The organism is Brevundimonas sp. GW821-FHT02A10, from assembly GCF_059422025.1.
The window spans coordinates 341211-382552 of the sequence record NZ_JBWKWC010000004.1; the positions used below are offsets into that span (position 1 = coordinate 341211).

A 41342-nucleotide genomic window follows, 5' to 3' on the forward strand; every position below is an offset into this window, starting at 1 on the left:
GCCCAGCATGGCCATGCCGCCGCCCATGATCAGGGTGTCGACGCATTGCTTGAAGGCGATGGGCGAGCCGGACATTTCCAGCGCCACGTCGAAACCGACCTTCAGGCCCAGTTCCTTCATGACGTCGCGCAGGTCCTCGCGCGAGGTGTTCACGGTGCGCACGCCCGGGGCGACCTTGTTGCCGAGGTCGAGGCGATAGTCGTTGATGTCGGTCAGGACCACGGTGCGCGCGCCGGCATGGCGCGCGACGGCGGCGGCCATGATGCCGATAGGGCCCGCGCCGGTAACCAGCACGTCCTCGCCCAGCAGGTCGAACTGCTGCGCCGTGTGCACGGCGTTGCCGAACGGATCGAGCATCGAGGCGATCTCGTCGGACACGTCGTCGGGCAGCTCGATGACGTTGAAGGCCGGAGCCACGACGAACTCGGCGAAGGCGCCCTGACGGTTCACGCCGATGCCGCGCGTGTGCGGGTCGAGGTGGAAGTGACCCGCGCGGGCCGCCTCGGAGTTCAGGTCGATGACGTGGCCCTCGGCCGAGACGCGCTGGCCGATCTTCAGCGGCCGGTTCACGTCCTTGCCGATGGCGACGATCTCACCGGAGAACTCGTGGCCCGTGATCATCGGGGTCGGGACGTTCTTCTGGGACCACTCGTCCCAGTTCCAGATGTGGATGTCGGTGCCGCAGACGGCGGTGCGGTGCACCCGGATCAGCACGTCCTCGGGACCTGCGACCGGAACGGGGGCGTCGATCAGCTCAAGGCCGATCTCGGGCTTCATCTTGGCCAGCGCCTTCATGGTGTCAGTCATCAGATCACTCCCAACTCTTTACCGGCCTGTTTGAAGGCCTCGACCGTCCGGTCGATGTGTTCGAACGTATGCGCCGCCGACATCTGCGTCCGGATGCGCGCCGCGCCGCGCGGCACCACCGGGAACGAGAAGCCGATGACATAGACGCCCAGCTGCAGCATCCGCGCGGCGAGGGTCTGGGCCAGCTTGGCGTCGCCCAGCATCACCGGGATGATCGGGTGCTCGCCCGGCAGAAGGTCGAAGCCGGCGTCGGTCATGGCCATGCGGTAGCGGTGGGCGTTGGCGCTGAGGCGCGTGCGCAGGGCGTCGCCTTCAGACCCTTGCGCGATGCGGATCGCTTCCATCGAGGCGCCGCAGACGGCCGGGGCCAGGGCGTTGGAGAACAGATAGGGCCGGGCGCGCTGCTTGAGCAGCTGGACCACCGGCACGCTGGCGCAGATGAAGCCGCCCATGGCGCCGCCCAAGGCCTTGCCGAAGGTGCCGGACAGGAAGTCGATCTTCACCCCGTGGTGGGCGAAGGAGCCACGCCCCTGCGGACCGAGGAAGCCGGTGGCATGGCAGTCGTCGACCATGATCAGGGCGTCGTATTTGTCGGCCAGAACGCGGATCTCGTTCAGCCTGGCGATATAGCCGTCCATCGAGAAGGCGCCGTCGGTGGCGATGACGATGTTGCGGGCGCCGGCCTCGCGGGCCTCCTTCAGCCGGCTCTCCAGCTCGTCCATGTCGGAGTTGGCGAAGCGGTAGCGTTTGGCCTTGCACAGCCGCACGCCGTCGATGATCGAGGCGTGGTTCAGGCTGTCGGAGACGATAGCGTCCTCTTCCCCGAAGAGAGGTTCGAACAGGCCGCCGTTGGCGTCGAAGGCTGCGGCGAACAGGATGGCGTCCTCGAAGCCGAGGTAGCCGGCGATGGCGCTCTCGAGTTCCTTGTGGATGTCCTGGGTGCCGCAGATGAAGCGCACCGAGGCCGTACCCGCCCCGCGCCGGTCAGCCGCTTCCCTGGCCGCATCGACGATGCGCTGGTCGCCGGCCAGGCCGAGGTAGTTGTTGGCGCAGAAATTCAGCACCTGTCGCCCGCCGACCTCGATCACCGGCCCCTGTCGGGAGGCGATGACCCGCTCGGGCTTGGTCAGCCCCTGGGCGTCGATGTCAGCCAGTTCGGCGGCGATACGGGCGTGAAAGTCTGTCGGCATGGAGCCTCGGCAAGCGACTGCGAAGAGGCCCGCCGGTTACGCCGATTTCGCGGGGATGACCAGCCGCGCCCCTCAGACCGTCGGCGCCACGTCCTCAGTGGTCGGGCGGATCGGGCTGACGTCGATGCGGCCGCCGCAGGGGGTGAAGGCCTGGGCGAAGGTGATGAAGTTGCTGTCTCCGGGGGCCGTGAAGCGCACCGTCGCCGCGCTGGGGCAAACCCGCTCGCCCGCGCCTTCGTTCGGCACGACCGTCCAGGCGAGGTCGAAATAGCCCTTGGCCTGGGGCGGCAGATTGACCGGACGCGGGGCCATGCCGCCGCTCAGATAGCTGCCCGGATGCTGGTCGATCTTGATCGGGGTCAGGCTGCGGCCACGTCCGTCCAGCAGAGTCACGGTCGGATAGCCGGTCAGGCTGCAGGCCTGGGTCCCGATATTCTGGACGCCCAAGGTCGCAAGACGATGGCCCATACCCGCGTCGCCGCCATCGGCCGAGAGCTTCAGCTGGTTGGTCTTGCACGGCAGGGCGGCGGGCAGGACGCCGCCGGGGGCCGGCGTCGCCGGTTGCGTCGGGCCGACCGGGGTGTCAACGCCCGAGGCCGGACGGCTGCAACGCTCCAGAATGGCGACGCCCACGTCCTGATTGGGGCCGAGGCGGCTGAGGGTGGCAGTCTCCTGACCGTCACGCGTGGCGGTCCACCATTCGACGCCCGAACCGGCGTAGCGCGCGCCGCTGGCCGCCTGGACCGTGCGCAGGGTGTAGGTCTGGCCGTTGTAGCCGATCTGGGCCGTCGAAGTGTCGGGGTACTGGACCACCACCGTCTTGCCGCTCTCGCAGGCATACCCGATCGGCGGGGCGGGAGGCGTCTGGACCGGCGTCGGCGCCGGGGCCTGCGGCTGGGCCGGAGGCGCGGCGGCCTCGCGAGAGCAACCCGCCATCAGGGCGGCGACAGCGACGAGAGCAGTAGCGGTCTTGGCGGCGCGTTGGGTCATGACGGTCCTCGGTTCGGCGAGGTTAACGTCGTTCTGCCTCAAAGGCTCCGCTTGAGGTTCATGGCGGCGTCGGCGCCGATATGGGCCACGCCCTGGCTGGCGGCGATCTCCACCTGCCGGTGCCGTTCTGCATAGGCGCGGCGCTGTTCCTCGGTGCGGTCCTCGTGGCAAGCCTCGCAGGAGACGCCGTCGACATAGAGGGGTGACAGCCGCCCCTCCGGACTGACCGGCATCCGGCAGCCCCGGCAGAGGCTGTGGGTCCCCTGCTCCAGCCCGTGACCGACCGCGACCCGCTCGTCGAAGACGAAGCATTCGCCGCGCCACAGGCTCTCGGCCTCGGGAATGTCCTCCAGATAGCGCAGGATGCCGCCCTCCAGATGATGGACGTCCTCAATGCCCTCGGCCTTAAGGAAGGCCGTGGCCTTCTCGCAGCGGATGCCTCCGGTGCAATACATGGCGACCTTGGGCGGCGTCGGACCCTCGAACAGCCCCCTGCCCTCGCCCCGGACCCAGGCGGGAAAGTCGCGGAAGCTGCGGGTATTGGGCTGGATCGCGCCTTCGAAGGCCCCGACCGCGGCCTCATAGTCATTGCGGGTGTCGATTACGATGGTCGCCGGATCGGCGATCAGGGCGTTCCAGTCCTGTGCGGAGACATAGGTCCCGGCGTCGGTCAGAGGATCGATGTCCGGCTCGCCCATGGTCACGATCTCGGCCTTGATCCGCACCTTCAGCCGATGGAAGGGCGGCTCGGTCGCCGTCGAATACTTCAGCTCCAGCCGGTCGAAGCCCGGCAGGGCATGGATCGCGGCGATGACCCCGGCGACGCCCGCCTCGGTCCCCGCGATGGTCCCGTTCAGCCCCTCGTGCGCAACGAGCAAGGTGCCGCGCACGCCATTGGCCGCACAGACCGCCTCCAGCCGATCGCGCACGCCCTCGCGGTCCGCGATGCGGGCGAAGCGGTAGAGGGCGGCGACGGTATAGGGGGAGGTCTCGGAACGCATCGGCGGCTTATAGTCCGCACCCGCCGCCTGTGCCAAAACATCGCAGCGACTCTGTTCCCCCGTAGAGATTCCCGATGACCGTTCGTCCGATGCGCACCCTGCTCCCCCTGATGTCCGGCGCGCTCATCGCGACCCTGATGGCCACGGGAGCGGCGGCCCAGACACCCGCGACCGCATCGACCAACACCTACGACCCGCTGAAGACCTTCGCGCCGCTGTCCCTGCCCGATCCTGCCGGAACCCTCCGCACCGGCGCCGGCACGCCCGGTCCGGCCTGGTGGCAGAACCGCGTCGACTATTCGATCGAGGCCCGGCTTGACCCGACGGCGAAGACGCTCGGCGGTCAGGAAGTCGTGACCTACACGAACAACAGCCCCGACACGCTCGACATCCTCTGGTTCCAGATGGACCAGAACCTCTATCGCACCGACAGCCGCGCCGGCGCCTTCTCGGGCCGCAAGTCACGTGGATCGACCGACGGCTATGTCGTCGAGGCGGTCGAGGTGAAGTCGGGCCGCAACTGGGTCGCCGTCCCGCACCTGATCGACGACACCCGGATGCGGGTCACCTTGCCCGCACCGTTGGCGCCGTCTGGCGGCAAGGTCGAGGTGCGGGTGCGCTATCACTACACCGTCCCGTCCGACGATTTCGGCGGCCGCACCGGCTGGCTGACCACGCCGAACGGCGACATCTTCAGCATCGCCCAGTGGTATCCCCGGCTTCAGGTCTATGACGACCTGCGCGGCTGGGACACGCTGCCGTACCTGGCCAATGAGTTCTATCTGGAATACGGCGCCTTCGACTATGCGATCACTGTCCCGGACGACATGATCGTCGCCGGTTCGGGCGCCCTGACCAACCCCACCGAAGTCCTCAGCGCCGACCAACGCGCCCGTCTGGCCCAGGCGCAAGCCAGCGCCACGACCGTCGTCATCCGCACGCCGGAAGAGGTGGCCTCCGCCAAGGCCCCGACCGGTGAGAAGACGTGGCGCTTCCACATGGATCACACCCGCGACGTGGCGTTCAGCGCCTCGCGCGCCTTCGTGTGGGACGCGGCACGCATCGACTTGCCCGGCGGCAAGACGGCGCTGGCCCAGTCCGTCTATCCGGTTGAGAGCGTCGGTCAGGACAAATGGAGCCGCTCGACCGAATACCTCAAGCACGCGGTGGAGACCTTCTCCGGCTGGTATCCCTATCCTTGGCCCAATGCGATCAACGTCGCAGGTCCGGCCTCGGGCATGGAATATCCGGGCATCGTCTTCGATGGCATCGAGGACGCCGGAAAGACCCTGTTCTGGATCACGGCCCACGAGATCGGCCACAGCTGGTTCCCGATGATCGTCGGCTTCGACGAACGCCGCCATGCCTGGATGGACGAGGGCTTCAACACCTTCATCGACGTTTATGAATCCGACGCCTTCGAGAACGGCGTCTACGGGCCCAAGCGCGACGGCGAATATGCGCCGAAGGACGGGACGCCTGCCGACCAGATGGCGGTGATCATGGACGATCAGGCCGCGCCGGTGATCATGACCCGCGCCGACGCCATTCAGGAAAAGTACCGCCACCCGATCACCTATTTCAAATCGGCGTTCGGCCTGACCCTGTTGCGCGAGGACATCCTAGGCCCGGATCGCTTCGACCCGGCCTTCCGCAAATTCATCGCCGACTGGGCCTTCAAGCATCCGCAGCCCAGCGACTTCTTCCGCGCCATGGAGAGCGCGGGCGGCGACGATCTGTCGTGGTTCTGGAACGGCTGGTACTTGAACAACTGGCGCAACGATCTGGCGGTGACCTCGGTCGCCTATACCGGCGGAGATAACGCCAGGGGCGTCGACGTCACGCTCGAGAACCGAGATCAGCTGGTCCTGCCGGCGACCCTGCGGGTAGCGTACGCCGACGGGACCCATGCCGATCTGCGCGTCCCGGTCGAGACCTGGATGCAGCGCGGCTCACACGTCTTCCACTTCGACGGAACAGGCGACGTGGCCTCGGCGACGGTCGATCCCGACCACCGCCTGCCCGACCGCGACCGGTCGAATAACGAGGGCAAACCGGCGGCCTAACGGCCCGCGATCGGAAGCGTCACCTCGAAGGTCGCGCCGGTAGACGAGGGCGTCAGCCGGATCGAGGCCCGGTTGGCGGCCAGCAGGGAGACGGCGATGGACAGGCCCAACCCTGCCCCGCCCTCGCTGCGTTTCGAGGTGAAGAAGGGTTCGAACACCCGGTCGGCGTCGCCTGGCGGCACCCCCGGCCCGTCGTCGGCCACGGTCAGGATCAGACTGCGATCCTCGCTGCGGGCGGTGATGGCGACCCGCGTCGCCCCCGCCTGACGGCTGTTTTCCAGCAGGGTCGAGACCAGCATCTCCAGCGTCGCCGGCGGCACAGCGACCGGCGGCGGGTCATTGAGATCGACGGCGATCTCCAGATCCCCGGCCCGGGCGTCAACGGCCTTGGACACGGCGGGGAACACATCGACGGCCAGATTGGCGTCCGGCCGCGCCATATCGGCCCGCGCCAGGTCCAGCAGCCGTGTCACGAGCCCGGCCAGACGCCGCGCATCGGCGGCGATATTGTCGAGGAAGCGTCTGCGCTGCGCCGTCTCCATGGTCTCGCCGTGGTCCTGCAGCAGCTCGACCGCGCCCTGGATCCCGGCCAGCGGCGTCTTGAACTCATGGCTGACGGCGGCGGCGAAGTCCCTGAGATAGCGGGAACGCCGGTCCACCGCCTCGGCCATCAGGCTGAAGTCCTCATAGAGGGTGCGGATCTCGACCGCCGAGGTCGCGGGCGCCGGCGGCAGGGTTCCGCCCCCGGTCGTCACTTCTCGCGCCGCCTCGCTGAGCTTCTCGATCGGCCGGGCTATGCCGCGCGCGACCAGCACCGCCAGCACGGCGATGACGCTGAGGGTGCCGAGGATGCCGAGGGCGATCTTGATCCGGTCCTGATAGACGCCCTTGAACAGCGCCCGCGGCGACCGAGAAGTCAGGATCACCCCCCTCACCTGACCGTTCACGACGATGGGGCGGGCGTGATGGATTCTCAGACCCGAGGCCCGGCTCAGCCATTCCATCGAATAGCGCGGATGATAGTCGGCGTTGCGACGCAGCACCGTCCAGGGCCGCCCCGCCAGCGCCGACCGCACCTCCGGCAGATCGGCCCAACTGCCGCCCCTCGCATAGCCGTCGACGACCACGCCCTGCCGATCCAGCAGGATGATGGAGGCCAGGGTCGTGCGGGCGGTCTCGTCGGCGATCGGCTGCAGGCGCGCGTTCAGGGCGACGGCTTGCGGGTCGGGCGGCGGCGCCGACCGCGCCTCGGGCCGGGCGGGCAGGACGGGGGTCGACCCCAGATCGATGGTCGCCCCTTCGGGCTGGTACCAGCCGGGCTCAAGCCTCTGCTCCGGTGTCGCGGCGATCAGGACCGCGCCCGGCCACAGCGCCTCCGCCGTCGCCGACAGGGCCGCCGTCTGGGCGATCAGCTCCGACTCCGTCTGGCGCACCAGGGTGTTCTCATAGACGCGCAGGAAGACGCCCACGAGGCCCGGCAGGATGGCCGCGAACATCAGGACCGACAGCAGGATCGTCCGCAGCCTCAGCGCCGGCCAGTGCGCACGCAGCCAGTCCAGCGCGCGATGAATCACGCCGCCCCGCCCATGCACGGCCCGATCTGATAGCCGATGCCCGCCCGCGTCTCGATGACATCGCTACCGCCCACCGCCTCGAACTTGGCGCGCAGGTTGCGGACGTGGCTGTCGATGGTGCGATCGGTCATGGCGAAGCCCGGCCCGTGCACCCGGTCGATGATGGCGTCACGGCTGAACACCATGCGCGGCGCCTCGGCCAGCACCCTCAGGATGGCGAACTCGGTCACCGTCAGCGACACATCGGCGCCGTTCCAGCCTGCGCGCCAGCCCTCCCCGTCCAGCGTCAGCCGCCCGTGCGCCACCGCGTTGGTCGGCAAGGGCGGCGGCGTCCGCGAAACCCGGCGCAGGATGGCCGCGACCCGCGCCACCACCTCACGCGGGCTGAAGGGTTTGGTCACATAGTCGTCGGCGCCCAGCTCGATGCCCAGGATGCGGTCGATCTCCTCGTCCCGTGAGGACAGGAACAGCACCGGCAGATCGCCCTCGGCCCGGATGCGCCGGCAGGTCTCGATCCCGTCCATGCGCGGCATGTTGATGTCCAGGATGACCAGATCCGACCGGTGCGCCTGCAGATCGACCAGCGCGGCCTCCCCGTCGGCGGCCTGACGCGTGGCCAGACCCGCCTTCTGCAGGGCGAAGACCAGAAGGTCACGGATGTGGGGGTCGTCATCGACCACCAGGACGGTACGCTGCATGATCCCCATGTTCAGTGTCCTGCGTTCGAGGTCAACGGGGCGATGGTCGCAACCGTGGGAGGCGGCGCAGTGAGAACGACCGGGGGCGGCGTGAGGACGACCGGCGGGAGCGGCGGCGGGATGGGCTCCCCGTCGCAATCTCTCGGCAGCGGGCCGAGGTCCGGTTTCTCCCATCCAACCAGCGACTGGGCTTTCGCCAGCCGCCGCGCATCGCGCCAGGTCCAGCCCCGCCAGTGCGCCTGCCGGTCCATGACCGTCTGCTGCGCCTGCCAGCGCGCTGAGGCTATCCGCGCCTTGAACAGCGGCTCCTGCGTCGCCTGCTCCAGCTCGGCCAGGGACACCAAGCCCGCCGGCCCCAGCTTGCGCATGTAGCAGAGGTCGAGATAGGCCCCCTTGCCGTCCACCTCGGCCGCGTGCCGCACATTCCAGGCCGCCACCGCGGGTCCCAGATTCACCGTCCCGACGCCCGCCAGCACCGTCAGTGTCGTCAAGAGATTGGCGGTGATCAGCCAATGGCCGCTGAGGTTTCGCATCAGCCGCCAGCAGATCAGCAGCAGGCCGACGCCCACCAGCACCATCCAGATCATCGCCGCCAGCCGCAGCCGGGTCAGGGAGAAGACTTCCACATAGTCCACCGTGCGCAGCAGGCTGGAGGCCACCAGCAGCATGTTCTGCGCCACCCAGACCATGACCAGCGCCCGTACCACCGGCCGGTTCGCCGTCTCCGAGCCCGGCCTCAGGGTGATCAGGACGAAGGTCCCGGCCAGCAGGGCCGTGAGGATCAGCGACCAGGCGCCGCGATGGGCGTAGGAGGCCAAGGTCATCCCGCCTGGCAGCGGCGCCCCGCTCCACAGGAAGGCGATATCGAGCGCATTCTGAAGCGCGAACAACACGTTGAAGACGATCAGCGACAGGGTCACTGACGCCGTACTGACTCCCGGCAAGGCGCGCTCGCCCAGTGACGGCAAGGACAACAGTTTGCGCCGCCAGCGTGGCCGCAGCGCCGCCCATGCCGACACCGCCACCAGACTGCAGAAGATCGTCCGCACCACGGTCTCGACCGACAGAGCCGGCGGCCTCAACCGGGACAGGGCGTCGGAAATCAGCGGGTTGGCGGCCGCGAACAAGGCAAGAAAGACCAGACCGCCCCACAGCGGCACGGCGATGAGGGCGACTGCCTTCATGATCGAACCTGTCCGGGCCATGCCGCGCCGACGCCGGGCCAACAGCTTGCGGACCAAGTCGATCAGGGGCCCAACGGCGGCAACGGCGACATGGATCACCAGCCTCTGTCCCCAGCGCCAACCCGGCTCCCCCCGCGCGACTCGCGCCGACAACACCGCGACCGTGACGGCCAGGGCATAGAGCCCCCACACCAGCAGGCTGGGCCGATCGACCATCGCCAGCGCCAGCAGGGCCGCCAGCACCAGGGCGACGGCAGCCCTCGGATCCCGCAGCAGTCCCGGCCGCGCCAGCCAGACACCCGCGATCCCGATCAGGGCGAAAACCCCGACCGTCGCTCCGGGCCGATGGGCGAAGAACAGTTGGTCGGCCAGGACGACGAAGGCCGCGGCGACGGCCGCCTTCATCACCAGTGTGGCGCGGATGGATGTCATCGAGAGCTCTCCGTGTCAGGAGGCCCCAGACTGCGCTCGCCTCGTCAGCGGCGGTTGGCGTGGATCGGGAGATGTGAAGGATGAGCCGTGCAGAAGCTGTGCAGACTGCAACCGGTCATGGTCGGGCCCAGCGCAGCGATTGCGCCGAGGCCTCTGTGGGGTAATGTCCCCGCCTCAGGAAAAGGACTGTTTGCATATGCGTCTTCGCTCTGTCTCCCTCGCCGCCCTTCTTGCCGTGATCGCGCCCGCCGCGCCGGTGCTGGCCCAAACCTCGATCGCCCCCGCCGCCGCGGCCCTGGCCACGTCCGCCCAGGCCCCGGAGCTGCAGGCCGCGCCGGTCTCGGCCCTGGTGTCCGAGGTCAACATCCCGTGGAAGCGCTTCACCCTGGACAATGGCCTGACGGTCATCGTGCATGAGGATCACAAGGCCCCCGTCGTCGCCGTTTCCGTCTGGTACAATGTCGGCTCCAAGGACGAGCCCGCCGGTTCGACCGGCTTCGCTCACCTGTTCGAACACCTGATGTTCGGCGGCTCGGAAAATGCCCCGGGCAGCTATCTCGGCCGGATGCGCAACCTCGGCCCGTCGAACCTGAACGGCACGACCTGGTTCGACCGCACCAACTATTTCGAGACCGTCCCCACGCCGGCGCTGGAACAGGCCCTGTTCCTCGAGAGCGACCGCATGGGCTATCTGCTCGGCGCCCTGGGTCAGGACACCCTCGATCTGCAACGCGGCGTCGTCCAGAACGAGAAGCGTCAGGGCGACAACCAGCCCTACGGCCTGTTCGAATACGCCCAGCTGGAAGCCCTCTTCCCCGAAGGCCACCCCTACCGCCACTCGACCATTGGCTCGATGGCCGACCTCGACGCCGCCAGCCTCGAGACCGTGCGCAACTGGTTCCGCGACAACTACGGCCCGAACAACGCCATCGTCGTCCTGTCGGGCGACATCGACGAGACCAAGGCCCGCACCCTGACCCAGCGCTATTTCGGCGCCATCCCGCGCGGTCCGGTCAACACCCCGGCCGAGGCGCCGGTGCCGACCCTGGCCGCCCCGATCGTGGCCACCATGCATGACCGCGTCGCCAACACCCGCCTGACCCGCAGCTGGGCCGTGCCCGGTCTGACCAGCGATGACGCCGTGCCCCTGTCGGTCGCGGCCCAGGTCCTGGGCGGCCTCGCCTCATCGCGCCTCGACACCCAGCTGGTGCGCGGCGAACAGACGGCGGTCTCGGTCTCCTCGTCCCTGCAGGACTTCCACCGCATCGGCATCTTCGAGATCTCGGTCGATGTGAAGCCTGGTCAGGACGCCGCCGCCGTGGGCCGTCAGCTCGACGCCATCGTCGCCGACTACATTGCCAAGGGCCCGACCGACGAAGAAGTCGCTCGCGTCGCCACTCAATATGTGTCGCGCGTCGTCCAGAGCCTGGAGCAGGTCAACGGCAAGGCCAACGTCCTGGCCGAAGGTCAGCTCTATTCGGGCGATCCGGACCACTACAAGAAGGAGCTGGCCGAATACGCCTCGGTCACCCCGGCCCAGGTGACGGCCGCCATGCAGCACTGGCTGACCCGCCCGGTCTTCGACATGACCATCGCCCCCGGCGAGCGTGAACCCTATGCCGAAGCCGCGGCCGACAAGCCCGCTCCGATCCCGGCCGCCGAGATCCAGCGCGTCGCCCGCGACCCGATGCCGGCCATCGGCCAGGTGCCGGATCTGGTCTTCCCGGCCGTCGAGCGCGTGACGCTCTCGAACGGCATCAAGGTGGTCTACGCCCACGTCGACACCGTGCCCGTGACCAAGGTCGCCGTGGAGTTCAACGCCGGCTACGCCGCCGACGCCGCCGATCACCTCGGCGCCCAGGCCATGATGCTGGACCTGCTGGACGAGGGCACCACCACCCGCGACGCCAACCAGTTGGCCGAAGAAAAGGAACGGCTGGGCACGGCCATCAACGTCGGCGCCTCCATGGACCGGACCTCGGCCGACCTGTCGACCGTGACCGCCAACCTGACGCCGTCCCTGACGCTGCTGGCCGATGTGGTCCGCAACCCGGCCTTCGCCCCGGCGGAGATCGAGCGAGTTCGCGCCCAGCGCCTGTCGGCCCTGGCCAGCGAGCGCACCAACCCGGGCGCCATCGCCGCCCGCGCCCTGCCGCCGATCCTCTACGGCGCCGACAGCCCCTATGGCCGCTCCTTCACCGGAACGGGCGACGACAAGACCATCACGGCCCTGAGCCGCGACGATCTGGTCGCCACCCACGACGCCTGGATCCGCCCGGACAACGCGACCATCTTCGTGGTGTCCGACCTGCCCTTGGCCCAGGTCACACCGCAGCTCGAGACCGCCTTCGGCGACTGGCGCGCCCCGGCGATCGCCAAGGGGGTGAAGACCTTCTCCAACACCGTCCCGGCGCCGACCAACCGCATCGTCCTGATCGACCGTCCGCAGTCGCCGCAGTCGCTGATCTACGGCGGTGCGGTCCTGCCGCTGTCGGGCACGGACGATCTGCTGGCCCTGAACGCCGCCAACGTCACCCTGGGTTCGGACTTCCTGTCGCGGATCAACTCGGACCTGCGCGAGACCAAGGGCTGGTCCTATGGCGTGCGCGGCACCGTCAACCAGCTCGAGCACCGCATCCCCTACATCGTCAACGCCCCGGTCCAGTCGAACCGCACGGGCGAGTCGGTCGCGGCCCTGATCGCCCAGTACGATCGCTTCCTCGAGACCGACGGCGTCACGCCGCAGGAGCTGGAGCGGACCATCAACGGCAACACCCGTCAGCTGGCGGGCAGCTATGAGACCTCGGCCCAGATCCTCGGCGCCCTGCGGGCCAACGCCCTTTACGGCCGTCCGGACGACTATCAGACCACCCTGTCCAGCCGCACCCGCGCCCTCAGCGCCGCCCAGTTGGACGCCTCGGCGCGTCAGGTTATCCACCCCGACCAGTTCGTCTGGGTCGTGGTCGGCGACGCCTCCGTCGTGAAGCCCCAGCTCGACGCCCTCGGCCTGCCCGTCGAGGTCCGTTCGGCGCAGTAAAGGCGACGTCTTGCCGCCGTCGTTTCCGGGTCAGTCCGGGAGCGACGGCGCGCGAGGCAGTGGATCGGTTCAAACGCATAACGCCCCGCTGATTACTCGGCGGGGCGTTTTCACGCCTGTGCGGCGGGTCACGGCGTCCGCTCAGCTCTCCGGGCGGATCACCAGCAATTCGAAGCTGCCCGGCGCCATAGTCGCCCGATGGCCCTCGACAGCGGGCGTGAACAGGGCCGTCGGGATGAAGGCGTCGCCGGTCACAGGATCCAGGGCGATGGTGCGGCCGCCGCTGCGGGTCGGCAGGGTCTGGACCAGGGTGGCGTCGCCGTTCGCGATCTGGAGCACCGACAGGGTGGCGGTCTCGCCCGACGGGATCAGGGCGCGCTTGCGGTTCGGGTCCCAAGCCACGCCGTCAGCACCGTCGCCGATCGCGATCGTGCGCACGGTCGCTCCGGTCGAGGCCCGGACCAGATCGGCGACGCCGTCGCAGGCGACGATCAGCAGGTCCTCGCCGGTCGCATAGGCGATGCCCGTCGGGCCTTCGCAACCCGGCAGGGCGTAGCGGCCAGTCACCGTCCGTCCCGCGATATCCACGACGGCGATCTCGTTCCTGTCCTCGACATTGACGTAGGCGTGACCCTGACCGTCGAGAGCGGCGGCCTCCAGCGCCCCGCCCACTTCGATGCGGCCGAGCGACTGGTGGGTGCGGCTGTCGATCACGTCGATCTGGCCCCCGCGATGGTCCATGACCAGCACCGTCCCCGACGCGGTGTCCACGGCGACAGCGTCCGGCCCCTGCCCCGTCGGGACCGTGGCGATGGGCGAGCCGTTGCTGGCGTCGACGAAGACCGCGCTGGCGGTGTCGCCGTTGGTGATCAGGATTTCCGAGCCGCCGTTGACAGTCAGGGCCGCATGGCCCCGCGCCGCCGGTTCGATGACCACGCCTGCGCCGCCCGCTCCGAGATCGAAGGCGTCGACGGCGGTCGAGCGGGCGACCAGCACGCGGTTCCGCGCGGCGTCGAAGCTGGCGTAGTCCCAGCCCCCGTCGGGTCCGGGCAGGTGCGCCGTGATGTGATAGCCGGGCGCGGGGCTTTCGGCGGAGGCGGCGCCGCTGGCCAGCAGGCCGGCGGCGGTCAGGACGGCAAGAACGATCCGGGACATTGGAACTCTCTCAGGCGGGGGGAAGAAGGTTTGAGGGCATCGGCACGGTCAGGGAGACCGCCAGGCCGGGATGACGATTGGCGATCCGCAACGGGACGCCGTGCAGGGTGGCGATGGCCGAGACCATCGAAAGCCCCAGACCCGATCCGACCGTGTGGCGGCTGCGGTCCAGTCGGTAGAAGCGGCGTGTCAGATTGGCGAGTTCGGCCTCGGGGGCGCCGGGACCGTTGTCGGTGACGGTGACCGTCGCCTCGCCCGCATATCTGTGAACGGAGACGGTGATGGCCGTGCCCGGAGCGCCATGGGTCAGGGCGTTGTCGATCAGGCTGGCGACGGCCTGGGCCAGAAGGGCGCTGTCGCCCTCGACCACCGCCTCCGGGTCAGAGATGAGGCTCAGGGTCCAGCCGGCCTCGTCGGCCGCGGGCTGATAGGCCTCGACCACCTCGGCCACCGTGGGAACGAGGTCGAAGACGGCGAAGCGGCGGCTGGTCCCGCCCTCGATCTGGGCCAGACGCAGCAGGGCGGCGAAGATCTCGAGCAGACGGTCCGTTTCGCCGACCGCATCGGTCAGGAGGTCGTCGCGCGCCTCGACCGGAGCGGCCTGGGCGTCTTCCAGCCGGTTGCGCAGACGGGTCAGGGGTGTGCGCAGGTCATGGGCCACGTCTGCCGAGACCTGGCGGATCGCCTCCATGGCGCTCTCCAGCCGCTCCAGCATGGCGTTCAGGGTGTCGGCCAGGTCGTCGAACTCGCGCCCGATGCCCAGCGACGGCAGGCGCTCGCTGAGGTCGCCGCTCATCACCCGTCCTGCCGCGTCGGTGACGCCCTTCAGGCGGCGCAGCAGCACCGCCCCCGCCGCCGCTCCGCCGATCAGGGCCAGCAGGACGATGACCAGACCGCCGATGATGGCCAGCCGGTGCAGCCACTGCCGCAGTTCCTCCAGCGCATAGGTGTCGCGGCCGACGGCGATGAAGGTGCCGTCCCGAGCCCGGTCGGTCAGGACGATGACCTCGATGTCGCTGCTGTCGACCGACTCATCCTCCTCGGCGACCATCGGCAGATGGATGCTGGCCTCGCCCCGGATCTGTTCGACCGACGCCGGGAGACCGGCCGCCAGCCTTTCGCCGGACGGAGTGACGACGAGATAGCTGAACCGCTCGGGCTGGCCGCCCGCGACATGCTCCTTCAGGGACGCGATCAGGGCCGGCCCGCCCTCGGCGTTGGCGTCGGCGACCAGCACCGCGACCTGGTCGCGCAGGGCGTCACGCGCCGTTTCCTCGGCGAAGCGGCCGACGGCGATGTCGAGCACCAGCAACAGCACGGCTGTCCCGAGGCCGAACACCGCCGCGAAGACGATGGCCATGCGGAAGGTAGTGGTCTGCCAGAGTTTGGCGGGGGCTCTATTCCGGTTCATCGAGCACATATCCCACACCCCGCAGGGTGCGGATAAGTTCCACGTCGAAACCGCGGTCGACCTTGGACCTCAGGCGGCTGACATGGGCGTCGACGATGTTGGTGCGTGGGTCGAAATGGAAGCCCCACAGGCTTTCCAGCAGCATGGTGCGGGTGACGGTCTCGCCGACCCGACGCGCCAGGAACTCCAGCAGCTTGTACTCCTGCGGCGTCAGCTCGATGCGCTTGTCCGCCCGGGTCACCTTGCGGCGGCGGGTGTCGATGGACAGGTCGGCGATGCGGATGACATCGTTCTGGCTGGTCAGGGGCGGACGGCGGACCAGGGCGTTCAGCCGGGCCAGCAGCTCGCTGAAGGCGAAGGGCTTGACCAGATAGTCGTCGGCCCCGCCTTCAAGTCCCGAGACCCGGTCCTCGATCGAGCCCAGTGCGGTCAGCACCAGCACCGGGGCGTTGATCCCCTCGGCGCGCAACAGGCCGATGGCCTCCAGCCCCGACCGGCCCGGCAGCATCCGGTCCATGACGATGACGTCGTGGGCGCCAGCCATGCCGATCTGGACGCCTTCGTCGCCGGTCTTCGCCACATCGACGGTGTGACCGGTCTCGACCAGACCGCGCGCGATGAAGGACGCGGTGCGTTCATCGTCCTCGACGACCAGCACTTTCACGACTGAGGCTCCCGGTTCATGGCCGGACATGATCACGAAGGCGGCGTGTCAGGCCAGTCGAAGTCGCTGCGACCGCGTCGAATTAATGCCGCCGTCAGACTATGCGTAAGTGGCGAGGCCTAGGCGGAGCGGACTGTTTGGTCAGACGAGTCTGCAGTGAGTTTCGGCCCCCGGATCATTGGCGTCAGCGCCCTTCTGATCGCGATCAGCGCGGGTGCGAGCGGCTGCGTCTCCTATGAGGCCCGGCCCGTCGATCTGGCTGTCTCGGCCGGGGCGCTCGAGGCGCGGACCCTACCGACGCCGCCCAGCGGAACCCTGACCTATCTGGACGCACTGGATCTGGCCCTCCAGCGGGCGCCGGCGGTGCTTCAGGCGCGGGCCGCCTATGACAGCGCCATGGCGGCGGCGCGGACGGCGCGGGTGCGTCCGGCGATGACCCTGACCCTGACGGCCGAATATTCGCGTCAGGCCGACCCGAACAAGCCCTGGCTTTACGGAGGAGCGCTGGATGTGCCGCTGGACCGGGGACGCGGTTCTCGCATCGGCAGCGCCGACCTCGCCATCCTCAAGGCACGTTACGATCTGATCGAGGCCGTCTGGACCACCCGCACCGCCCTGCGCCGGGCCCTGTTCGATCAGGCGGTGGCGGCAGAAGAACTGGCCATCGCAGACCGGCAGATCGCCGTGCGTCAGCAGCGGCTGGCGGTGTTCGAACGCCGGGTCGCACTCGGCGAGGACGCCCGGCCCGTGGCCCTGACCGCCGCGACCGAACTGTCGATGTCGCGCCAGCGTCGGACCTCGGCTGCGGCGGCTGTGGTTCAGGCCCGGGCGGCCATCGCGGCGCAGCTCGGCGTGACCGTCGAGGCGCTGGGGGGCCTTCGCATCGAGACCCCCACGGCGAAGGCGCCTGCGGCCGATGCCGTGCCCGCCCTGCGCCGTGACGCCGCTTTGGGTCGCGCGGACGTGCTCAGGACGGTGGTCGACTACGACATCGCGGAACAAGCCCTGCGCACCGCCGTCGCGGGCCAGTATCCGCAGGTCACCCTGAGCCCCGGCTACACCTGGGAGCGCGGAATCACCAAACTGCCGTTCAACCTCGGTCTCGCCCTGCCCCCCGCCGACCTGAACCGCGCCGCCATCAACGAGGCCGAGGTCAGGCGCGCCGAGGCCGGGGCCGCGCTCGAAGCCGCCCAGGCGAAGGTCTTCGCCGAGGTCGACGCCGCCGCCTCGGCGCTGGTCGGCGCCGACCGTCAGGCGGCGCGCATCGAGGCAGAGGACCGCCCCCTCGCCGCCCGCGCCAGGGTCCTGACCGACCGCGCCGTCGCGCTCGGCGAAAACGATCGCACCGACGCCCTGGCCACGGAAGCCTCCGCGCTGGACGTCGATCTGTCGGCCATCGATGTGCGCCGCCAGCAAGCGACCGCCCTCGCTGACTTCGAGGCCGCGACGCGGGTCCTCGCCGACCCTGCCGAGCGTGACCGGCTGGCCGCCGCCATCCCCTCCCCCGCTTCCGGCCCGGAGACCACACGATGAACGCCAGTCGTCATGCGCCCCTGCTGGCCGCCATTGCTCTGGGTCTGTGCGGCGCCGCCGCCGAGGCCCCGCCGCCGGCGCAGATGCCCTCCGCGACCCAGCACCGGCTCTCGGTCCAGACCGCGCCCCTGATGGCCGCCAGCCATGCCCCCAGCGTCGCCGGCTACGCCCGGGTCATCGACGCCGGACCGCTGGCTTTGCTCGACAGCGACCTGTCCGTCGCTCTCGCCGCCGCCGCCGCCTCACAGGCGGAGGCCGCCCGCGCCACCGCCCTGCACGCCGAGGACCAGATGGTCGCGGCCAAGGTCTCCGAGGCCGCCGTCGCCACCGCCCGCGCCGATCAGGCGAAGGTCCGGCTGCTGCGCACCCGCCTCGGACTTGAATGGGGTCCGGCCCTGACCGCCATGGGCGACGGCGGCCGCGCCCGACTGATGCGGGATCTTGCCGCCGGAAACGCTGTCCTTCTGCGCATCGACGCGGCGACCCCGGCCGCCAACACCGGAGCCGTGACCCTGGATCTGGGATCGAACGGCACGGCGCGGGCGCGCATTCTCGGCCCGTCCCGCACCGCCGATCCACGCCTGCAGTCAGCGGGGCAGCTGGCCATCGTCACAGGATCACAGGCGCGGCTGCTGGGCGTCGGCCTCGCCCTTCCCGTCCAGATTCCGGCGGGCAGCGGCGTCACTGGCGTTATCGTGCCCGACAGCGCCGTCCTGCGCGCCGAGGGCCAGAGCTGGGTCTATGTGAAGACCGGCGCCGAGGCCTTCGAACGCCGCCTGCTGGATCAGCCGGTCGCCACGCCCGACGGTCTGTTCGTGACCTCAGGCCTCAAGGCCGGAGACATCGTCGCCACGCGCGGCGCCTCGGCCCTCTACGCCGCCGAACAGGCGGTCGGCTGAGCCATGCTGAACGCCGTCGTCCACTGGTCGCTGGAGCGGGCCCGGATCATCGTGGTCCTGGCGGCCCTGCTGCTCGCCTGGGGCGGCATGACGCTGAAGACGGCGTCCTATGACGTCTTCCCCGAGTTCGTCCCGGCCCAGGCCGAGGTCCAGACCGAGGCGGCGGGCCTGACCGCCGAACAGGTTGAACAGCTGGTCACTCGCCCGATCGAACAGGCCGTGGCGGGCGCCGCGGGCGTGGAGACGGTGCGCTCGGAATCCATCCAGGGCCTGTCGCTGGTCTCGGTGACCTTCAAGAGCGGCGCCGATCCCTACCGGTCGCGCCAGATCGTCGCCGAGGCGCTCGGCGAGGCCGCGTCCAACCTGCCCGCCGGCGCCTCCGCGCCCAAGGTCGCGCCCCTCACCTCCTCGACCATGGACCTGCTCAAGGTCGGTTTCACCAGCGACCGGCTCAGTCCGATGGAACTGCGCGATCTGGTCGAGTGGACCGTGCGGCCGCGCCTGCTGTCGGCGCCCGGCGTGGCCCGCGCCACCGTCTATGGCGGCGAGACGCGCCGCATCGAGATCCGCGTCCGCCCCGACGCCCTCGCCGTCCACGACCTGAGCTTCAGCGATGTGGTCACCGCCACACGAACTGCGACCGGGGTCACCGGCGGCGGCTTCATCGACACCTCCGAACAACGCATCCTGATCGAGACCCAGGGCCAGGCCTCGACCCCGGCCGAGATCGGCGCCGCCCAGATCGCCACCGTCGACGGGCTGCCGATCCGGCTTGCAGACGTCGCGGAGGTCACGGAGGGCTCTGCTCCCCTGAACGGCGACGCCTTGATCATGGGCCGTCCGGGCGTGTTGATCAGCCTGTCGAGCCAGTACGGCGCCAATACCCTGACCGCGACGAAGGCGTTGGAAGCTGCGCTGCAGGAGCTGAAGCCCACCCTCGACGCCGCGGGCGTGACAGTGAACACGGGCCTGCACCGCCCCGCCAACTTCATCAAGGCGGCGCTGGGCGGGATCGTCGAGGACCTGCTGATCGGCGCGGCCCTGATCGCCCTGGTCCTGTTTGTCTTCCTCCGGAACTGGCGGGCGGTCGTGATTTCGTTCCTCAGCATTCCGCTGTCGCTGCTGATCGCTGTGATCGCGATGGACCGGATGGGCTGGACGATCAACACCATGACGCTGGGCGGTCTGGCGGTGGCCCTTGGCGTCGTGGTCGACGATGCGGTGATCGACGTGGAGAACATCGTGCGTCGCCTGCGTACCCGCGATGCAGCCGAGCCTCACGCCCTGACCATCCTGCACGCCTCGCTCGAGGTCAGGGCGCCGGTCATCTATGCGACCCTGGTCGTCGCCCTGATCCTGACGCCGGTGCTGTTCCTGCACGGACTGCAAGGGTCGTTCTTCAGCCCGCTGGCGGCCGCCTTCATCCTCGCCACCCTGGCGTCTCTGGCGGTGGCGGTGGTGGTGACCCCGGCGTTGAGCCTGTTGCTGCTCAGGAAGGCGCACCTGCCGGAAGAGCCCAAGCCCCTCCGGACCCTGAAGGAGAAGCACGCCGGCCTGCTGCAACGGATCTCGGTCCGGCCCCGCGCCGCCGTAATCGTTTCGGTCGTCGCCTTCGTGATCACCGGCGCCGGTTTCGCCCTGTTCAACACTGAACTGCTGCCCGCCTTCCGCGAGAGCCATTTCGTGCTCGGCGTGGCGGCCCGGCCGGGCGCCTCCCTGACCGTCATGCGGACTTACGGCAAGGCCATTACGCGGGACCTTCTGGCCGTGCCGGGCATCCAGTCCGTCGAACAGCAGATCGGCCGTGCCTCGGGCGGCGAGGACACATGGGGCACGGAGCGAAGCGAGTTTCACGTCGAACTCAAGCCCAAACTCTCGGGCGCCGAACAGGATCGCATCCAGCAGAAGATCCAGGACATCCTGGCCGCCTATCCGGGGCTGGAGACCGAGGTCCTGACCTTCCTCGGCGACCGCATCGGCGAGTCCCTGTCCGGCCAGACCGCCAGCCTGGTGGTCAGCCTCTACGGCGCGGATTCCGACACCCTCGATAAGGCCGCCGGTCAGGTCGACGCCATCCTGAAAACCGTACCGGGCGCGACCGATGTCCAGCTGGGCACACCGCCCTCGACGCCTGCGGTCCGTATCGCGCTGAATCCGGTCGCCGTCGGCCGCTACGGCCTGTCGCCCGCCGAGGTGCTGGATGCGGTCCAGACGGCGTATCAGGGTACAGTCGCGGCCCAGATCTATCGGCAGGACCGGGCGCTGGATATCGCCGTCACCACTCCGCCGAACCTGCGGTCCCAACCCGAGGCCGTCGGCGACCTCCTGATCCGGTCCAGCTCGGGCGCCGTGGTCCCGCTGCGCCAGATCGCCAGGGTCGGGCTGGTCGACGGCCGCACCGTCATCGCCCATGACGGCGGCCGCGCCGTCTCGGTCGTCACCGCCAATCCGGCCCCGCGCGATGTGGCCAGGGTCACGAAGGCAGCGCAGGCCGCCATCGCGAAAGCCCAGCTGCCCCCGGGGGTCTATGCCGATTATTCAGGCTCGGCCGCCGGCGCCGCGAGCGCGCGCAACGACCTTCTGCTCAACGTCGGCGTGGCCCTGGTCGGGGTGATCATCCTTCTGCTGCTCGCCTTCCGCAGCGGGCGGGCCGTCGGGCTGATCCTCGGCACCGCGCCGGGCGCCCTCGTCGGCGGGGTGGTCGCCGTGGCCCTGACCGGCGGCAGTCTGTCGCTGGGGTCGCTGGTCGGCTTCGTCGCCCTGTTCGGCATCGCCTCGCGCAACGCCATCCTGCTGATTTCCCACACCGAGCATCTGGTCACCCACGAGGGCCATGACTGGTCGCTGGAGACGGTCGTGCTGGCGGCGCGCGAGCGACTGACGCCCATCCTGATGACGGCTCTGGTCACCGGCCTGGGTATCCTGCCCCTGGCCCTGCAGACCGGACAGGCGGGGCGCGAAATACAGGGGCCGATGGCGATCGTCATTCTGGGTGGCCTGATCACCTCGACCCTGATCAGCCTGCTGGTCCTGCCCGCCCTGATCTGGCGCTATCTGCGCGCGCCGGCCCGCTCGGCGCCCGAGCCTGACACCACCGACCTCCTGCCGGAGCCGGCCTGATGTTCGACCTGATCGTCCAGATCATCGCGGTCACCGGCGTCGTGGGCGTCGCCCTGCTGATGTTCGCCGAGAACGTCTTCCCGCCCCTGCCCTCGGAGGTGATTATGCCGCTGGCCGGGTTCGCGGCGGCGCGCGGCGACTTCAGCCTGCTGTTGCTGGTGGCGGCGGGTACGCTCGGCGCGGTCGCCGGCGCCTGGGTCTGGTACGAGATGGGACGCCGCGTCGGGCTGGCGCGCCTGCGACGCTGGTCGAGCTCCCAGGGCTGGTGGCTGACTCTCGGTCCGGAGGAGATCGACAAGTCCGCCGAGGTCTTCGCGCGCTTCGGCGGCCCGGCGGTCCTGATCGGCCGGCTGGTCCCCACGGTCCGCACCTTCATCTCGATCCCCGCCGGAGTGACCGGCATGGGTCTCGGACGCTTTCTGGCCTGGACGACGGTCGGAACGGCCGCCTTCACCTTCATTCTGGCCTATGCCGGCTATCGGCTTGAGGCGCACTACGACCGTGTCGAAGCCTGGCTTAACCCGGTCACGACCGGCGTGCTCGTCCTCGCGGCCGGGGCCTATCTGTACCGGCTTGTCGTCTTTCACCGCCGCTCGCGCGGAGGCGCCGATGGGTGAGACCTGCTTCCAGCAGCAACACAAACGAGACCGCGAAGCGCGCGGCTTCGCGATCCCGTTCGCGCCTGACGACAGAGCTCAGTCGTCGGCGCCCTCGTGGCCTTCGTGGCCCTCGTCTTCATCGTCGGGGCCGATCTCCTTGACCGCGCCGGTGCGGGCGTCGATCTCGACGCTGATGTCGCCGGCCGGAGCCACCGTGGTGACGATCCACGCCGGTCCGCCGTGTTCTTCCTCCAGCGAGACCTCCACGGCGCGCCCGTGGCTTTCGGTCTCGGCCGTCGAGATGGCGGTTGCGATCGGCACGGTGGCGCGGGCCAGCAGCGCCGCGTCCTCGCTCTCGGCCGGACGGGCAGTCGCCACGCCAGCCGCGGCGGCTCCGGCGACGCCGAGCGCGGCCAGAGCGATCAGGGGCAGTTTGTTCATTTCAGTCTCCCTGCAGACGAAGGGTCTGCGGGATCGTCGTACGCGTCCCCGCCTCTCGCGATCATTGCCCCAACATTACGATCGCTTTTCCCCTCACTTCAGCCACGGCGGCGCCTCGGGCCGCACCATCAGGAACTGACCATGTCAGAAGAAAAGAACGCCGCGATCCGGCGCATGCAGATTGTTCGAAAGATCGTCCTGTTCGTCCTCATCCTTGGCGTGATCGCGCTCGCCGCCTTCACCAAGACCTTGAACGGCGAGACACCCTTTCACGAGATCCTGGAGACGGTCGGCCTGATCCTGATCGGCGTCGCCATCGTCGGGCGCGGCTGGTGTTCGCTCTATATCGGCGGGCGCAAGAAGGCCGAGATCATCGACCAGGGGCCGTATTCGATCACGCGAAACCCGCTGTACGTCTTCAGCTTCATCGGGGCGTTCGGCATCGGCGCCCAGACGGGCAGCATCGTTCTCGCCCTGCTGTTCACCCTCATCGCGCTCGTCGTTTTCTGGGCGACGGTGAAGGGCGAGGAAGCCTGGCTGCTGGACGCCTTCGGCGAGCCCTATGCCGAGTATCTGAAACGCACGCCCCGCTTCTGGCCGAACTTCTCGCTCTGGCGCGCCTCCGAGACCCTCGAAGTCCGCCCGAGCTTCTTCCTGACCACCATCTTCGACGGCCTGACCTTCCTGCTGGCAATCCCGATCTTCGAACTGATCGAGCGGGCGCAGGACGCGGGCTGGATCCAAACCGTCTTCACCCTGCCCTGAGCCCGGGACAGGGATCAGGGCTTGCGCGTGACCCTGAGATCGATGCCGCCGGCGAGGTCGAAGCCGGCGGTCGCGATCACCGCCTTGATCTGTTCCGCCAGCGCCTCGTCGATGAAGGTCGTGACGGTCTCGCGCTCGACGTCGACGAGGTTGATCAGCGGGACCTCGCGCGTCAGCTGGAAAAAGATGCGCGGTCCCAGCACCGCGTTGACAGCCAGGTAGCCCTTGTCGTGCAGGTCGCGGATCGCGCGATAGACACTGGAGCGCGCCAGCGGATTGTCGGGATGGTTCGCCACCGTCCATGCCCGCTCGACATCCATGACCTCGGTCGTCCCTTCGAAGACGGCAAGCACCCGCTTCGACGTTGCGCTGAGGCGAACGCCGGACTGGCGGGAAAGATCGAAAGTATCCAAAGGGGCTCCGGAGGTGGCGCCGCCTACCGATGGCGGGGTCAACCTTCGTCTAACGTGACGACGGCATTACATCCGTCGCGGGAAACTCAGGCGCGGCCGTCTGGCGATCTAGAGGTCGCCCCACTTTCTCAGCAGATTATGATAGAGGCCGGTCAGGCTGATCACCTGCGGATCGCGCCCGCCGTGCCGGGCGGTCAGGGCCTGGACCGAGCCGTCCAGCTCGAACAGCAGACGTCGCTCTCCGGCGTCGCGGACCATGCTCTGGATCCAGAAAAAGGAGGCGACGCGCACGCCGCGCGTCACCGGCGTGACCTCGTGCAGGCTCGACGCCGGGTATAGAACCATGTCCCCGGCCGCCAGCTTGACCCGCTGGTCGCCATAGGTGTCCTCGATCACCAGTTCGCCGCCGTCGTAGCTCTCGGGATCGCTAAGGAAGACGGTCGCCGACAGATCGCTGCGGATGCGGAAATCCGACCCGGCCTGGGCCCGTACGGCATTGTCGACATGGACGCCGAAAGTCTCGCCGCCTTCGTAGCGATTGAACAGCGGGGGGAAGACCTTGAACGGCAGGGCCGCCGACACGAACAACGGACTGGCGCTCAGCCGGTCCAGGATCAGTTCGCCCGCCGCCCGGGCCACCGGGGAGCTTTCCGGCAGCTGGTGATTGCGCTTGGCGAGCGCCGACTGGTGCCCCGACGTTGCATTGCCGTCGGTCCAATCGGCCGCATCGATGGCCGCGCGAACCCGCGCGACATCGTCAGAAGACAGAAGGTTTGGAATTCGGATGAGCATGAGGCGGTGACCTGACGGCGGAATAGTGACGCTTTTGCGCCGCACCCTAACTTTTGTGAATGGTTCTCATTGACAGATGCGGCGGGAGGTCGCAATCGGGCCGCCACTTTCGCGACTTAGTCGCAACAGCAAGCGGACATCCTCCCCCATGTCGAACACCTCGTCCCGAAACACCCGCGTCGCCCTCGGCGCCTCGACCCTCGCCTTCGCCATGCTCGGCGGCGCCGGCATCCAGTCGGCGGCGGCCCAATCGATCGTTTCGGACGAGCCGCAGGACACGGGTGCGGCGACCAACCTCGGCGAGATCATCGCCCACGGCCAACGTCAGACCTCGACGCCGAAGATCACCGCCCCGCTGCGCGACACACCGCGCCAGGTCACGGTTATCCCGGAAGAGATCATCCAGACGACCGGGTCGGTGACCCTGGTCGACGCCCTGCGCACCGTGCCCGGCATCACCTTCGGCGCCGGCGAAGGCGGCAACCCGCTGGGCGACCGCCCCTTCCTGCGCGGCGCCGACACCCAGTCCTCGACCTTCGTCGACGGCGTGCGGGACACCGGCGCCCAGTCGCGTGAAGTCTTCAACGTCGAGGGCGTCGAGGTCATCAAGGGCGCCTCGGGCGTCTACACCGGCCGCGGCGGCGCCGGCGGCGGCATCTACATCAACAACAAGACGCCGAAGCTGGACAACTTCATCGCCGGTTCGCTCGGCGTCGGCTCCGCCGAATACGGCCGCGCCACGATCGACGGCAACTACCAGCTCAGCGACACCGCCGCGGTGCGCCTGAACGCCCTCTACCACGACGCCCACGTCGCCGGCCGCGACGAGGTTTACAACTCGCGTTGGGGCGTCGCGCCCTCGATTGCCTTCGGGATCGGCACGGACACCCGCGCCACCCTGTCCTACTATCACCTGCAGTCCGACGACCTGCCGGACTCGGGCCTGCCGTACAACAACCCGCTGTTCCGCTCGCGCACCGACCTGCCGCGCGTGGCAGTCGAGGGCGACGGCTCGCCGATCAACGTCGATCGCAACACCTTCTACGGCCTGACCGACCGCGACTTCCGCAAGGAGCAGGTGGACATCGGCACGGTGCGGCTTGAGCACGACTTCAGCCCGAACCTGCACTTCCGGAACACGACCCGCTACAGCGAAAGCTCGCAGGACTATATCTACACCCAGCCCGACGACACCCAGGGCAACATCTACTACGGCCTGGTCTGGCGCCGCGCCAACACCCGCATCAGCGATGTGAACACCCTGTTCAACCAGACCGACCTGTACGGGACCTTCACCACCGGTTCGATCCGCCACAGCTTCTCGGCCGGCCTGGAGCTGTCGAAGGAAGAGGGCGAGAACGACACCTACACCATCACCAGCGGAGGCCAGCTGCTGGCCGCCTACAACCGCTGCCTCCCGGCCGCCGTCGCCAACTTCAACTGCACCACGGTCAACAACCCGAACCCGAACGACGCCTGGACCGGTGTGATCACCAAGACTGGCAACCCGAACAACTCCAGCACCACGACCAAGGGCGTCTACGCCTTCGACACGATTACCCTGAACCCGCAGTGGCAGCTGAACCTGGGGATTCGCTTCGACCGCTATGAAGCCGAATACATCTCGGCCATCGCCACGACCGCGCCGTTTGTCCGTTCGACCTTCAAGCGTCAGGACGATCTGGTGAACTACCAGGTCGGTCTGGTTTACAAGCCGATCGAGGCCGCGACGGTCTATGCGACCTATTCCACGTCCAGCACGCCGGTCGGCAACGCCCTGGCCCAGGGGGTGGACTCCAACGCCCTGTCCAGCGCCGCCAACGCCGCCCTCGTTCCAGAAGAGAACAAGGCCTATGAGATCGGCGCCAAGTGGGACGTGCTGGGCGACGCCCTGTCCCTGTCGGCGGCTATCTTCCGCGTCGAAACCGACAATGCCCGCATCACCGTCGCCGACGGCACCGTGGCCCAGGTCGGCGAGAAGCTGATCCAGGGCCTGGAAATCGGCGTCAACGGCGAGATCACCGACGCCTGGTCAGTCTTCGCCGGCTACACCTACCTCGACTCCGAGCTGGTCAAGGCGGGCGGTTCGGGCGCCGCCTTCGGCCTGAACGACGGCATCCAGTTCCCCAACACCCCGGAAAACAGCGCCTCGATCACCACCAACTACCAGGTGACGCCGCAGTTCAACGTCGGGGTCGGCGTCTATTACATGGGCAAGGTGTACGGCAACGCCTCGACCGCGACCATCAACAGCACCAAGTACATTCCCGACTACACGCGGGTCGACGCCAATGCGACCTACGTCATCAACGACCAGCTCAACCTGCGCCTGAACGTGCAGAACCTGACCGACGAGTTCTACTTCAGCCAGGCCTATCCGACCCACTACGCCACCGTGGCGCCGGGCCGATCGGCGACCCTGACGCTGAACTTCCGCTACTAGACCTCAAACCTTCCAGAGGATCGGAACGCCCTCTCGACCCGGTCGAGAGGGCGTTTCACTGTGAGACCCATGACCGACGCTCCAACCCCCGCCGAGATCGACGCCATCCTTGCCGGCCCCGACGACGCGGCGCGCCGCAAGATGACCGAATGGGCCAAGGCCGGATCGCCCGAAGCCCAGACCATTCTCGGCCAGATGCTGATGGACGGACGCGGCGGCCCCGCCGACCCGGTCTCGGGCTTTGGCTGGTTCCTGAAGGCCGCCCGCGCCGGCCTACCGATGGCCGCCAATATGGTCGGGCGTTGCTACGAGAACGGCTGGGGCGTCACGCCGTCCGACGAGGCCGCGACCAGCTGGTTCGCCCAGGCGGCCCACGCGGGGCTGGACTGGGGCATGTATAATTTCGCGACCTCCCTCGCCCTCGGTCGCGGCGTGCCGGAGAACAAGGCCGCGGCCCGGGCCTGGCTGGAGAAGGCCGTCGCCCTCGGACACGCCAAGTCCACGACGGTCCTGGGCGGCTTTCTCGAAGATGGCTGGGCCGGGCCGATGGATCGGGCCGGAGCCCGGACGCTCTATGAGCAGGGGGCGGCGGGTGGCGATTTTCGCGGCGCCTTCAACGTTGGCAGGTTGCTGGTCGAGGACGGTCGGGCGTCCGAAGCGACGCCCGTTTTCCAGACAGCCTGGCGCACCGGAAACCCCGCCTTCCGGGACAATCTCCTGACCTGGCTATCCGGACGCCCTGAGCCCGCAATGATCGAGCTGCGGCGCGTCCTCGCCGCCGGACGTGGCGATTCATAATCCGGCCGTCAGCTTCCGCGTAAGTCGCCCGCGTCAGGGTGCAGGCACGCCTTCCTGCAAGCTTCGCTGAAACTTCACCTCCCTGTCGCCGCCCGGTGGCCAGCGCGCCATGACGCGCGTCCAGACTGCGGCGGCAGCCCGGAACTTTCATGTCGCCAGACCGCGAAACGCCGTCGTCCCGCGCCGCCCGAGGCCCCCTCGCGGGCTGCTCATGGGCGAAGCGGACGCTTGTCGCCGTCCTCGGCCTGGCCCTGATCAGCGCTGGACGTCCCATACCGTCGACGGCGGCTCCGGTCATCGACACCCCGGCGCCCGGTCCGACGCGGTATGACTATGCGGGCCTGATCCATCTGCACACCGACTATTCCGACGACGCCACCGGGTCTTACGACAGCCTCGCCGTCGATGCCGGCCGGCAGGGCATCCGTTTCCTGATCGTCACCGACCACAACACCCTGCAACCGATCCGCGACGGCCGTGAGGGCTGGAAGGGCGGCGTCCTGATGCTGACGGGGATCGAGAGCTCCCGCCCCGAAGGCCATATGCTGGGCCTGAACGTCACCTCCGCCCCGACCGATGGAGACGCCCCGACCGGTCCCTTCCTGTCCAGTATTCAGACCGAGGGCGGACTAGCTGTCATCGCCCACCCCACCCATCGCAAATGGGCGTGGAAGGGCCCGATCGACGACCGCATCATGGGCATGGAAATTCTCGATCTCGCCGACCAATTCTACGACGCCCCGGCGACAGCGAAGACGGCCGCCATCGCCGCCCTGCCCTTCCGTCCGATGGCGGCGTATCTGGAGCTCGGCGGCCGTCCGGCCTCGGCCCTGGCCAAGTGGGACCAGATCACCCGGACGCGTCGCTTCGTCGGCCTCTACGCCCCCGACATCCACCAGGCCATCGAACTGTCCGATGACTGGAAAATCCCCTTTCCGCCTGCGCGTGACATCATGCGGATCGCCCGCGATCACATCATCACACCGACGCCCTTCACCGGTCGGAAGGATGTGGACGCGTCGCTGGTTTATGACGCCCTGCGCGCGGGTCATGTCTTCGTCTCTCTCGATGTGCTGGGCGACGGAACCGGCTTCATGTTCGCCGGCGAGCGGCCGGGTCAGACCGCCTGGATGGGCGACCAGATCGCTGCTGGCCCGCCCACGACCTATCGGGTCCAGCTGCCGGCCTCGGCGGCGTCCCTCAAGCCGGTGATCCATCTCCTGCGCAACGGAACGGAGGTGGTCCGTACCGCCCCCGGTGACGCAGAACTGGCCTGGGCGAGCGACGACGATGGCGTCTACCGCGTCGAGGTCACGACCCGGATCCCGACTCTGGCGGGCGCGCCCCGCGAGATGATCTGGATCTATTCCAACCCGATCTACGTCCGCGCCGGCGGCTAGTCGGACCCTAGTCGCGCCGCTTCACGCGGAAATGGATTTCGTCGGCGAGGATGAAGCCTTCCGCCGCCAGCAGAGCCTGAATCTTTTCAACGACCTCGGGGCTGTCGATCACCGTCACCGCCTGTCCGGCGGCGTCGATCAGGCTGATGCGATCCTGATCGCCCCTGTCGATCTGATAGTACATCCGGTCGCCCGGAACGGCGGCGACCTTGATCAGCCCCTTGGTCTTGAGCTCACGCAGCGCGCGATAGACTGTGGTCAGCGGGATGACGGGCGCCTGGCTCGCCGACAGGGTCCACACTGTCATCGCATCCAGCAGCGTCCGCTCGTCGGTGAAGGCCATCGCAACCCGGCTGGCGGTGCGGCTCAACCGAACCTGCCGACGTTTGGCCAGCTCCTGGATCGTGAGATCCGCTGGCAGCTCATCGGGCGCGCTCAAACGGGCGACCTTTCGCGGGATGCGCCGGAACTCATCATCAACGCAAACGAACGCCCTGCCCGGTTTCAGGATTGAAACACCAGAAGGCGGCTAAGGCGGGCATGAATGCAAGTCAATCGCATTATTCTTCCCGGGTTACGCCCGTGCTTTTTCTCATCGCCACAAACGTAATGCGGCCGTCAGGGCGCCGTCATCCCGCTCCCCCTAGGGCTCACGGAGTCCCGGATCGCCGTCGCGGCCGATCGGGGCTTTTCCTCAGGGCTCACCATGATCTTTCCGCCGACGAAGCCCTGCGCGCCCCGCGCCACTCTCGCCTCCCAAATCGTCGTCGCCGCCGTTCTGGCCTCGCCCGGCTTTGCGTTCGCACAAACGCCACCGCCCCGGACGCCCTCCCCCCCAACCTCGCCGTCCGACGCCACCGCCGTCGGTGAGATCGTGGTTACCGGCCAGCGCTCCGCCGCAACCACCTCGATCGACCGGCGCACCTACCGTGTCGACAGCGACCTTCAGGCCGCCTCCGGCTCGGTCAGCGACGTCCTGAAGAACATCCCCTCAGTCGAGGTGGACGCGCAAGGGGTGGTCAGCCTGCGTGGCGACCCCAGTGTCCAGATCCTGATCGACGGCCGCCCGTCGACGACGATGTCGGCGCTCAACCGGGCCGATACCCTGCAGGGCCTGTCCGCGAATTCGATCGAGACGATCGAGGTGATCACCAACCCCTCGGCCGCCTTCCGTCCCGACGGCACGGCCGGGATCATCAACATCGTCACGAAGAAGACCCGCGCACAGGGCATGTCCGGCTCGGTCCGCGCCAGCGTCGGCACGGACGGCCGCTACAGCCTCGGCGTCAGCGCCACCCGGCGCATCGGCGCCCTGACCCTGAACGGCAATCTGGGTCTGCGGCAGGACGAACGAATCCGCCGCTCCACGGACGATCGGGTCCTGACCGATCCCATCACCGGCGTGGCGACCGAAACGCGTCAGGTCACGGCCTTTGACACCAGCCGCCTCTCGAAGACCATCGGCGCGGGTCTGGAGTACGACGCGACGCCTCGCGACCGCCTGAGCGCCGGCGCCAGCTATACCGAACGCAGCGGCGACCTCAGCGCCTTCCAGACCAATCAGGTGCTGATGCCCGGCGGTTCGGTGACTCGCGACTACGACCGGCTCGGTGGCGGCGACGAAACCCAGACCTCCGACGAGCTTCTGGCCGGCTGGCGTCACACCTTCTCGGGCGAAGGCCGTACATTCTCGCTGGACCTGCGGCGGGGTCGAACCGTCGAGCAGCAGACCCGCCAACTGACCAATCGCAATCGCCTGCCCGCCGGCCCTGACCAGATTGACCTCGAAACCCCGAGCGAGAGCGAGCTCCAGCGTCAGCTCACTGCCGTCTATGCCACGCCCCTGGCCGGGGGCGATCTGGAGGTCGGCTATGACGTCCTGCGCGAAGACGCCAACTATCGCCATCGCGGTGGCGCGATCGATGCGGGCGGCGTCTATCTGCCCGACGCGAACCGCACCAACCGCTTCCTCTACGACCGGACTATTCACGCCCTCTACGCCACCTGGGAACGGCCGCTGACCGGCAAGCTGTCGGCGATCTTCGGCCTGCGTCTGGAGGAGATGATCGACCACGCCGATCAGGTCGATCTGGCTCAGACCCGGCGCCGCGACGCCTTCGACGTCTATCCGACCCTGCATCTGCAATACGAGCTGTCCGACACCCAGACCCTGCGCCTGTCCTACAGCAAGCGTGTGGCCCGGCCCGAGGTTGAGGATCTGAACCCTTACCCGACCTATACCGACCCCTTGAACCTGCGCGCCGGCAATCCGGACCTGAAGCCGCGCGAGACGGACTCCTTCGAAGCCAGCTATCAGTACGCCGCCAATGGCACGTCGTGGGAAGTCACCGGCTATCTGCGCAAGACCACCAATACCTTCACCGAAGTCACCCGTCTGATCAGCCCCACGATCGTCCTGACCACAGAAGAGAACCTCGGCCGCAGCGATGCGGCGGGCCTGGTCTTCGCCGGACGCGGCAAGCTGACCGACCGGATCACCTACCGCGTCAGCGGCGACGTCAACTACACCCGGCTGGATCCCGGCAACCTCGGCTTCGAGGTGCGGTCGGGCTGGAATTCCTCGGCCAAGGGCGGCCTGGACTATCAGTTGACCCCGTCCGACCTGCTGCAGGTCAGCGTCGACTATCGTGGCCACCGGCAGACGGCGCAGGGCTATCGCGAGGGCGTGGCCAGCGCCAACCTCGGCTATCTGCACACCTTCGCCAACGGCGTCAGCGCGGTCGCCACGGTGTCGGACGTCTTCGACAGCCAGATCGAGCGGTCCCACATCGACACCGCGACCCTGCAGCAGATCACCGAACGTCGCGGCTCGCGCCGCCTGTTCAACTTCGCCGTCACCATCCCCTTCGGCGGGGCCCGACCCGCGCGGATCGCGCCGGCGGAGCTGACGGACTGACAGGCTCGCCCTAACGCTCGTCGGAGCCGAAGAAGGCCGACTTGAATTCCGGCGCCGCGTCGATGGCGTCCTGGATGGCGATGGAAGTATTCCTGAGATGCTGACGCATCAGCCGCTCGGCGGCTGGCGCGTCTCCCGCGAGGATGGCGTCCGCGACCAGCTGGTGTTCGGCCAGCGACGCCTGTGTCCGCGCCGCCCCGATCAACCGGCTGTAGCGCACGCCGTAGCCGGGGTAGCTCAGCCGGACGGCCGTCTCCTTGAGCTTGGCGTTTCCGCTCATCTCATAGAGCAGGTCGTGGAACTCCTCACGCGTGACGCTCAGGCTGATGTCGCCGTCGCGCGTATGGGCCTCGAGCTTGGTCATCAGCGCCCGAAGCCGGTCGGAATAGTCGGCGCGGTGGGCGTTCAGGGCGGCCAGCCGCGCGACCATGCCTTCCAGAGCCTCGCGGACCTCGAACAGTTCCCGCATGTCGCGTTCGGCGAAGGTGCGAACCACAGCGCCCCGGTTGGGGATGAGATCGATCAGCCCCTCCCCGGCCAGGCGGGTGATCGCCTCACGGATGGGGCCGGCGCTGGTGCCGTAGATTTCCTTGAGATCCGCCACGACCAGACGCTGGCCCGGCGCGAACCGTCCGTAGCGGATCGCCTCGCGCAGGGCGTTGGTGGCGGTATCGACGACGGATTCGGCGTTCGGCTTCATGACGGGGTTCGACTCAGGTTCCTGCGGAACCTGAACACCTGAGCCTTCGGAGTAAAGAAGCGGGCCGGCCCGGGATACCGGCCCAGTTTCAGGAAGGAACGGTCAGTGGTTCCAGCGCAGGGTCACCCCATAGGTGGTCGGCGCGTTGTAGCCGGCGAAGGTGCCGCCCAGGAACGTCGTCTGGTGGGTGCGGGTCAGCTCGTCCGTCAGGTTCTTGCCCCAGACCGTGAAGGCCCAGCGATCGTCCGGCGAGTTGAAGATGACCCGGGCGTCCACGAACTCCGTCGGCTCGCGGACCTCCAGATTGTTGTTGGAGTTGTCGTCGTAGATGAAGCTCTCGTAGCGATAGTCGACCGCGAACTTCACATAGGCGCCGCTTGCCAGGTCGTGGCGCCAGGACGGGGACAGGACGACCTTGTGACGCGGCGTCCGCGAGATCCGGTTGCCCGAGAGATCGTCCGCGCCCTCGAAGAAGACGTCGAACTTCGCGTCGGTGAAGGCGTAGGCGGCATCGAGTTCGAAACCGCCGCCCGGCGAGAGGCTGAGCGCGGTCTCATAGCCCTTGATCGTCGCCTGGCCCGCATTGGTCACGCGGCTGATCAGACCGATCAGCTGGGCGGTCTGCAGGTCGGTATAGTCCATCCAGTACAGGGTGTTGTTCCAGGTCGCCCGACCGTCGAGGAAGCGGCTCTTCTGGCCGATCTCGTACTGGGTGGCGTATTCGGGATTGAAGGCCGTGGCCGCGTCGGCCGCGCTCGACGGCGTGTCCTGGAAACCGCCGCTCTTGTAGCCGCGCGAGATGTCGCCGTAGATCATGTGGTTGGGCGTGATCTTGAAGTTGGCGCCGATCCGCCAAGTGGTGGCGTCCCAGTCCTGCTGGGCGTTGACGTCGAAGAAACCGCTGGACCGGATCGGCACGGTCGAGCGCATATTTGTGATGTGATAGGTCTTGTCGTCGGTCGAGTAGCGCAGCCCCCCGAACACCGACAGTCGCTCGGTCAGCGGCCAGCTGATGTCGCCGAATGCGGCGAGGCTCTCGGTCTGGGCGCTCTGGTCGAACACCTCGTGCCGCAGGGCCGTCCCGATGGTCAGGTCCAGCGAGGTCGAGCGGTCCGTGTCGGCGTAGTAGCGGTACAGGCCCGCGACCCAGGTCGCCTTGCTCCGCGGCAGGGAAGACAGCCGGACCTCTTGGCTGGAGAAGCCGGTCTGTTCGCTGTCGCCGCCGGCGAGGTTGATCAGGTTCGACGGGAAGGTCCCGCCGTCGAAGTCGTAGAACTGTTCGTAATCCACGTCCCGATAGGAGGCGAGAACGCTCAGGGTCGCGAACGGCAGGTCGTAGTCAGCGGCGGCGCGGACGCCCCAGGTATCGCGGTTCTGGATGCCGTTGATCGAGGAGGCGTTGTAGTCGCGGTCGCGATTGATGGTCCATCGGCTGGCGTTCGAGGAGGTCGGATCGACGTCGACCGCATGCTGGGCGGTGCCGTTCCCCCGATCGCGCGTGCCGTCGACGGTCAGATGCAGTTCCAGCTTGTCGTTCGGGTGCGACAGCAGCTGGATACGGGCGCTTTGGGTGTCCTGATCCTCAAGCCGGCCGCCCGTGGTCTGGCTGCGGACATAGCCGTCATGGGTGCGCCAGGCGCCGCTGATCCGTAGGGCGGTCGTGTCGCCGAGCGGCGCATTGATGAAGCCCGCGCCGTCGAGCTGGCTGTAGTTGCCGACCGAGGCTTCAGCCGCCGCATCGAACACGCCCATCTGCGGGCGTTGGGTGACGACGTTGACGGCCCCGCCGACGACGTTGCGGCCGAAGAGCGTGCCCTGAGGCCCCTTCAGAACCTCGATCCGGGCGATGTCGAAGGCGTCGAAGGCCACGGCTGCCGGGCGGCCCAGATAGATTTCGTCCAGGAACACCGCCGAACTGGCGTCACCGGCCGCGCCCTTGTCTGACGATCCGATGCCGCGAACGGCGAGCCGGGGCTGGCTGGCGGGGAAGGCGTCGAAGCTCAGGCCCGGCGTTCGGGTCACGATCTCCGAGACCTGCTCAATCTTGGCCTCCTGAAGCTGCTGCGCCCCGAACACCGTCACGGTGATCGGCACCTCCTGCAGGTTCTGGCTGCGGCGCTGGGCGGTGACGATCACATCGTCCAGCGCGGACGCCTCGGTATCGTCCTGGGGCGAAGGCGCCGGCGCCGCGGTCTGGGCCATGGCGGCGCCGGCCGCGGCCATCAGGCCAAGGGCGGAAACGGTCGCGCACAGGGCGCGGTGAGACGTGCGGTTCATGTGATGGCTCTCCCTCGCAGCGCCTTTGCGACGCCGTCGTTGGCCAAGGAAGTGACATACGATTTCTATTTGCGCAAATTGTTTCCTACGATTTTCCGATACAGCGTACATGCACGTTGTTTATTGGCCAGTTTTCGGCTTGCTCAAATCGGATTTTCCTATAATCCAACCGTAAAGACAGAAACGACGGGGTTGAAGTGCTCGAGCCAGACGAAATTCTCATCGCGGTCCCGCACGGGGCGCTCGGCGCAGGCGTTCGGGCGGACGAGATGGAGTGGGCCCTGTCTGACGGCGCCCAGGCCATCGCGGTGGACGCCGGCTCAACCGACAGCGGCCCCTTCTACTTGGGCCGGGGCGTCTCCAAGGTCAGCCGCGAATCCGTGAAGCACGACCTCAAGATCCTCATGGCGGCGGGCGCGAAATACGGTGTGCCGGTGCTGGTCGGCTCCTGCGGCACGTCGGGCTGCGACGACGCGGTGGACTGGACCCGCGACATCGTCGTCGAGATCGCGGCCGAACTGGATCTGAAGCCGCGCATCGCCCTGCTCTATTCCGAACAGGACCCGGCGACGATCAAGGCCAAACGGGCCGGCGGTCGCACACGCCCTCTGGCGCCCCTGCCCGCCTTGACGGACGACCGGATCGATACCTGCGACCGGATCGTCGCCCTCATGGGCCCCGAGCCCTACATTCAGGCCCTCGACGGCGGCGCCGACATCATCCTGGGCGGCCGCACCACCGACACCGGCGTCCTGTCCGCCTTCGCCCTGAGACAAGGCATTCCGCAAGGTCTGGCCTGGCATGCGGCGAAGCTGACAGAGTGCGGCGGCCTGTGCACCGTCAATCCGACCCAGCCCGGCGTCACCATGCGGCTGCGCCAGGACAGTTTCGACATCGCCCCCATCCGGCCCGACAACCGCTGCACCCCCTACAGCGTCTCGTCTCACATGCTGTACGAGAACAGCGATCCCTTCCAACTGATCGAGCCGGGCGGCGTCCTCGACGTGCGCAATGCCCGCTACGCCGCCCTCGACGACCGCACAGTCCGGGTCACTGGATCGGTTTGGGAAGACAAGCCCTATACGATGAAGCTCGAAGGGGCGGGCCGCGGGCCGTTCCAGACCTTCATGATGGTCGGCATCGCCGCCCCGGACGTGCTCGCCGACATCGACGGCTTCACGACCCGGCTGCACGCCGCGCTGCTGCATCGTGTGGCCCAGACCATCGGCGACGCGGCGGGGTCTTTCGACCTGTCCCTGCGCGCCTACGGCTGGAACGCCCTGAGCGGCCTGCCCCTGTCCGAGACGCAAGGTCCTCCGCCCGAGATCGGCCTTGTGCTGGTCGTGACCGCTGAAACCCAGGACATGGCCACGCGGATCGCCAAGACCTGCAATCCCTATTTCTTCCACTTCCCCGCCAGCGAGGGCAAGGAACTGCCCAGCTACGGCTTCCCCTTCTCGCCGGCCGAAATCGAGCGCGGACAGGTCTATGAGTTCCGCCTCAACCATGTCGTCGAGGTCGACGATCCCATGGAGTTGGTCCGCACCGCCTGGATCGACCTGTCCACCGACACCTCCTCCGGAAAGGCCGTCGCCTGATGCCGCGCCTCAATGACGTCTGCCGCTATGTGCGGTCCAAGAACGCCGGCCCCTTCTGGATCACGGTCGATCTGTTCTTCACGCCGGAGACCTATGATCGCTACCGCGACGATCCGGCGATTTCGGCCGAGGCCTTCGGACGGCTCTACGGGGCCGAGCCCGGTCTCATCAAACGCATTCCGGTCGACGATCTGCATGTGATCAAATTCTCCTACCCCCGGCCGATGGCTCAAGGCGGCGCCGTCGAACGCGACATGCACGCCGGCCAGCAATATGTCCGGCTGCTCGATCTCGAGCTCGGCGCCGAGGCCTCGGCCGAAGGAGCCGCCGCATGACCCTCGCCCTGTTCGGCTTCTCGATGGTCGGCGTCTTCATGGCGCTGATCCTGACCAAACGCCTGTCCGCCGTCGCGGCCCTGATCCTGGTGCCCCTGATCTTCGGGGTGCTGGCCGGCTTCTCCCCCGAACTGGGTGGCATGATCATCAAGGGTGTGGTCCAGGTCGCGCCCACCGCCCTGATGCTGGTCTTCGCCATCCTCTACTTCGGCATCATGATCGATGCGGGCCTGTTCGACCCCCTGGTCAATCTGGTGCTTCGGCTGGTCGGATCCGATCCGATCCGGATCACCATCGGGACTGTGATCCTGGCCACCGTCGTCTCGCTGGACGGTGACGCGGTCACGACGGCCCTGGTCACGACCTCGGCCCTGCTGCCCGTCTATCGCCGCGTCGGCATGCGGACCCTGACGCTCGGCGCCCTCTTGCTGATGTCCAACAGCGTGATGAACCTCCTGCCTTGGGGCGGTCCCGCGGCCCGCGTCACCAGCGCGCTTCACCTCGACATCAGCCAGGTCTTTCTGCCCCTCATTCCGGTCATGCTGGTCGGCGTCGTCGCCACCCTCGGCTTCGCCGTGATGCTGGGCCGGGCCGAACGGAAGCGGCTGGTGGGCCGCGAGCCCGTCCTCGCCGGCGGCCCGATGGCGCCGGTCATCGCGGAAGGCTCAAACCGGCCCGAACGGCGGCCACGCCTGATCCTGGTCAACCTGGCCCTGACGCTCGCCCTGGTCGCCGGTCTGGCGACGGGCGTCGCGCCACTCCCGGTCGTCATGATGGTCGCCTTCGCCCTGGCCGTGACGATCAACTACCCCCGGCTCAGCGAACAGCGCGAACGAGTCAGCAGCCATGCAGACAATATCGCCAACATCGTCGCCCTGATCCTGTCGGCCGGCGCCTTCACAGGCATCCTCAACGGCACCGGCATGGTGGACGCCATGGCCCACGCACTGATCGGCGTCATCCCTCCGTCCGTGGGCCCGTACATGGCGCCGATCACCGCCCTGGCCAGCCTGCCCCTGACCTTCTTCATGTCGAACGACGCCTACTACTTCGGCATCGTCCCGGTTATCGCCCAGACCGCCGCAGGGTTCGGCATCGACCCCGCCGCCATTGGCCGCGCCTCCCTGATGGGCGGGGCCGTCCACTATATGAGCCCCCTTGTCGCCGGCCTCTATCTGCTGGCGGCCCTGCTTGAGGTCGAGATGGCCGACATGCAGAAATTCATCCTGCCCAAGGCGATCGGCCTTTGCCTGATCATGATCCTGGGCGGGCTGCTCTTCGGCGCCTTCCCGTTTGTCAGCGCCGGCCTGTAGCGGCCGGGATCCGCCGAACCGAGAGAATTGCGACCTGATGCGACCCGACAATGATCCCATCGCCGACGCCGCCCATGCGAGGTCGGTGACCGCTTCCGGCTGGCCGGACGACGCCCCGACTTCGGTCTACGAGGGTCTGGCGCGCGCGGCGGCCCGGTTCAGATCGTCCAGGGCGCTGACCTTCCTCATGGAGGCGGATCAGAAACAGCCGCCCCATGCCTGGTCGTTCGAGACCTACCTTGAAGAGGTCACGGCGGCCGCCAACGCTTTTCACCGGCTCGGCACAGGTCGGCGGGATGTGGTCGCCCTCGTTCTGCCGAACGTGCCCGAAACCTTCTTCTGCCTCTGGGGCGCCCAGACGGCAGGGATCGCCTTTCCGATCAATCCGCTCCTGGAAGTCGGCGGGATCTCCGACCTGCTCCGGGCCTCCCGGGCCAGGGTGGTCGTCACGGTCGGGCCGATCCCCAAATCGGATCTCTATCAGAAGGTGACGGCCGCGATCGCCGAGGCCCCCACGGTAGAGCATCTCGTGACGGTCGACCTGGCTCGCTACGTCGGCGGGATCAAGGCGGTGCTCGCGCGCATTGCGGCCGGTCGAATTCGCCGCGCCGCACCCGCGCTTCGATCGGGCGTCACCGAGACCGACTATCGCAGGCTCGTGGGCCGGATGCGCTCCGACGCCCTTGAGATCGAAACGCCAGCGGTCTCCAATGACACCGCCTCCCTGTTCGGGACTGGCGGGTCGACCGGCGCACCCAAACTGGCCAGACGCACCCATGGCAACGAGATCGCCAACGCCTGGATGAGCAACCGCATGCTGGGCGAAGCTTTCGCCCCCGGAACGGTCATCCTGGCCGGGTTGCCGCTGTTTCATTGCAACGGCGCGATGGCGACGGGCCTGTCGCCCTTCCTGAACGGCGGCGAGGTCCTGCTGGCCACCCCGCAGGGATACCGGGGCAAGAATGTAGTCTCCGGCTTCTGGCGGTTGATCGAGCGCTATCGCGTCAATGTCTTCAGCGGCGTGCCGACCGTCTTTTCCACCCTGCTTCAGGTCCCGATCGACGGCACGGACATCTCGTCACTCAAGTACGCCTTCTGCGGTTCGGCGCCGATGTCCGCCACGCTGATCGACCGGTTCGAGGCCGCGACCGGTGTTCTTATTCTCGAGGGCTACGGCCTGACCGAGGCGACGTGCGTGGTGGCCCTGAATCCGGTCGTCGGGGAGCGAAAGCCGGGCTCGGTCGGCCTGCCGCTGCCGTTCCAGCAGGCGCGGGTCGCTCTGCTTGACGACGACGGCCATTGGACTCGCGACGCAAAAGCCGGCGAAACCGGCACGGTCGTTCTCTCCGGACCCAACGTCTTTCAGGGCTATGTGTCCGACCATCATAACCAGGGTCTCTGGCTCACCGACTCTGAAGGCCGAAGCTGGCTGAACACCGGTGACCTCGGAACCTTCGACGAGGCGGGCTATCTCTGGCTGAAGGGGCGGTCCAAGGACATCATCATCCGGGGCGGCCACAACATCGATCCCGCTATGATCGAGGACGTCTTCTACGCCCACCCCGCCGTCGCCTTGGCCGCCGCGATTGGCCGCGCGGACGATCACGCCGGCGAGGTGCCCGTTGTTTTTGTGGAGCTCAAGCAAGGCGCTGAGGCGGATCCGGCCTCACTGATGGCGTTCGCAGAACCCCGCATCACGGAGCGGGCCGCGCGGCCGAAGTCGGTCGAGATCATCACCGCCATGCCCGTGACCGCCGTCGGCAAGGTTCACAAGCCGACCCTCCGGGCGCTGCTCGCGGCGCAAACACCCCAATAGACGCGCGCTCGCCGCAGCAGAGACCGTGTCGCACGTACCTCCGCCCCCTTTCGCCAGTACAGTCGATGAACACCCGCCAGGACATCCAGAGGACTCAGCGGATCCGCAAGGCGGTGCTGCTCGTCGCCATTTTCGCTGCGGTCCTTCTGGCCGCCGTCAGCCAGACCTTCGGCGGGGAGACCTTGGCGCACGAGGGGCTGGAGACGGTCGGTCTGGCGCTCATACTGGTCTGCATCATCGGCCGCGCCTGGTGCTCACTCTACATCGGCGGACGCAAGACCGCCGAGATTGTTGATCGGGGTCCCTATTCGGTGAGCCGCAATCCGCTCTATCTCTTCAGCTTCATGGGCGCCTTCGGCATGGGGGCCCAGACCGGAAGCATTGTCATCGCGACACTGTTCCTGCTGATCGCCGTCGGCGTCTTCTTCGCCACCGTAAAGCGCGAGGAGCACTGGCTCCTGGCCAATTTCGGCGAGCCCTATGCGGCCTATTTGCGTCTGACGCCCCGGTTCTGGCCGGACTTCAGACTGTGGCGCGACAGCGACCGCCTCGAGATTCGCCCCGTCTTCTTCCTGACCACCCTGCGCGACGGCCTGGCCTTCCTCATCGCCGTCCCGCTGTTCGAACTGCTGGAAACCGCCCAGAACGCTGGCTGGCTCCAGGTCGTCTTCAGAATTCCCTGACGACCGTCTGGTGGAGGGGTTCGGAGCCCCCCCCGACACGGGACGTTCCATATGAATGCCCGTAGCCAACCCACCGTGACCGGCGGGCAAGCACCTGCTGGCGCCGGAAGTGATCCACGCGGCCATACAGGACTTCCACGACGACATGGCCCACGCTGGAGGGCGATGACGCCCCGGAGATCCAGCAGAGCATCCCGGCCATCGCGGCGAGCGCCTTTCCCCGGCCGCGGGATTGAGTCCGTCCACAGCCACGGCTCGCAGCCTGGTTGCAGGTCGAACGCAAAACGCCCC

32 protein-coding genes (1 of these 32 only partly in view) are annotated in these 41342 nt (G+C 68.1%); 16 read left to right on the plus strand and 16 right to left on the minus strand.

The window, feature by feature from the left end; translation table 11 throughout:
* From tdh to trhO, 4 genes are all read right to left on the minus strand, one after another.
* On the minus strand, positions 1-807 hold the 5' portion of the coding sequence (gene tdh, locus AC07U0_RS13650; protein WP_494720551.1) for an L-threonine 3-dehydrogenase. Its footprint begins 246 nt before the window's first position; 807 of the gene's 1053 nt are visible here — the first part of the coding sequence; its start codon is at positions 805-807; its stop codon lies beyond the left edge, outside the window.
* The gene (locus AC07U0_RS13655) at positions 807-1997 is read right to left on the minus strand and encodes a glycine C-acetyltransferase (protein WP_494720552.1); all 1191 of its coding nucleotides are present in this window, start codon (positions 1995-1997) and stop codon (positions 807-809) included. The genes tdh and AC07U0_RS13655 overlap by 1 nt, the downstream gene beginning before the upstream one ends.
* A gap of 72 nt (positions 1998-2069) precedes the next feature.
* Positions 2070-2987 carry a DUF4232 domain-containing protein gene (locus AC07U0_RS13660; protein WP_494720553.1) on the minus strand — a complete coding sequence of 306 codons (918 nt, stop codon included), beginning with the start codon at positions 2985-2987 and terminating at the stop codon, positions 2070-2072.
* 38 nt (positions 2988-3025) lie between these two features.
* Positions 3026-3988, minus strand: coding sequence for an oxygen-dependent tRNA uridine(34) hydroxylase TrhO (trhO, locus tag AC07U0_RS13665; protein WP_494720554.1), 963 nt, complete (start codon positions 3986-3988; stop codon positions 3026-3028).
* 74 nt (positions 3989-4062) lie between these two features.
* Between trhO and AC07U0_RS13670 the strand changes: the two genes are divergently transcribed.
* On the plus strand, positions 4063-6054 hold the full coding sequence (locus AC07U0_RS13670) for a M1 family metallopeptidase (protein ID WP_494720555.1): 1992 nt from the start codon (positions 4063-4065) through the stop codon (positions 6052-6054).
* Here the strand turns inward: AC07U0_RS13670 and AC07U0_RS13675 are convergent.
* From AC07U0_RS13675 to AC07U0_RS13685, 3 genes are read right to left on the minus strand one after another with little or no spacing between them, the layout of a single operon-like run.
* Positions 6051-7628, minus strand: a complete 1578-nt coding sequence (locus AC07U0_RS13675; RefSeq protein ID WP_494720556.1) for a sensor histidine kinase — start codon at positions 7626-7628, stop codon at positions 6051-6053. The two genes, AC07U0_RS13670 and AC07U0_RS13675, sit on opposite strands and share 4 nt — an antisense overlap.
* Positions 7625-8326 carry a response regulator gene (locus tag AC07U0_RS13680; RefSeq protein ID WP_494720557.1) on the minus strand — a complete coding sequence of 234 codons (702 nt, stop codon included), beginning with the start codon at positions 8324-8326 and terminating at the stop codon, positions 7625-7627. Before AC07U0_RS13680 ends, AC07U0_RS13675 begins: the two co-directional genes overlap by 4 nt.
* Before the next feature lie 11 nt (positions 8327-8337).
* Entirely contained in the window at positions 8338-9942 is a 1605-nt protein-coding gene (locus AC07U0_RS13685; RefSeq protein WP_494720558.1) for a DUF4153 domain-containing protein, read from the minus strand.
* Between the two features lie 196 nt (positions 9943-10138).
* Between AC07U0_RS13685 and AC07U0_RS13690 the strand changes: the two genes are divergently transcribed.
* Positions 10139-12979, plus strand: a complete 2841-nt coding sequence (locus tag AC07U0_RS13690) for a M16 family metallopeptidase (RefSeq protein WP_494720559.1) — start codon at positions 10139-10141, stop codon at positions 12977-12979.
* A gap of 141 nt (positions 12980-13120) precedes the next feature.
* On the opposite strand, the gene AC07U0_RS13695 is transcribed toward AC07U0_RS13690, so the two are convergent.
* From AC07U0_RS13695 to AC07U0_RS13705, 3 genes are read right to left on the minus strand one after another with little or no spacing between them, the layout of a single operon-like run.
* The gene (locus tag AC07U0_RS13695) at positions 13121-14134 is read right to left on the minus strand and encodes a YncE family protein (RefSeq protein WP_494720560.1); all 1014 of its coding nucleotides are present in this window, start codon (positions 14132-14134) and stop codon (positions 13121-13123) included.
* A 10-nt stretch (positions 14135-14144) separates the two neighbouring features.
* Entirely contained in the window at positions 14145-15545 is a 1401-nt protein-coding gene (locus AC07U0_RS13700) for a sensor histidine kinase (protein ID WP_494720561.1), read from the minus strand.
* On the minus strand, positions 15532-16209 hold the full coding sequence (locus AC07U0_RS13705) for a winged helix-turn-helix domain-containing protein (protein WP_494720562.1): 678 nt from the start codon (positions 16207-16209) through the stop codon (positions 15532-15534). Before AC07U0_RS13705 ends, AC07U0_RS13700 begins: the two co-directional genes overlap by 14 nt.
* 156 nt (positions 16210-16365) lie before the next feature.
* Here AC07U0_RS13705 and AC07U0_RS13710 point away from each other — a divergent pair, with 156 nt between their 5' ends.
* Genes AC07U0_RS13710 through AC07U0_RS13725 form a run of 4 tightly spaced genes read left to right on the plus strand, consistent with a single transcriptional unit; the run spans position 16366 to position 22378 of the window.
* Positions 16366-17742: a TolC family protein gene (locus tag AC07U0_RS13710; protein ID WP_494720563.1), complete on the plus strand. Its 1377-nt coding sequence runs from the start codon at positions 16366-16368 to the stop codon at positions 17740-17742.
* On the plus strand, positions 17739-18641 hold the full coding sequence (locus tag AC07U0_RS13715; RefSeq protein ID WP_494720564.1) for an efflux RND transporter periplasmic adaptor subunit: 903 nt from the start codon (positions 17739-17741) through the stop codon (positions 18639-18641). The genes AC07U0_RS13710 and AC07U0_RS13715 overlap by 4 nt, the downstream gene beginning before the upstream one ends.
* A 3-nt stretch (positions 18642-18644) precedes the next feature.
* Entirely contained in the window at positions 18645-21761 is a 3117-nt protein-coding gene (locus AC07U0_RS13720; protein WP_494720565.1) for an efflux RND transporter permease subunit, read from the plus strand.
* Positions 21761-22378, plus strand: coding sequence for a DedA family protein (locus AC07U0_RS13725; RefSeq protein ID WP_494720566.1), 618 nt, complete (start codon positions 21761-21763; stop codon positions 22376-22378). Before AC07U0_RS13720 ends, AC07U0_RS13725 begins: the two co-directional genes overlap by 1 nt.
* A 78-nt stretch (positions 22379-22456) precedes the next feature.
* Here AC07U0_RS13725 and AC07U0_RS13730 read toward each other — a convergent pair whose 3' ends face one another.
* Complete coding sequence (locus AC07U0_RS13730; protein ID WP_494720567.1) at positions 22457-22801, minus strand: PepSY domain-containing protein; 345 nt, start codon at positions 22799-22801, stop codon at positions 22457-22459.
* A gap of 141 nt (positions 22802-22942) precedes the next feature.
* Between AC07U0_RS13730 and AC07U0_RS13735 the strand changes: the two genes are divergently transcribed.
* Entirely contained in the window at positions 22943-23566 is a 624-nt protein-coding gene (locus tag AC07U0_RS13735; RefSeq protein ID WP_494720568.1) for a methyltransferase family protein, read from the plus strand.
* Positions 23567-23580: 14 nt separating this feature from the next.
* On the opposite strand, the gene AC07U0_RS13740 is transcribed toward AC07U0_RS13735, so the two are convergent.
* Both AC07U0_RS13740 and AC07U0_RS13745 read right to left on the minus strand, forming a co-directional pair.
* Positions 23581-24021: a hypothetical protein gene (locus tag AC07U0_RS13740; protein WP_494720569.1), complete on the minus strand. Its 441-nt coding sequence runs from the start codon at positions 24019-24021 to the stop codon at positions 23581-23583.
* A 66-nt stretch (positions 24022-24087) separates the two neighbouring features.
* Complete coding sequence (locus tag AC07U0_RS13745; RefSeq protein WP_494720570.1) at positions 24088-24771, minus strand: Fe2+-dependent dioxygenase; 684 nt, start codon at positions 24769-24771, stop codon at positions 24088-24090.
* Between the two features lie 148 nt (positions 24772-24919).
* Here AC07U0_RS13745 and AC07U0_RS13750 point away from each other — a divergent pair, with 148 nt between their 5' ends.
* The 3 genes from AC07U0_RS13750 to AC07U0_RS13760 all read left to right on the plus strand — a co-directional run bounded on the left by AC07U0_RS13750 (position 24920) and on the right by AC07U0_RS13760 (position 29412).
* Positions 24920-27214, plus strand: coding sequence for a TonB-dependent receptor (locus tag AC07U0_RS13750; RefSeq protein WP_494720571.1), 2295 nt, complete (start codon positions 24920-24922; stop codon positions 27212-27214).
* 69 nt (positions 27215-27283) lie between these two features.
* Complete coding sequence (locus tag AC07U0_RS13755; protein WP_494720572.1) at positions 27284-28012, plus strand: tetratricopeptide repeat protein; 729 nt, start codon at positions 27284-27286, stop codon at positions 28010-28012.
* Between the two features lie 149 nt (positions 28013-28161).
* Positions 28162-29412: a CehA/McbA family metallohydrolase domain-containing protein gene (locus AC07U0_RS13760; RefSeq protein ID WP_494720573.1), complete on the plus strand. Its 1251-nt coding sequence runs from the start codon at positions 28162-28164 to the stop codon at positions 29410-29412.
* 7 nt (positions 29413-29419) lie between these two features.
* Here the strand turns inward: AC07U0_RS13760 and AC07U0_RS13765 are convergent, their stop codons facing one another.
* Positions 29420-29782 carry a transcriptional repressor gene (locus AC07U0_RS13765; protein WP_494720574.1) on the minus strand — a complete coding sequence of 121 codons (363 nt, stop codon included), beginning with the start codon at positions 29780-29782 and terminating at the stop codon, positions 29420-29422.
* Between the two features lie 336 nt (positions 29783-30118).
* On the opposite strand from AC07U0_RS13765, the gene AC07U0_RS13770 reads away from it, so the two are divergent.
* The gene (locus AC07U0_RS13770; protein WP_494720575.1) at positions 30119-32329 is read left to right on the plus strand and encodes a TonB-dependent receptor domain-containing protein; all 2211 of its coding nucleotides are present in this window, start codon (positions 30119-30121) and stop codon (positions 32327-32329) included.
* A gap of 10 nt (positions 32330-32339) precedes the next feature.
* Here AC07U0_RS13770 and AC07U0_RS13775 read toward each other — a convergent pair whose 3' ends face one another.
* Together AC07U0_RS13775 and AC07U0_RS13780 are read right to left on the minus strand one after the other, a co-directional pair.
* Positions 32340-33029: a GntR family transcriptional regulator gene (locus AC07U0_RS13775; RefSeq protein WP_494720576.1), complete on the minus strand. Its 690-nt coding sequence runs from the start codon at positions 33027-33029 to the stop codon at positions 32340-32342.
* 102 nt (positions 33030-33131) lie between these two features.
* Entirely contained in the window at positions 33132-35306 is a 2175-nt protein-coding gene (locus tag AC07U0_RS13780) for a TonB-dependent receptor (RefSeq protein ID WP_494720577.1), read from the minus strand.
* 197 nt (positions 35307-35503) lie between these two features.
* Here AC07U0_RS13780 and AC07U0_RS13785 point away from each other — a divergent pair, with 197 nt between their 5' ends.
* The 5 genes from AC07U0_RS13785 to AC07U0_RS13805 all read left to right on the plus strand — a co-directional run bounded on the left by AC07U0_RS13785 (position 35504) and on the right by AC07U0_RS13805 (position 41051).
* Positions 35504-36904 (plus strand): acyclic terpene utilization AtuA family protein, encoded by a 1401-nt coding sequence (locus AC07U0_RS13785; protein WP_494720578.1) that lies wholly within the window; start codon positions 35504-35506, stop codon positions 36902-36904.
* Positions 36904-37239, plus strand: a complete 336-nt coding sequence (locus tag AC07U0_RS13790; RefSeq protein ID WP_494720579.1) for a DUF4387 domain-containing protein — start codon at positions 36904-36906, stop codon at positions 37237-37239. Before AC07U0_RS13785 ends, AC07U0_RS13790 begins: the two co-directional genes overlap by 1 nt.
* On the plus strand, positions 37236-38552 hold the full coding sequence (locus AC07U0_RS13795; RefSeq protein WP_494720580.1) for a CitMHS family transporter: 1317 nt from the start codon (positions 37236-37238) through the stop codon (positions 38550-38552). Before AC07U0_RS13790 ends, AC07U0_RS13795 begins: the two co-directional genes overlap by 4 nt.
* A gap of 37 nt (positions 38553-38589) precedes the next feature.
* Positions 38590-40368 carry an acyl-CoA synthetase gene (locus AC07U0_RS13800; RefSeq protein ID WP_494720581.1) on the plus strand — a complete coding sequence of 593 codons (1779 nt, stop codon included), beginning with the start codon at positions 38590-38592 and terminating at the stop codon, positions 40366-40368.
* 65 nt (positions 40369-40433) lie between these two features.
* Positions 40434-41051, plus strand: coding sequence for a methyltransferase family protein (locus AC07U0_RS13805; RefSeq protein ID WP_494720582.1), 618 nt, complete (start codon positions 40434-40436; stop codon positions 41049-41051).
* Positions 41052-41342: the final 291 nt, after the last annotated feature.

What these genes read in the sequence shown, in the direction of transcription:
- AC07U0_RS13655 (WP_494720552.1), bottom strand. Translation starts at nt 1,997, where the DNA reads ATGCCGACAGACTTTCACGCCCGTATCGCCGCCGAACTGGCTGACATC.
- AC07U0_RS13660 (WP_494720553.1), bottom strand. Translation starts at nt 2,987, where the DNA reads ATGACCCAACGCGCCGCCAAGACCGCTACTGCTCTCGTCGCTGTCGCC.
- trhO (WP_494720554.1), bottom strand. Translation starts at nt 3,988, where the DNA reads ATGCGTTCCGAGACCTCCCCCTATACCGTCGCCGCCCTCTACCGCTTC.
- AC07U0_RS13670 (WP_494720555.1), top strand. Translation starts at nt 4,063, where the DNA reads ATGACCGTTCGTCCGATGCGCACCCTGCTCCCCCTGATGTCCGGCGCG.
- AC07U0_RS13680 (WP_494720557.1), bottom strand. Translation starts at nt 8,326, where the DNA reads ATGCAGCGTACCGTCCTGGTGGTCGATGACGACCCCCACATCCGTGAC.
- AC07U0_RS13685 (WP_494720558.1), bottom strand. Translation starts at nt 9,942, where the DNA reads ATGACATCCATCCGCGCCACACTGGTGATGAAGGCGGCCGTCGCCGCG.
- AC07U0_RS13690 (WP_494720559.1), top strand. Translation starts at nt 10,139, where the DNA reads ATGCGTCTTCGCTCTGTCTCCCTCGCCGCCCTTCTTGCCGTGATCGCG.
- AC07U0_RS13695 (WP_494720560.1), bottom strand. Translation starts at nt 14,134, where the DNA reads ATGTCCCGGATCGTTCTTGCCGTCCTGACCGCCGCCGGCCTGCTGGCC.
- AC07U0_RS13700 (WP_494720561.1), bottom strand. Translation starts at nt 15,545, where the DNA reads ATGAACCGGAATAGAGCCCCCGCCAAACTCTGGCAGACCACTACCTTC.
- AC07U0_RS13715 (WP_494720564.1), top strand. Translation starts at nt 17,739, where the DNA reads ATGAACGCCAGTCGTCATGCGCCCCTGCTGGCCGCCATTGCTCTGGGT.
- AC07U0_RS13720 (WP_494720565.1), top strand. Translation starts at nt 18,645, where the DNA reads ATGCTGAACGCCGTCGTCCACTGGTCGCTGGAGCGGGCCCGGATCATC.
- AC07U0_RS13725 (WP_494720566.1), top strand. Translation starts at nt 21,761, where the DNA reads ATGTTCGACCTGATCGTCCAGATCATCGCGGTCACCGGCGTCGTGGGC.
- AC07U0_RS13730 (WP_494720567.1), bottom strand. Translation starts at nt 22,801, where the DNA reads ATGAACAAACTGCCCCTGATCGCTCTGGCCGCGCTCGGCGTCGCCGGA.
- AC07U0_RS13735 (WP_494720568.1), top strand. Translation starts at nt 22,943, where the DNA reads ATGTCAGAAGAAAAGAACGCCGCGATCCGGCGCATGCAGATTGTTCGA.
- AC07U0_RS13745 (WP_494720570.1), bottom strand. Translation starts at nt 24,771, where the DNA reads ATGCTCATCCGAATTCCAAACCTTCTGTCTTCTGACGATGTCGCGCGG.
- AC07U0_RS13750 (WP_494720571.1), top strand. Translation starts at nt 24,920, where the DNA reads ATGTCGAACACCTCGTCCCGAAACACCCGCGTCGCCCTCGGCGCCTCG.
- AC07U0_RS13755 (WP_494720572.1), top strand. Translation starts at nt 27,284, where the DNA reads ATGACCGACGCTCCAACCCCCGCCGAGATCGACGCCATCCTTGCCGGC.
- AC07U0_RS13760 (WP_494720573.1), top strand. Translation starts at nt 28,162, where the DNA reads ATGTCGCCAGACCGCGAAACGCCGTCGTCCCGCGCCGCCCGAGGCCCC.
- AC07U0_RS13770 (WP_494720575.1), top strand. Translation starts at nt 30,119, where the DNA reads ATGATCTTTCCGCCGACGAAGCCCTGCGCGCCCCGCGCCACTCTCGCC.
- AC07U0_RS13775 (WP_494720576.1), bottom strand. Translation starts at nt 33,029, where the DNA reads ATGAAGCCGAACGCCGAATCCGTCGTCGATACCGCCACCAACGCCCTG.
- AC07U0_RS13780 (WP_494720577.1), bottom strand. Translation starts at nt 35,306, where the DNA reads ATGAACCGCACGTCTCACCGCGCCCTGTGCGCGACCGTTTCCGCCCTT.
- AC07U0_RS13790 (WP_494720579.1), top strand. Translation starts at nt 36,904, where the DNA reads ATGCCGCGCCTCAATGACGTCTGCCGCTATGTGCGGTCCAAGAACGCC.
- AC07U0_RS13795 (WP_494720580.1), top strand. Translation starts at nt 37,236, where the DNA reads ATGACCCTCGCCCTGTTCGGCTTCTCGATGGTCGGCGTCTTCATGGCG.
- AC07U0_RS13800 (WP_494720581.1), top strand. Translation starts at nt 38,590, where the DNA reads ATGCGACCCGACAATGATCCCATCGCCGACGCCGCCCATGCGAGGTCG.
- AC07U0_RS13805 (WP_494720582.1), top strand. Translation starts at nt 40,434, where the DNA reads ATGAACACCCGCCAGGACATCCAGAGGACTCAGCGGATCCGCAAGGCG.